This window comes from Acinetobacter gerneri DSM 14967 = CIP 107464 = MTCC 9824, from assembly GCF_000368565.1.
Lineage (GTDB): Bacteria > Pseudomonadota > Gammaproteobacteria > Pseudomonadales > Moraxellaceae > Acinetobacter > Acinetobacter gerneri.
Map to the genome: position 1 here is coordinate 293,736 of NZ_KB849543.1, position 57,671 is coordinate 351,406.

General features: G+C 38.5%; 45 protein-coding genes, 1 other RNA gene and 1 pseudogene (1 of these 47 only partly in view). 31 read left to right on the forward strand and 16 right to left on the reverse strand.

Features of this window, described 5'->3' with window-relative positions:
• Positions 1–327: 327 nt before the first annotated feature.
• The 5 genes from cas1f to F960_RS09720 are packed head-to-tail and all read right to left on the reverse strand — an operon-like array spanning position 328 to position 5,128.
• Positions 328–1,281, reverse strand: a complete 954-nt coding sequence (gene cas1f, locus F960_RS09700) for a type I-F CRISPR-associated endonuclease Cas1f (RefSeq protein ID WP_004863327.1) — start codon at positions 1,279–1,281, stop codon at positions 328–330.
• A complete protein-coding gene (locus F960_RS09705) occupies positions 1,282–1,923 on the reverse strand; it encodes a type I-F CRISPR-associated endoribonuclease Cas6/Csy4 (RefSeq protein ID WP_004863330.1) in 642 nt (213 codons plus the stop codon).
• A 2-nt stretch (positions 1,924–1,925) separates the two neighbouring features.
• Positions 1,926–3,023, reverse strand: coding sequence for a type I-F CRISPR-associated protein Csy3 (gene csy3 / locus F960_RS09710; RefSeq protein ID WP_004863333.1), 1,098 nt, complete (start codon positions 3,021–3,023; stop codon positions 1,926–1,928).
• Positions 3,024–3,053: 30 nt separating this feature from the next.
• Entirely contained in the window at positions 3,054–3,938 is an 885-nt protein-coding gene (gene csy2, locus F960_RS09715) for a type I-F CRISPR-associated protein Csy2 (RefSeq protein ID WP_004863335.1), read from the reverse strand.
• Positions 3,935–5,128, reverse strand: coding sequence for a type I-F CRISPR-associated protein Csy1 (locus F960_RS09720; RefSeq protein ID WP_004863337.1), 1,194 nt, complete (start codon positions 5,126–5,128; stop codon positions 3,935–3,937). The genes csy2 and F960_RS09720 overlap by 4 nt, the downstream gene beginning before the upstream one ends.
• Before the next feature lie 355 nt (positions 5,129–5,483).
• Between F960_RS09720 and cas3f the strand changes: the two genes are divergently transcribed.
• Positions 5,484–8,699, forward strand: coding sequence for a type I-F CRISPR-associated helicase Cas3f (cas3f, locus tag F960_RS09725; RefSeq protein ID WP_004863340.1), 3,216 nt, complete (start codon positions 5,484–5,486; stop codon positions 8,697–8,699).
• Between the two features lie 74 nt (positions 8,700–8,773).
• Here the strand turns inward: cas3f and ssrS are convergent.
• The 3 genes from ssrS to F960_RS09735 all read right to left on the reverse strand — a co-directional run bounded on the left by ssrS (position 8,774) and on the right by F960_RS09735 (position 9,901).
• Positions 8,774–8,960, reverse strand: a non-coding RNA gene (gene ssrS, locus F960_RS21805) — 6S RNA.
• A gap of 101 nt (positions 8,961–9,061) precedes the next feature.
• Complete coding sequence (locus tag F960_RS09730) at positions 9,062–9,346, reverse strand: cell division protein ZapA (RefSeq protein ID WP_004863344.1); 285 nt, start codon at positions 9,344–9,346, stop codon at positions 9,062–9,064.
• Positions 9,347–9,349: 3 nt separating this feature from the next.
• Positions 9,350–9,901, reverse strand: coding sequence for a hypothetical protein (locus tag F960_RS09735; protein WP_004863349.1), 552 nt, complete (start codon positions 9,899–9,901; stop codon positions 9,350–9,352).
• 65 nt (positions 9,902–9,966) lie between these two features.
• On the opposite strand from F960_RS09735, the gene F960_RS09740 reads away from it, so the two are divergent.
• From F960_RS09740 to F960_RS09760, 5 genes are all read left to right on the forward strand, one after another.
• On the forward strand, positions 9,967–10,596 hold the full coding sequence (locus F960_RS09740; RefSeq protein WP_004863351.1) for a UPF0149 family protein: 630 nt from the start codon (positions 9,967–9,969) through the stop codon (positions 10,594–10,596).
• Positions 10,597–10,833: 237 nt separating this feature from the next.
• Positions 10,834–12,180, forward strand: a complete 1,347-nt coding sequence (pepP, locus tag F960_RS09745) for a Xaa-Pro aminopeptidase (protein ID WP_004863354.1) — start codon at positions 10,834–10,836, stop codon at positions 12,178–12,180.
• A gap of 19 nt (positions 12,181–12,199) precedes the next feature.
• Positions 12,200–13,423 (forward strand): 2-octaprenyl-6-methoxyphenyl hydroxylase, encoded by a 1,224-nt coding sequence (ubiH, locus tag F960_RS09750; protein WP_004863357.1) that lies wholly within the window; start codon positions 12,200–12,202, stop codon positions 13,421–13,423.
• Positions 13,420–14,652: an FAD-dependent monooxygenase gene (locus F960_RS09755; RefSeq protein WP_004863362.1), complete on the forward strand. Its 1,233-nt coding sequence runs from the start codon at positions 13,420–13,422 to the stop codon at positions 14,650–14,652. Before ubiH ends, F960_RS09755 begins: the two co-directional genes overlap by 4 nt.
• Positions 14,653–14,818: 166 nt before the next feature.
• Complete coding sequence (locus tag F960_RS09760; protein ID WP_004863366.1) at positions 14,819–15,064, forward strand: hypothetical protein; 246 nt, start codon at positions 14,819–14,821, stop codon at positions 15,062–15,064.
• Between the two features lie 179 nt (positions 15,065–15,243).
• Here F960_RS09760 and F960_RS09765 read toward each other — a convergent pair whose 3' ends face one another.
• The gene (locus F960_RS09765; protein ID WP_004863369.1) at positions 15,244–17,082 is read right to left on the reverse strand and encodes a phosphoenolpyruvate carboxykinase (GTP); all 1,839 of its coding nucleotides are present in this window, start codon (positions 17,080–17,082) and stop codon (positions 15,244–15,246) included.
• A gap of 408 nt (positions 17,083–17,490) precedes the next feature.
• Here F960_RS09765 and F960_RS09770 point away from each other — a divergent pair, with 408 nt between their 5' ends.
• From F960_RS09770 to groL, 4 genes are all read left to right on the forward strand, one after another.
• On the forward strand, positions 17,491–18,429 hold the full coding sequence (locus tag F960_RS09770; RefSeq protein WP_004863371.1) for a diacylglycerol/lipid kinase family protein: 939 nt from the start codon (positions 17,491–17,493) through the stop codon (positions 18,427–18,429).
• A complete protein-coding gene (locus F960_RS09775) occupies positions 18,410–19,168 on the forward strand; it encodes a metallophosphoesterase family protein (RefSeq protein WP_004863376.1) in 759 nt (252 codons plus the stop codon). Before F960_RS09770 ends, F960_RS09775 begins: the two co-directional genes overlap by 20 nt.
• Before the next feature lie 211 nt (positions 19,169–19,379).
• Positions 19,380–19,670, forward strand: coding sequence for a co-chaperone GroES (locus F960_RS09780; RefSeq protein WP_004863380.1), 291 nt, complete (start codon positions 19,380–19,382; stop codon positions 19,668–19,670).
• 70 nt (positions 19,671–19,740) lie between these two features.
• Positions 19,741–21,375: a chaperonin GroEL gene (groL, locus tag F960_RS09785; RefSeq protein ID WP_004863381.1), complete on the forward strand. Its 1,635-nt coding sequence runs from the start codon at positions 19,741–19,743 to the stop codon at positions 21,373–21,375.
• Positions 21,376–21,557: 182 nt separating this feature from the next.
• Here the strand turns inward: groL and F960_RS09790 are convergent, their stop codons facing one another.
• The gene (locus F960_RS09790; RefSeq protein WP_004863383.1) at positions 21,558–22,442 is read right to left on the reverse strand and encodes a siderophore-interacting protein; all 885 of its coding nucleotides are present in this window, start codon (positions 22,440–22,442) and stop codon (positions 21,558–21,560) included.
• Between the two features lie 303 nt (positions 22,443–22,745).
• On the opposite strand from F960_RS09790, the gene F960_RS09795 reads away from it, so the two are divergent.
• Positions 22,746–24,605, forward strand: coding sequence for an AMP-binding protein (locus F960_RS09795; RefSeq protein WP_373855038.1), 1,860 nt, complete (start codon positions 22,746–22,748; stop codon positions 24,603–24,605).
• A gap of 1,070 nt (positions 24,606–25,675) precedes the next feature.
• Here F960_RS09795 and F960_RS09800 read toward each other — a convergent pair.
• Complete coding sequence (locus F960_RS09800; RefSeq protein WP_004863390.1) at positions 25,676–27,805, reverse strand: condensation domain-containing protein; 2,130 nt, start codon at positions 27,803–27,805, stop codon at positions 25,676–25,678.
• A 538-nt stretch (positions 27,806–28,343) separates the two neighbouring features.
• Here F960_RS09800 and F960_RS09805 point away from each other — a divergent pair.
• The 5 genes from F960_RS09805 (at position 28,344) to F960_RS09825 (ending at position 34,327) form a co-directional block, all read left to right on the forward strand.
• Positions 28,344–29,285, forward strand: a complete 942-nt coding sequence (locus tag F960_RS09805) for an ABC transporter permease (protein WP_004863392.1) — start codon at positions 28,344–28,346, stop codon at positions 29,283–29,285.
• Positions 29,282–30,229, forward strand: a complete 948-nt coding sequence (locus F960_RS09810) for an iron chelate uptake ABC transporter family permease subunit (protein WP_154650749.1) — start codon at positions 29,282–29,284, stop codon at positions 30,227–30,229. Before F960_RS09805 ends, F960_RS09810 begins: the two co-directional genes overlap by 4 nt.
• A complete protein-coding gene (locus F960_RS09815; RefSeq protein ID WP_004863399.1) occupies positions 30,226–30,996 on the forward strand; it encodes an iron ABC transporter ATP-binding protein in 771 nt (256 codons plus the stop codon). The genes F960_RS09810 and F960_RS09815 overlap by 4 nt, the downstream gene beginning before the upstream one ends.
• 2 nt (positions 30,997–30,998) lie before the next feature.
• Complete coding sequence (locus tag F960_RS09820) at positions 30,999–31,970, forward strand: siderophore ABC transporter substrate-binding protein (protein WP_004863403.1); 972 nt, start codon at positions 30,999–31,001, stop codon at positions 31,968–31,970.
• A gap of 83 nt (positions 31,971–32,053) precedes the next feature.
• The gene (locus F960_RS09825; RefSeq protein ID WP_004863405.1) at positions 32,054–34,327 is read left to right on the forward strand and encodes a TonB-dependent receptor; all 2,274 of its coding nucleotides are present in this window, start codon (positions 32,054–32,056) and stop codon (positions 34,325–34,327) included.
• 250 nt (positions 34,328–34,577) lie between these two features.
• On the opposite strand, the gene basC is transcribed toward F960_RS09825, so the two are convergent.
• Together basC and F960_RS09835 are read right to left on the reverse strand one after the other, a co-directional pair.
• Positions 34,578–35,888 carry a putative histamine N-monooxygenase gene (gene basC, locus F960_RS09830; RefSeq protein WP_004863409.1) on the reverse strand — a complete coding sequence of 437 codons (1,311 nt, stop codon included), beginning with the start codon at positions 35,886–35,888 and terminating at the stop codon, positions 34,578–34,580.
• A gap of 65 nt (positions 35,889–35,953) precedes the next feature.
• A pseudogene (locus F960_RS09835) lies at positions 35,954–38,827 on the reverse strand (condensation domain-containing protein).
• 216 nt (positions 38,828–39,043) lie between these two features.
• Here F960_RS09835 and F960_RS09840 point away from each other — a divergent pair.
• The 10 genes from F960_RS09840 (at position 39,044) to F960_RS09880 (ending at position 50,051) form a co-directional block, all read left to right on the forward strand.
• Complete coding sequence (locus F960_RS09840) at positions 39,044–40,672, forward strand: (2,3-dihydroxybenzoyl)adenylate synthase (RefSeq protein WP_035374294.1); 1,629 nt, start codon at positions 39,044–39,046, stop codon at positions 40,670–40,672.
• Positions 40,673–40,700: 28 nt separating this feature from the next.
• Positions 40,701–41,573, forward strand: coding sequence for an isochorismatase (locus F960_RS09845; protein ID WP_004863419.1), 873 nt, complete (start codon positions 40,701–40,703; stop codon positions 41,571–41,573).
• 49 nt (positions 41,574–41,622) lie between these two features.
• Entirely contained in the window at positions 41,623–42,768 is a 1,146-nt protein-coding gene (locus F960_RS09850; RefSeq protein ID WP_004863422.1) for a histidine decarboxylase, read from the forward strand.
• Between the two features lie 165 nt (positions 42,769–42,933).
• Positions 42,934–44,535, forward strand: coding sequence for an ATP-binding cassette domain-containing protein (locus F960_RS09855; protein ID WP_004863427.1), 1,602 nt, complete (start codon positions 42,934–42,936; stop codon positions 44,533–44,535).
• On the forward strand, positions 44,535–46,118 hold the full coding sequence (locus F960_RS09860) for an ATP-binding cassette domain-containing protein (protein ID WP_020847102.1): 1,584 nt from the start codon (positions 44,535–44,537) through the stop codon (positions 46,116–46,118). The genes F960_RS09855 and F960_RS09860 overlap by 1 nt, the downstream gene beginning before the upstream one ends.
• A gap of 66 nt (positions 46,119–46,184) precedes the next feature.
• Positions 46,185–46,946, forward strand: coding sequence for a thioesterase II family protein (locus F960_RS09865; RefSeq protein ID WP_004863434.1), 762 nt, complete (start codon positions 46,185–46,187; stop codon positions 46,944–46,946).
• 26 nt (positions 46,947–46,972) lie between these two features.
• Positions 46,973–47,149, forward strand: coding sequence for a hypothetical protein (locus F960_RS22350; RefSeq protein ID WP_004863437.1), 177 nt, complete (start codon positions 46,973–46,975; stop codon positions 47,147–47,149).
• 34 nt (positions 47,150–47,183) lie between these two features.
• The gene (locus F960_RS09870) at positions 47,184–47,960 is read left to right on the forward strand and encodes a 4'-phosphopantetheinyl transferase family protein (RefSeq protein WP_004863440.1); all 777 of its coding nucleotides are present in this window, start codon (positions 47,184–47,186) and stop codon (positions 47,958–47,960) included.
• A gap of 116 nt (positions 47,961–48,076) precedes the next feature.
• Entirely contained in the window at positions 48,077–49,255 is a 1,179-nt protein-coding gene (locus F960_RS09875) for an isochorismate synthase (protein WP_004863443.1), read from the forward strand.
• A gap of 28 nt (positions 49,256–49,283) precedes the next feature.
• Complete coding sequence (locus F960_RS09880; RefSeq protein ID WP_004863446.1) at positions 49,284–50,051, forward strand: SDR family oxidoreductase; 768 nt, start codon at positions 49,284–49,286, stop codon at positions 50,049–50,051.
• Positions 50,052–50,058: 7 nt separating this feature from the next.
• On the opposite strand, the gene F960_RS09885 is transcribed toward F960_RS09880, so the two are convergent.
• Entirely contained in the window at positions 50,059–50,934 is an 876-nt protein-coding gene (locus F960_RS09885) for a LysR family transcriptional regulator (protein ID WP_004863448.1), read from the reverse strand.
• Positions 50,935–51,322: 388 nt separating this feature from the next.
• Between F960_RS09885 and F960_RS09895 the strand changes: the two genes are divergently transcribed.
• Positions 51,323–51,937 (forward strand): LysE family translocator, encoded by a 615-nt coding sequence (locus F960_RS09895; RefSeq protein ID WP_004863452.1) that lies wholly within the window; start codon positions 51,323–51,325, stop codon positions 51,935–51,937.
• Positions 51,938–52,166: 229 nt separating this feature from the next.
• Entirely contained in the window at positions 52,167–52,358 is a 192-nt protein-coding gene (locus F960_RS09900; RefSeq protein WP_004863455.1) for a hypothetical protein, read from the forward strand.
• Here F960_RS09900 and F960_RS09905 read toward each other — a convergent pair.
• A complete protein-coding gene (locus tag F960_RS09905; RefSeq protein WP_004863457.1) occupies positions 52,344–52,733 on the reverse strand; it encodes a transcriptional regulator in 390 nt (129 codons plus the stop codon). The two genes, F960_RS09900 and F960_RS09905, sit on opposite strands and share 15 nt — an antisense overlap.
• A gap of 447 nt (positions 52,734–53,180) precedes the next feature.
• Here F960_RS09905 and F960_RS22960 point away from each other — a divergent pair, with 447 nt between their 5' ends.
• A complete protein-coding gene (locus F960_RS22960; RefSeq protein ID WP_004863460.1) occupies positions 53,181–55,040 on the forward strand; it encodes a YadA-like family protein in 1,860 nt (619 codons plus the stop codon).
• Between the two features lie 158 nt (positions 55,041–55,198).
• Here F960_RS22960 and F960_RS09915 read toward each other — a convergent pair whose 3' ends face one another.
• Entirely contained in the window at positions 55,199–55,573 is a 375-nt protein-coding gene (locus F960_RS09915) for a diacylglycerol kinase (protein ID WP_035374290.1), read from the reverse strand.
• Between the two features lie 180 nt (positions 55,574–55,753).
• On the opposite strand from F960_RS09915, the gene F960_RS09920 reads away from it, so the two are divergent.
• Both F960_RS09920 and F960_RS09925 read left to right on the forward strand, forming a co-directional pair.
• Positions 55,754–56,716 (forward strand): IS30 family transposase, encoded by a 963-nt coding sequence (locus tag F960_RS09920; protein WP_004854881.1) that lies wholly within the window; start codon positions 55,754–55,756, stop codon positions 56,714–56,716.
• Between the two features lie 89 nt (positions 56,717–56,805).
• Positions 56,806–57,671, forward strand: the 5' portion of a protein-coding gene (locus F960_RS09925) for an MBL fold metallo-hydrolase (protein ID WP_020846445.1). Its footprint extends 109 nt past the window's final position; the window shows 866 of its 975 coding nt (coding positions 1–866); it begins with the start codon at positions 56,806–56,808; its stop codon lies beyond the right edge, outside the window.

A 57,671-nucleotide genomic window follows, 5' to 3' on the forward strand; every position in this document is an offset into this window, starting at 1 on the left:
CGACTAGGAGCATCTGAAGGGATCCTTCTAAACCATCTAAGCGATGGGGAACCTTGCTGATCCAATGGTTAAACAGACCAAAGACTTCTAAACCATCTAAGCGATGGGGAACTTTTCAGCAGATAATGCAATAGTGCGGTCATACTTCTAAACCATCTAAGCGATGGGGAACAAACATTGCCTTTATGATTCCATGCCGAACATCTTCTAAACCATCTAAGCGATGGGGAACTAGAGTATTTTAATAAAAATACCCTAGATAATAAATAGATAAGCTATTAAAGAATAAAAATACATCAAAAAAGATGCTGTTTGTAATACATTGAATTATTTAATTTTATTACAAAGCTCAGAAATGAAGCCAAACATATAATCTAAAACATCCTGATCTTGACACGTTTCAATAAGCTGCATCCTAAACTCTTTTTGGTTATGAGCGAACTTTGCTGATGCAAATGCTTGAGGCATCACAAAAGCATCTTTGACTAAATCTGCAATATCAAATACCAAACCACCACGTCTGGTTTTACCATGCAAAATGGGTAAGGCAAAACTGATTCCCATGCCATTCAATGTCACAGCCGCATAACCATAAGCAATATAATTGCCATGATCGAGATAATTATTGGCAGTATCAGCCATCGAATCATGTGAAGATTTACCTTCTTCACGATTAAACTCAAAACCAAAGCCTTGGGCAAGTTGCCGATATAAAGATTTTGCCCAACGACCTTCAGCTGCGAGAAGCTCTGTTTGATTATTGGCATTTTCAATATCAGTCTGAAACCGCTGAGAAGCAATAGGATCTAAGGCGATTCCATGCTGAATAAGAATAGTATTTTTCTTCCAAATTGATTGTACGATCGCAATCCGTTCAGACAATAATACTTTTGCCATCAGCAAACGTGCATCATCATCTAACCATGCTTTCATCCAAGTTTGCATATATTCCGTCGGGCGATACTCACTCTGAGGAGCTAAGAAAGTAAGATCTAAACTTGAAAATAAAGGAGAACCACCAGAACCACAAAAGCCAACCATTACATTCGATTCAGCTAAACGCCTTGCGGCAGCATCGGTAAGAGAACTCCCTTTTCCTAAGAGTAAAAAAGCAGTATTTTTCTCAGGAATATTAAAATAATGTTCAATCGGTTGGAGGTTCTCCGTCAAATACACAATCCGATCATCTTTTAAAATGACCCGTACACGTTCTAGATAAAATACACAGGCTCGTTTTGATAACATCAATGCTCGACTGCGTATTTGACGAAGATCACTCATTTAAATCACCTCAAAAACAGGGAGGGCAAAGGGTTGTGTTTGACGAGCCAGACCATAACTATCTGGTAAACCATTCCCCATATCTTTAGTATCCGAAAGCTCAACATCTCGTATATCAATCGGCACGGTAAAAAGTTGTCCTGTACTTTGACTTTTCACCCGAAAATAAGGCAAACGCCGAGCGATTTCCAAACGTCGCTGATGCAATGTTTTTTGCTCAGGATTGGAGGGGAGATTGCGCTCCATTTTCAAGGTTGGGATACGAAAACGGTTATAGCTTTTCCAACCCGTAATTTTTGCTGTTGGAACGTCTAAAGCAGCCTGACTGAGCACAGCATAATCTTGAATTTTCCAGTGACTTTTTATGTTTTCAATCAACTGTTCTAATTCATTTTTTTCAGCCGAAAATATACGCAAAATGTCATATTGATTTGACGGTTTGCGTCCATATTTCAGCTCAGTTGCTTGCATTTTGCGTTGTTGGCGCGGTGATATTTCCAGTGCCAAAGCAAAACGCTCTGGCAATTCTCGAAATGCACCGTGCACAATGTTATAAATCTGATTACGTAAATGGGGCAAGGCAAGCTCACCATCATCTGCGCTGTCCAAAATTCGAATATCAATATAAAAATTGGCTTGCATGATTACTCTCCTTCAGAGTACACACCGCCACGAATTAAGCAGGCAAGCATGAACATGCCACGTTCGCTATTTGGATCGAGGGTTTGGATTTCTTTTAAAATATCAAATGCAGAGACTTTTTCTTTTCCAACTCGGAAGAAAAGTTGAGCGTCTAAGCTCGCACCGTTTGGCTCGACTGGAATCGGTTTACTATCATTTTCAATAAAAGCAGGATACCAAGTATCAATCGTACGTAGTGCATTACCAATTTTTTGATCACGAATCGCAGCTTGACCTAAATATTGGTTATCGTTGGATTGAGTTTCTGGACGTTTAGGATCAATTTGATAAAGCGAGCGTGAAAAACCTTTGGGCTTATCTTCTAAATAGTTTTGTGATGGAAATACCTCGATACCACTTGCACCAAAGTCCACGATCGCTTCGATATGTAAATTGGCTTTGTTATCACCACACATACCACGCACGATAATATCTGCAATTTTTTGTTCATTTTCACATGTGTTTTCAAATGATTTTAAGCCATATTGCAGTGCATTAAATTCAACTGTATTTGCAAGTTTTTTAGTTGTAATGCTGTTTTCTTGATACTCAATTTCACTGATTTTTATCGTGATATTTTCAGCAATCGTGCGATTACGCCACAACCAACGAGCATTGACGATGTTACGCACATAACGACGCGCAATTTCTTTTAAGCCTTCACTCTCTTTGGCTTTATCTGTAAATGCTTTAAAGGCTTTACGGAAATTTTGTTCATCTTCTTTATCTGCACCTGCTTTGGTCGCACAGGCAAATAAAATATGATCTAAATCAATAAAACGTAAATCCCACTTCACTAAAAGTCGTGAGTTTGGCAGTAGTTTTGCTGATTCGGTCATTTGGATATTTGAAACTTCACGTGCAAGTGCGTTGCCTGTAGCAGAACCTTTTTCTTTGTTACCTGCCACGTTTTGTGTACCTCTTATCCCGTGATACATCACATGAAGTGGCTCTGATTCGCCATTTTCAAACAAATGATAAAATGCACCATCACTAACAATCGTGCCACGTTGTAGAGAAAGGCTACCCGGTAATTTTTTAAAAGTTGCTGTATTTGTCATGAGTTATTCCCAATAATATAAAGATTTGAATTAATTGATATTTTGTTGCAGTAAAAAGACATCATCAGATTGCCACTGATATGACCATTTCAGTACAGTGAGGTCATCCCATTTTTCAGCTTCATCTGATTCATAATCATCAAGTATTTGATTTAAAGACAGGTATTGAATTAGACACGTTAAAGGTTCGGCATAGGCATGCGCCGTTTGCTCTTGATGATCCGCATGGCGGACACCTGTACGTTCGAATGTTTCAGGTTCAAGTAGGGCATAACCCAAAGTTGTTGCCGAGAGCCAAGCGAGATTTTCCTCAGGGATTAAATCTAAAGCAGGAGGAGCATCTTTTGCTGTTGGTTTACGCGCTAAAAGTTGGGTGAAAGCTTGTAGTCGATTTACATGATAGTTCTCTTGATATTTCACAAGTAAATCATGACGATCTTGAACCAAGAAACCTGAGCTTATGTGCTTTAACGCTTCATCTGCATTTTCAAACGCTTTGAGTTGACCAAATTCAATAATCTGACCACCAGCAAATTTACTGCGTTTGAGTAGCTGCACGATTGCATCCAAATTTATACTTCTTGCTTTAAACTCAATGACTAAACTAACAAGTAAATGACAGCTTGCCGTGGGTTGTAGCGATAGAGCATATTTATTTTTAGATGAATAATCATTCTTTCCTATAAATACTGCACCGCGTCTTTGCGCAGGGGTAAAACGACCATAAGCCATGCCACCTAAGCGTTGCATATCATGATGAATATAGTAAAAACCTTCGACTTTTGATTGAATTTGTCGTGCAAGATTGTGGCTAAACATCGCAGTTGCCATCAATGGTGCACCGCCCATGACTAAACCACTACTTTGAAAATTGGCAGCTTGAATTTTTAAATAGGGAATCACTAAATAACTCATTTTAAAAGCTCCAAGATACGACGTTTGAATAAGCCTTTAGAGTTCACGTCATCAAGTAAAATATCAATTTTCTCTTTGGTTTTAGCCGCATTTTTACGTCCATTTTCCAGTTCTTTTTGCCAATATGAATGCTTTGAAATTTTCTTGGCAAGATGTTCTGCAAAGAGTTCTTTCCAATCATCAAACTGTTGTAATTCAGGATTGATCAAACCTTGACGCAGTATTTTGACTTCTGGATGACTCCAAAAAGATTTTCTTTCAAGCACTTTTTGGCTCGGAAGTTGTGGTTCAATCGTCTTTAATATTTCTAGTATTTCAGCACCTTGAGCAAGAACATTGCTAACCACTTTTTCAATCGTTTTAAGCTCTTTTTCACGACCTTTTAAATTTGAAAAAGGCGCATAAATTTCCTGCTCAGCAAAGCCAAGATGGTGTGTCAAACTCGATTGTTTTTCCAAATCATGGGCATAGATCGTCAGTTCGATATACAGTTCTTTATTGATGAATGCATTTGAAATCTGATAATCAAAACCTTTATAAAAATATTGAAAGGCTAAACGGGCTTTATGACTTAAAGTTGGAGATCCCATCACAATTGGTCGTTGCATGCTCCGTACCAGACTACCGACGTTTTGTGGATTGGCACCCCCAATACCAAAAACTGCTGTTTGAATATTTTTAAGTTTAGAATCTTTGCCTTGATTTTTACGTTGCTCTTTTAAGGCATCGACTTCTTGATTTAAATAATGATTTACACCAGCAGCGCTGATCGGGCTGATCGAAATATATTGATCATCTTTTGGAATCAAAAGCTGACGCATACGTACATTGATATGTTCTAAACCGGCACTATAAAACTCAGAAAATGTATCTTTTAAATGAGGCTTGAGAGCTGCAACATTTTGCTTAAACTCATCATCGGCTTCAGTTAAGTCTTCATCTAACTGTGCCGCTTTAATGACTTTAAAATAAGTTGCAGTTTTACCAGCATTGGCTTGATAGTCCGTCGGAATGAGAAAATCATCAGCCAAAAGTGTACGAGCAGAAATATAAGGTAAATCGAGTTTTTGAGAATTTTTAAGTCTTATACCTCCTTTCTCGATATTGGAGTTTATGGTTTTTGCGCTGAAATGGACGGACTCAGCAAGGGCTTGCTGATATACGTTATCATTTGAGTTTTGGGATGTCATGTTATTCCCCTGATTTATGTATTATGGATAGGTGTGCTAAATCCATAAAAGTCATTTTAAAGTCATGGTTGTTTTTCATACTTTAACTTTTTAGCATAAAATTTAGAAAGTTAAAGGCTAAGTATTAAACGATACGACAGTTTATGTCGTATCAGTTTTTTTATTAAAAATGAGCTTTTTAGATTTTTAGGATTGTTTATTTAAAATTCGCTTATATTGATCAAAGAATATTTAGATGATGTTTTATTGACCCAAAAATGAAATTGATTTTATAACGTCAAACTGTGTCGCTAATACCTTGGAATTTTCTAAATATATGCTAAACATAGTTCTATAAAATTTTAGAATATTGATTATGCACACCATTTTCATATCTGCTTGCGAAAAAAGAGCCATTAAAAAAACACGTACTATTCTGGATAGTTATGCTATTCGTACAGGGCAGAGTTCTTGGCAAGCGCCGATGACGATGGAAGGCTTAAAAGAAATACGTTCAGCGCTCAAGCGCACCGCCACTCGTCAAACCGCTGTTGCTGCCTATGTGAATTATGGGATGCGCCGTATGAAACTGTTATGGATCATCGGTTCAAAAAGCAAATTTGGTACAGATGGAGCATATCCCATTGCTTCAACACGTAAACAACAAAAACAACTCCAACTTGAACCTTGGGTCAGGGTCGCAAGTTTACTCGCAGGTGCTGCGGGGGATATGCACGATATAGGAAAAGCATCGGTACATTTCCAAGATAAATTAAACAGTTCAGAGATCATCAAAGATGAAGTTCGTCATGAATGGCTTTCGATGAAACTTCTACAAAAGCTACGGAAAAATAACTGGAATTGGCAAGATGCTTGGACAGATATAGATCGTAATATTGGTGAATTTTCCTTAGGTGAGCGTGCAAAAGTCGATAAAGAATCAATTTTAAATGAATTGGAAGCTGTTGATTTTTTAGTGGTGAGTCATCATGGATTATTGGGTGCTTCAAATTTATACCCAAATTCAAGTTTGCATGTGCGGACACAAACATCTATTTCCAACGCTCAAATCACTTGTGCAGGTGATCTAGATGAGCGTATTTTCAAAAGCCATCAAGCACGTATGGCAAGAGTACAAAAACTGATTGCATCAGATACAGCGAAGAGTCTCGTTTATTGGAAAGCTTTAACATTACATGCGAGAGCTGCTTTGATTTTTGCCGATCATACGGTTTCAGCACAAGCATTTTCATCAGCTATCCCTGAAAATATAGGACTATTTGCCAACACCAAGCTTAAAAAAGATGAAAAAGGTGATTATAAAAGATCACTAGATCAACCATTGGATTGGCATTTGCAAAATGTCGGTGATCGAGCGAGTTATCTTGCTGTGAAAATGATGACAGATTTAAATTTGTCAGGACTTTCTGAGCAAACGGTTGAATATATTTGTCAGCCAGCAAAACATACTCGATTTAATTGGCAAAATAAAGTCGCCAATGCACTACAAAAACAAGTTTCTAAGCATCCAGATATCCCAAGTTTGCTGTTCAATATCGCAGGCACAGGTAGCGGTAAAACACGGATGAATTTGCGTGCTGCTTGCACTTTGCGCCCCAATGATCCACGTATAGCGATTGCACTTAACCTCCGTTCACTCACGATGCAAACTGGTGAAGCACTTAAATCTTCGATGAATTTATCTGAAGATGAATTGGCAGTGATCATCGGTGATAAAGTTAGCCAACAACTGTTCAATCAACGTGATAAAAATGATGTAGGCATTGATGACGATGAAAATCTGGCTGAACCGATGTTTGATTCTGAATGGGGCGAAGACAATTTTTTACCAGACTGGCTACATCCACTTTTTGAAAAAAATAGCAAAGGACGAAAGGGGACTGATCAGCAAGCGCAAAGTGTTCTTGCTTCACCTATTTTAGTTTCAACGATTGATTATCTGATCGCTGCGGGTGAGCCGCATCGCCAAGGACATCACGTCAAAGCTTTGCTGCGGATCATGAGTAGCGATTTGATTTTGGATGAAATTGATGGCTATGAACCGAAATCTTTGATCGCAGTTTTGCGTTTGGTACAACTGTCAGCCATGTATGGACGCAATGTGATTTGTTCATCTGCGACATTGTCTGAAACCGTTGCAAAAACCATTTATCGTGCTTATGAATCTGGTATCGAAATGCGTGAAGCTTTATATGCTGATCCTGAGCATAAAAATGCGCAAAAATTTCTGGTTGCGATTGCTGATAATGAATTAAACCCCAAAATTTGGATACAGGATATCCAAATAGCAAGCGATTTTGATGAAAAATATCAACAGCATTTGGATGAATTACAACAGGTTTTAAATGAAAAAGCTCTGCATCCACATCGTATTGCTCAATTGGCAAGGATTGAACAGCCAAGTGTAGAGCATTGGAAAAAAACGATATTGGAACAGGTACAAAGCCTACATCAGTCACATGCTTGGTCATTTAAAAATACAGATAAAAAGCTGTCATTTGGTTTGGTTCGAGTGGCAAATATCAAACATGCGATTGCTTTGGCAAAATATTTATCGACGCATTTACCACATGGGAAAATCGCTTGTTATCACGCCAATGATTGGCTGATTTCTCGTTTTGAAAAAGAACAACGTTTGGATTTTTTGTTGACTCGGCATCCAAATCCGCAAAAAAAATTGTCTGGCAATGAACATATACTTCAAGATGAAGAAATCAATTTTACATTGGAAAATACTGAAACTGATGATGTGCCATTCATCGTGATTGCTACGCCAGTCGAAGAAGTTGGACGTGATCATGATTTTGATTGGGCTGTGATAGATGCATCGAGTATTCAATCTATCGTACAAACTGCGGGGCGGGTCAATCGCCATCGTTTAAATGTGGTGAAATCTCCAAATATCGCTATTCCCCAATTTAATTATCGATATTGTGAAAATAAAGAGCAAACAAAACCAAAGAAAACAGCTGTTTTTAAATGGCCGGGCTATGAAGCTTATGGTAGTACGAGTCGTGAAAATCGTTATAAAACTCAAAATCTAGCAGAGTTAATTCCGTGGGATGAAAAAGAACAAGTCGTGATCAATGCTTGTCTACGCTTTGATAAGTCAAAATGTTTATTTGCCAAATATGATGACACTGAAATCCAAAAATTTTGTGAAGATTATTTCTATCCATCTGAATATCAGGATTTTTCCAATCCAGATGTGCCTGCATTTTTATTGGCAGAAGAAATTTATGATCGCACACCACTTCGCGATATCCAAAAACAAGAAGTATATTTGTTCGATGTTGTGGATGATCAACTCAAATTTAAACGCACCGATCTCTCGCATGTACAGTTTGATGCTCAGTCTGGAAAATATATTCCGTCTGTTAAAACTGTGCCATTTAAGGTTGAAGATGCGCCACAGAACACTTGGCTGGCCCATGATCCAGTAAGTTTGTTAAAGCTTTGTGAGAGGTACAATGTTTCTGCGGAGGAGGGCTGTAAAGTGTCTTTGGCACTGTATTCAAATCAAGAACCTGAGTGGGTCTATCATCTTGGTTTTGGGGTTTATCGTAGGTAGTTTTAATAAAATGAGTATGTCTTGAAAATAAGATAATGAAGAGATAGAAGATTAATTATTATTTTTTATAAAATAAACACTCCGAAGATGCCGCTGCAATGTCGTTACCCTTGAACCCTTAAAGTTCAAGGTGGACGCGACGCATACTTGCCGGGTTTCCTACACGAGGTAGGCATACGCTCTAAATATGCAGAACGCAATCCGAAGATGTAGATATCGGCTCAGGGGAATCAGACCCGCTGGCGAACATCCCAGAGTTATATTTAGTATACCTAATTTGAGCTTTTTGGCAAATCTGAGATTGCTAAACATCGAAATAAATACTCAAAAATAGAGATCAAATGCACAAAGAAAAAGCAGTTTTAAACTGCTTTTTCAACATCTTCCAAAATCGTGCTCAACAAGCGTTCACAATGTGAATATTCTTGTAAGGATTTGTTCATGGATAAGACTTCTTGCATCAACTCTAAAGCCACCATAATGACCAATTTGTTGTGTTCAACATTGGGTGCTTTACGACGAAATTCTTGAAATTTTTCATTTAAAAGCTGACCCGCACGTTCTAAATCAGGTTTTTGATCAACTGTTGTCGATAAACGGAAAGTTTGCTCAATTAGACGTAATTCGACAGTAACGACTTCACTCATGAATTAAACCTCCTCATTCGCATCAGTTGGATGAGCAAGCTGTGCAATTTCTTGCGCATGATGATCTTGTTCAGTACCTAAAATAGATAAGCGTTGAATAATGGCTTCAACTTTATTTTTCGCATGTTCATTCTTTTGAACTAAGCGTTCTCTTTCAGTCTTCAAATCTTGAATTTCTTGATTGGCATGACGTTGTTGATTGAGCATATTTTCTTTGCTCACTCGTAATTCATTGCGTTCAGCCAAGATTTCCTGAAAACGATTTTTCAGATCCGTACAACTTTTCTCCAAACGACCATAACGATCGGCAAGTGTCGTTGCATCTGTATTGAGTGTTTTGAGCTGGTCTTCAAGATTTTTCACCACGTCATTTAAACGTTCAATTTCGTCCTGCTTTTGCGTGATGATACTGTTTTTATGCGTGATTTGCGCATGATGCTGCTCGTCACTGTTATCTTTTTCCTTTAACAGTGAAGCATTTTCACTTGAAAGTTGCTCAAGGCGATTTTTTAAAACGCCGAAATGCGCTTGTAAGCGCTGTAATTGTTCTAACATAACGTGGTCGCACAGAATTGCAATCAAAGGTAATATATACAGAAGTATAGAGATTGGATAAGCGAATGCAAGATGATATTTCAGGTTGGTCAGATTGGAGCCAAAATTTTGATGGGATTGAAGAAATTTCAAGCCCTAGTGAGTTACATGGCTTATTAACAGGTATTGTTTGTGTTACAGAAGCGCCGACACGAGATGAATGGTTACAAATTTTATCTACGCTCAATATTCCTAAAATGGACGATGACGCACTTGCTTTGTTAACAGAAGAAGGTGAAGACGTTGCGCATGCGTTGAATGACGATGAATTGGACTATTTACCGATGCTTCCAGATGATGAACATTTCTTGGTTGAACGTGTTCAAGCGCTTGCAGATTGGTGTGCAGGTGTGGTGCTTGGTTTTGGACTCGCATCAGGGCACTTGCGTAATGATGAGCAAGAGTTGATTGAACATTTACAAGATGTAGCTGCAGTCGAATTTGATGAATCAGACAATGATGAAGAGGGTGAGATGAGCTACCAAGAATTATTTGAATTTGTGCGTTTGATTCCTGTTAGCTTGTCTGTTGGACGCAAAAAAGTGCCTGTAAATGAAAGTTCTTTACTGCAACATTTTCAAGCAAAATTGAAAAATGCTCCGCAATTAGACAATGAAAATGTCGTAGAAATGTTTACACCGCATCGTCCAAGCTAAATAGAATATAAATTAATATATTTGAAATCTTTTCAGCTTTTGGCTGATGATTTCAAATATATGTTTTGAAAATGTCGAGCTTATCGAAGCTGGATAAGCCAAGATCTACGCACAATGTTTTGTTTAAATAAAATGATTGTGAATTGAAACTGCAATGGGTTATATATTGTAGAGTTCAGATTGATCATCATGTCACCCCTTTTAGATTCTGTATTAACCATAGAAGCTGTATAAATAATGAAATTGACTCAAGCCGAATATCAACAACGTCGTGATCACCTCGCAGCAGAAATGGGCGCAAATAGTATTGCAATTATTGCAACAAGCCCAGAAGTCATGCGAAATAATGATGCAGATTACAAGTTTAGAGCGGATAGTAGTTTTTATTATTTAACTGGCTTTGCAGAGCCTGAAGCAGTGGCAGTGATTGAGACTTCTGCTGATGGTGAGGATTATACCTATAGCCTATTTTGCCGTGAACGTAATCGTGAGATGGAAATCTGGACAGGTTATCGAGCAGGCATAGATGGTGCGGTCGATGACTATGATGCGGATGAAGCATATGCCATTGATCTGCTAGATGAAGAAATTATTGAAAAATTATTGGGTAAAGAAAAATTATTTTATCGTATGGGCGCAAAGCCTGAGTTTGATACCCGTGTAAATACTTGGTTGAAAAAAACTGAACAAATGCATCAACGTAAAGGTGTGACTGTTCCTGCACGCGTGATTCAGCTTAATCGTATTTTAGATGAAATGCGTTTGTTCAAATCTGAAGCAGAAATTGAAATGATGCAAATTGCCTCAGATATCAGCGCTAAAGCGCATACCCGTGCGATGCAAACAGTGCACCCGGGTATGATGGAATACGCGCTTGAAGCCGAACTGAATTATATTTTTGGGCAAAATGGCTGCGTTCCATCTTATAACAGCATCGTTGGTGGTGGCGAAAATGGCTGCATTTTACATTATGTAGAAAATAACAAAGTGCTTAAAGACGGTGATTTGGTACTGATCGATGCTGCTTGTGAATATGATTGTTATGCATCAGATATCACGCGTACATTCCCGATTAATGGCAAATTTAGTCCAGAACAAAAAGCGTTATACAATGTTATTTTGGATGCGCAAATTGCAGCGATTGATGTTGTACGTGTAGGTCAATCTTATAAAGAACCACATAATGTCGCTGTCAAAATCATGGTTCAAGGCTTGCTTGATCTAGGAATCATGCAAGGCAATTTAGACGAAATTATTGAAAGTGAACGCTATCGTCAATTTTATATGCACGGCACAGGGCATTGGTTAGGCTTGGATGTGCATGATGTTGGGGATTATAAAATTGATGAAGAATGGCGTAATTATGAAGTCGGTATGGTGGTGACAGTAGAGCCGGGACTTTATATTGCACCAGATGATGAAAATGTAGAAAGTCGTTGGCGTGGTATTGGTATTCGTATCGAAGATGATGTATTGGTGACTGAACATGGTCCACGCGTTTTAACCAAAAATGTCGTTAAAACTGTGGCTGAAATTGAAGAATTGATGGCAAATTCTCAAGCACAAAATCTTATTAAAAATTGATAAAAACTTTGGGGTAGATATGCAAAACGATCTAGTAACAGAAAAAGTCATCATTGTTGGTGGTGGCATGGTGGGTCTAAGCTTGGCTTTAATGTTGGCGAAGCAAAAGATTCAGGTACAGCTTTTAGAAGCGATTAAGTATCCAATTTTTGAATCAGAGGGTGAGATTCCTTATCACTCTAGTTTTGATGCACGTAATACTGCACTGTCACGTCGTAGTGTGCAGATTTATCAGCAGCTTGGTCTTTGGGATTTATTGCAAGTTCATGCCACACCGATTTTACAAGTGCATATTACAGAGCAAGGCAGTTTTGGTAAGGCAAGACTGGTTGCTGAAGAAGAAAAAGTAGAGAGCTTTGGTCAAGTCATCGAAAATGCTTGGTTAGGACGTGTATTGCTGACTGAAGTTCGCAAAGAAGCGTTGATTGAGTTGATTGATGGTGTAAAAGTCACTGAGCTGAACCAAGATCAAGATCAAGTGCATATCGAAGCCAATCGTGGTGAAGAAGCATTAAAACTCAGTGCAAAATTGTTGATTGCTGCGGATGGTCGTGATTCATTTTGTCGTCAAGCGCTCGGTGTAGGCGTTGATGTACATGACTATGATCAAGTTGCGATTGTAACGGCTGTGCAGACGTCTAAGCCTCATCAGCAAGTGGGTTTTGAGCGTTTTAGTCCACTTGGTCCTTTGGCGTTGTTGCCATTGCCAGGCGAATATCGCCGTTCAGTGGTTTGGCCGGTCAAAAAGGGAACTGAGCATGAGTGGTTAGGTCAGGAAAATGATCAACATTTTCTAGATGCACTACAACATACTTATGGCGATCGTGCAGGAAAATTTGAAAAAACTGGACAACGTTTTTGCTTCCCATTATCGCAAGTCCTTGCGCACAAGCAGGCTGTGGGGCGTGTGGTCTTGATGGGTAATGCGGCACATACCATCCACCCCGTTGCAGGGCAAGGTTTCAATCTTTGCTTGCGTGATGCATTTGTATTATTGCGTTTTATTACAGAGCAATTGGAAGCATCTGAAGATATTGGACAGCCTGAAATGTTATTGGCTTATGAGCAGTCACGTTTAGAAGATCAAAAACGTGTGATTAAGTTCTGTGATTCGGTGGTTCGTGGTTTTAGTAATTCTAATCCTATTTTAAAACTGATTCGTAATACTGGCTTGGTTGCATTTGATGTGATTCCGGGGATTAAGCCTTTGGTTGCCAATTATGCAATGGGATTGAAAGCATGAGCGAACTTTTAGATGTTGTCATCGTTGGTGGTGGTCTGGTTGGTGGTTTAACAGCATTATTATTGGCGCAAGGTGGCGTTCAAGCAACGGTATTGGATGCAGCTCCTGTACTTGATCGAGAAAAAGTTTTGGCTACGCCAAATCCGCGTGTATTGGCGCTCAGTCAAGCGACGATCCATTTGCTACAAACAGCCAATGTCTGGGATAAAATCGCCCGCCAGATGCCTTATACGGGCATGCATGTATGGAATAAAAATGGCTATGGTGAAATTAGCTTTGGTTATGCCTCAGAAAAGCAACCCAGCCTGAAACAAAGTTTAGGTTCAATGGTTGAACCAAGTTTGATTAACCTGGCGATTCAGCAGGAAATGCTAGAGAAGGTCAAAGACTATCGAACTCAAGTGAAAGTGGTTCGTATCGAAAAGGGTGTGGGTTGTTGGATCGTACAGCTTGCCGATGGTACAACGCTTCGGACTAAATTGCTGATTGGTGCAGATGGTGCAAATTCATTTGTACGTGATCAGGCTTTTATTGGCTTAGATGTGTTGGATTACAAACAATCTGGCGTAACTTGTGCGATTAAAACCGTACAACCGCATCGACATGTAGCACGTCAGATATTCCTGCCTACAGGTCCTTTGGCTTATTTGCCTATGGCAAGCTTGGATGCTTCGAAAAATGGTTATTGGCAGTCTATCGTTTGGACATTACCTTCAGATTATGCCGATGAGTATTCCGCTTTAGATGATGACGCATTTAAATGCTTATTGACCTTGGAAAGCCAAAACATGCTCGGGGGTGTTGTAGACGTTCAATCACGTGCGACATTCCCATTAAAAGCACGTTCTGCTGAGCACTATGTCTTAGATGGATTGGCATTGATTGGCGATGCTGCACATGTCATTCATCCTCTTGCTGGTCAAGGGGTCAATATTGGCACCTTAGATGCGGCAGTATTGTGTGATGTGTTGTTGCATGATTTAAAACGTGGCGTTTGGGCGCATGAACAGACCTTAAAACGTTATGAACATCGTCGTCGTGGTGAAAATCTGGCGATGATGCATAGTATGTCTGCGATTGGTTGGCTTGAAACAAGCGAATTTTATCCAGTGGTTTGGGCGCGAAATTTCGGGGTCAATCAGGTCGATAAATTGGCAACATTCAAAGATGCATTTATGACTCAAGCCAGTGGCATAAATAGCCTAAAACAGACGCGATATGCGGTCTAAGTGTTATTTTTAGACAGTCATTTAAAATTGATTACGAATTTGGCTAAAAAAAATACGTTTTTTTGATATTTAGCTCTTTGCGAAATGCGAAGAGCTTGATACATTTCTCGGTATATAGAAACCAAATTGAATGTGGCAATTTGTAGTCATTCACGGGGAGGAATAAATGGCTGATGTAAATGATTACGACGAAAATGAAGACACTACCGTAGATGATGAAGAAGCCAAAGCGGCTGAAAAAGGTGGTGATGCAGAAGATACCGTATCTGATGCAGATATGGCTGAAGCTGAAACATTGACTGTGACAGCAAAGCAAAAACAACGTCAAGCACTTGAAGATGAAGTTGCTGCTTTCTTGGCTCGTGGTGGAAAAATTACAGAAGTCCCACCTGATGCCGATGCAGAAGACTAAGAGCAATCAAAGTCTGACATAGGTCATCTTTTAAAACACCGCTTAGAGCGGTGTTTTTTTTACAATCTAAATCTACTTCTGTGTAGCCCGATCATTAAAGTCAGGTCATTACGATCTTTATTTTGATTGCACATAAACAAAAAAAAGACCGCGAATGCGGTCTTTTTTTAGAAGCTTAATTAAGCAACTTTTTCAGCTTTTACAGCTTCAAGCAATGCAGCTTGACGCTCTTTCAATGCAGCTGGTAAACGCTCACCAAGTTTGTTGAATAACTCAGTGTGGCTTTCCAATTCTTTAACCCATTGATCTTTGTTTTGAGCAGTTACAAGGTCAAAGTCAGCTTGAGAGAAATCAGTACCAGTCCAGTTAAGGTCTGCATAAGTAGGAACTAAACCAATTGGAGTTTCTACAGCATTTGCACGACCTTCACAGCGGTTGATGATCCACTCAAGAACACGCATGTTTTGACCGAAACCAGGCCATACGAAGTTGCCTTCAGCATCACGACGGAACCAGTTTACATTGTAGATCTTAGGAAGATTGTTACCAGCAGCTTTCGCTTTAGCACCAACTTCTTCGCCCAATTCTAACCAATGAGAGAAATAGTCAGCCATGTTATAGCCAGCAAATGGAAGCATTGCAAATGGGTCACGGCGTACAACACCTTGTTGACCAACTGCAGCAGCAGTTGTTTCAGAACCCATAGTTGCTGCTTTATACACACCATCAACCCAGTCAAAAGCTTCTGAGATTAAAGGCACAGTGTCAGCACGGCGACCACCGAAGATGAACGCAGAAATCGGAACACCTGCTGGATTTTCCCAGTCAGCATCGATAGAAGGGCATTGCGCAGCAGAAACAGTGAAACGTGCATTTGGATGTGCAGCTTTTTCACCAGCAACGTGTGGCTGACCTTTCCAGTTAGTAAGGTTTGCAGGAACTTCTTTAGAAAGACCTTCCCACCAAACTTCGCCATTATCAGTAACAGCAACGTTTGTATAGATCACGTCTTTATGAAGTGTAGCCATACAGTTTGGATTTGTTTTGGTATTTGTACCAGGCGCTACACCGAAGAAACCAGCTTCAGGGTTAATCGCATATAAACGACCATCTTCACCTGGTTTGATCCAAGCAATATCGTCACCTACAGTTTCGATTTTCCAACCTTCATAACCCGCTGGTGGAATCAACATTGCAAAGTTGGTTTTACCACAAGCAGAAGGGAATGCAGCAGCGATATAGTGTTTTTCACCTTGTGGGTTTGTTACGCCCAAGATCAACATGTGTTCAGCCAACCAACCTTGTTGACGACCCATAGAAGAAGCAATACGTAAAGCTAAGCATTTTTTACCAAGCAATGCATTACCGCCGTAACCTGAACCATAAGACCAGATTTCACGAGTTTCTGGATAATGCACGATATATTTTTCAGGGTTACAAGGCCAAGCGACGTCTTTTTGACCAGCAGCAAGTGGAGCACCTACTGTGTGTACGCAAGGGATGTAATCGCCATCAGTACCAAGTACGTCATAAACAGCTTTACCCATACGTGCCATTTTGCGCATACTAACAGCAACATAAGGAGAATCAGTAAGTTCGATACCGATATGTGCAATATGGCTTCCTAAAGGACCCATAGAGAAAGGAACAACGTACATAGTACGACCTTCCATTGCACCGTCAAACAAACCGTTTAAACGAGTACGCATTTCAGCTGGAGCTTCCCAGTTGTTTGTTGCGCCTGCGTCTTCTTGTTTTTCAGAACAGATAAAAGTACGACCTTCAACACGTGCAACGTCAGAAGGGTCAGAATTTGCTAAATAAGAACCAGGATGTTTTTCTTGGTTTAAAGCTTGCATAGTGCCGTTAGCGATCATCAAGTCAATATAACGTTGATATTCTTCGTCGCTACCGTCACACCATTCAATCTTTGCTGGTTTCGTTAATTTTGCAATTTCTTCAACCCACGCAATAAGCTTGGGATGACGAACGAATTCTGGTGCGTTCACTTGGGTCATGGTGCGGCCTATCTCAAATGTGTGCATTCATGTGCACAAAGTCAAATCCTAACGATGGGGTACATCATCAAGATTAAAGTATGAAAAAAGATGCCGTATTAAAGCATATATTCATAAAAAAAATAAGACTAAAGGCTTAAATGCTTCCAAAAGTTAAAAAATAGTTAACATATTGATATTAAAGTTTAAAGTGCCTTTTAGTGCTTGTTTATTGTAGCATTTCTTTAAAATATATTTAGCATTTATTTTAAAAATTTTAATAAAAATCATTACATTATGTTATTTATAAAGTGAAATGTAACATTATGGGATTATTGAATCGTGAGCATTCAAATTTTACATAAAAAAGATATTAATTGCTTATTAAATCGGCGAAATTAGAGCAAATGCTTTAAGTAAATCAAAATTATGAATAAAACTTTGAAACCCTTATCAATAATCTATAACCAAAAATCTGGTTTTCATGCCAGTAAAAAAGAAGACGTCTACGAAAAAATTGTGACGATATTCACAGAACAGCAATTTGAAATACAGGTTTTTGAAATCAGTATTGATCGAAATTTTGATGAACAAATGCAAAAAATAATGGAGAGGCATCAGCAATCTGAGGATCAAGGGGTGATTGTTGCGGCTGGGGGAGATGGAACTTTAAATGCTGTTGCTGAAAAATTGATGCATCAAAATATACCAATGGGAATCTTGCCTTTAGGTACTTTTAATTATGTGGCTCGGGTACTCGATATTCCTTTGGATCTCGTCGAAGCTGCAAAAGTGATTGCGACGGGTACGCCTCGCGATTCGCATGTAGCAAAAATCAACCAACATATTTATCTCAATAATGCCAGTTTGGGGCTATATCCTTTATTTATAAAAAAACGAGAACAATACAATCAAAAGTTTGGTCGACTTTTACTCAATGCTTATACTTCAGGACTAGATGTGCTGATTCGAGATCGACAGCAACTCAAACTTGAAGTTGAGGTCGATGGGCAGGTTTATCCAGTCAAAACGCCTTTGGTATTTTTTGGCAATAATCAATTACAACTCAAAGAACTCAACTTGCAAATCGCCAAAGATGCAGCAGAGGGGCATGTCGCTGGGATCGTTGTCGCAAAAAGTGATAAGCTGAGTTTGTTTAAAATGTTATTTCAATTGATGCGGGGCAATCTGGAAAATACGCCTGATGTTTATAGTTTCGCAGCTGAAAATGTCAAAATCCGTTCCAAGAAAAAACAACTTACCGTTGCTGTGGATGGTGAGCTTTTTGAAATAGAAACGCCACTCGATATAACTGTGGCAAAAAATGCGTTAAAAATTATGGTGCCTCATGTTACTGCATCTGTCTGACGTTCATTTTGGTACTGAGCGTCCAGTTTGTTTAGAAGCGATACAACGGTTTTGCAATCGTTTTAAACCCGAAGTGATTGCCATCAGTGGAGATCTTACACAACGTGCCAGATTGCCACAGTTTATTGCCTGTAAAATGTATTTTGAGCAATTGGGGATTCCTTATTTTGTGGTACCCGGTAATCACGATATACCGCTTTATCATGTGTGGGATCGGTTTTTTAGTCCTTTTGCCTTATATCAGCTGTTTTTTGGCAGCCTTGAAAATACTTTAATCACGGAACATTTTTATCTTATCGGGGTCAATACGATTCGCAGACGCTCACATACCAAAGGGCATTTATCGTTACAACAAATCCATGAAGTCAATGAAAAACTGATTCATGCGCCCAAAGATAAATTGAAAATTGTGGTGAGCCATCAACCTTTTTATACGGCTGTAAAAGATCGTCATGAAAATGATTGCCCTGATCTTGCCAAATTGGCTGTGCAGTATTGGGGTGAAAGTGGCTTATTTGGTTTATTGCATGGACATTTACATCATGTGGCTGTGTTTGATCTCAATCAAGAATATCAGTTGCATTTAGATCATCCTGTTTTTGAAATCCATGCAGGTACAGCAACTTCTTCACGTTTATATCGTGATACGCCCAATAGTTTTAATGTGCTCTTAAATGATGGAACAATCCAACATTATTTGTTCGATGAAAGCAGCAAAGATTTCGTTCTAAAAGTTTAACTTTTGATGGCGTGAAAAGGCAAAATTTTACTGATTTGATTATGAGTGTATAAAAATAATACAAAAAAATGAAAAATATTTGGGGTTAGCCCTTGAAGCGCATTTTTCCATCCCCACAAAAGTGTCATCGAATTAATTTTGATGATGACGATGGATAGTCAGTCATTATCGTATCCTAATACTTATAAGACTTAGTCTGATGGAGTTATATATGAGCAACATTCGCCCATTACATGATCGTGTTGTTATTCGCCGTGTTGAAGAAGAAACTAAAACTGCTGGTGGTATCTTGTTACCAGGTTCAGCAGCTGAAAAACCAGCTCAAGGTGAAATCATTGCTGTAGGTAATGGTCAAGTGACTGACAATGGCGTTCGTGCTTTAGACGTTAAAGTTGGCGACAAAGTATTGTTCGGTACTTATGCTGGTACGACTGTAAAAGTGAGCGGTGAAGAACTTCTTATTATGAAAGAGTCTGACATTTTAGCGGTATTGGAAGGTTAATCCCTTTCGCTAAATTTGATTCTCATTTGAAAATATCAGATTAAATATTTTAAAAATTTTGGAGTAGTACATGTCAGCTAAAGACGTAAAATTTGGTGATTCAGCTCGTTCTAAAATGATCGCGGGCGTAAATGTTCTTGCAGACGCAGTAAAAGTAACTTTAGGTCCTAAAGGCCGTAACGTTGTTATCGATCGTTCTTTCGGTGCACCGCACATCACTAAAGATGGTGTGACTGTTGCTAAAGAAATTTCACTTAGCGATAAATTTGAAAATATGGGCGCGCAATTGGTTCGTGAAGTATCTTCAAAAACCAATGATATCGCAGGTGACGGTACAACAACTGCAACTGTACTTGCTCAAGCGATTTTAAATGAAGGGATCAAATCAGTTACTGCTGGTATGAACCCAATGGATCTTAAACGCGGTATCGACATCGCGGTTCGTGCTGTTGTTGAAAATATCAAAGCAACTGCAAAACCTGCTGATGACTTTAAAGCAATTGAACAAGTAGGTTCGATTTCTGCAAACTCTGATGAGACTGTAGGTAAACTTATTGCTCAAGCAATGGAAAAAGTGGGTAAAGAAGGCGTAATCACTGTAGAAGAAGGTTCTGGCTTCGAAGACTCTCTTGATGTTGTTGAAGGTATGCAGTTTGACCGTGGTTATATCTCTCCATACTTCGCAAACAAACAAGATACATTGACTGCTGAACTTGAAAATCCGTTCATTCTTCTTGTTGATAAAAAAATCAGCAACATCCGTGAATTGATCACAGTATTAGAAGCAGTTGCTAAAACTGGTAAACCACTTTTAATCATCGCTGAAGATGTTGAAGGCGAAGCGCTTGCTACTCTTGTCGTAAACAACATGCGCGGTATTATCAAAGTATGTGCTGTTAAAGCGCCTGGTTTTGGTGACCGTCGTAAAGCAATGCTTCAAGATATCGCAATCTTGACTGGTGCAACTGTAATTTCTGAAGAAGTAGGCATGTCTTTAGAGCAAGCAACTCTTCAAGATTTGGGTACTGCTCATAAAGTAACAGTTTCTAAAGAAAATACAGTACTTGTTGATGGCGCAGGCGATGCAAATCAAATCGCTGAACGTGTTCAACAAATCCGTGCACAAATCGAAGAATCAACTTCAGAATACGATAAAGAAAAACTTCAAGAACGCGTAGCTAAACTTGCTGGCGGTGTTGCTGTGATCAAAATCGGTGCTGCAACTGAAGTTGAAATGAAAGAGAAAAAAGATCGTGTAGATGATGCTCTTCATGCCACTCGTGCTGCTGTTGAAGAAGGTGTTGTTGCAGGTGGTGGTGTTGCGCTTGTACGTGCAGTTAAATCTATCGAAACATTAACTGGCGCAAACGATGACCAAACTGCGGGTATCAACATTTTACGTCGTGCAATCGAAGCTCCACTTCGTCAAATCGTAGCAAATGCGGGTGATGAGCCTTCAGTTGTGATCAATGCGATTAAACAAGGCGAAGGTAACTACGGTTATAACGCAGCTTCAGGTGTTTATGGTGATATGTTGGAAATGGGTATCCTTGATCCAGCGAAAGTAACGCGTTCTGCACTTGAACATGCTGCTTCTGTTGCAGGTTTGATGTTGACTACTGAATGTATGATTACTGATATTCCAGAAGACAAACCAGCGATGCCAGATATGGGCGGCATGGGTGGTATGGGCGGAATGATGTAATTCGCTTAAAGGTGATCGTGATTAGATCACCACAGATTCAAAAAAGGTCGCATATATTGCGACCTTTTTTATTGAAGTTATACTTTGTAGAGCATTTTTATGTTAGTTTTTGGCTCATTTCGATTAATGCTGATTGATTTGCTTTGAGCTTATTTTGATGTAATGCTTATTCACATCAACACTTATAATGAATCCTTTGATATGTCATTTTCAATTTCATTTGGCATATCTAAATCATCATATTCTGCCAAGGTTTTACCTTGTTGAGTGTGTTGTAAATAATGCTTTGCACGAACTTTATCTAAGTCTGAACTTGATACACCAGCTTTCCAATAACCCGAAATTTTCACAAGATTTTTATCCATTTTATGTTCTTCTAAAAATAACTCACGTAATGCTCGAGCTTCACTACGTTCACAAGCTGCCCAAATCGTTTTATTTGTACAATCATCAATTTGTAAGGCTGATGCAAATAACCAGCCCGTTTGATGATGATCAGTTTTATGCAGAAAATGGATGCGGATCTGATCGGATAGAGGTAATTGTTGAATAATATTTTCTTCAAAACTTTCAATATAAAGATCAGCGCTGATACCTTTCTGCCAATGTTGCAAAATAGAATAAAGCGCAGGGATCGCCGTATCATCAGCAAACATCACGACGTGTTTATCTAGAGAAAAATCAGGCGCAAAATGTGGACGTGGTCCAATGATCTTGATGTTATCGCCGACCTGAACTGTATTTAACCACTGCATCGCAGGGCTTAAGTCTGCATGTTTGACCAGATCAATTTCTATTTTAGATTTTTCGGCATCAAATGCTCTAACAGTATAAACACGGGAAATAGGTAGATTATTTTCAATATTGGCAAAAAGCAGTCTCAAAGCGACGTTGGGAAGTGCCCATAACTCAGCTTGAGATGTGTCAATTTTACCTGTGATTCTTGCGATAGATGGAAAGGGCTGAGTGATTGAAACAATGGACATTTCAATTTGTTGCATATCATGACGCGCAGCATTTTTATCTGTGAATGATTTTAAATTTTGTTTAGATGTCACGGTATTCATGCTAATCACCTTTGGAAGATCGGAAACACGCAGGGTGGTGATCTTTTGTTTGAGCCATTCAGTTCACTAAGATAAAGTAAGATGGTATAAATGTAAATAATAATTATTATCATTTAAAAGATTATTAAAAGGGTTTAATATATTTTGATGAGATAAAAAGTAGGCTAAGAAGCAGAACAACTCATCGTTCTTGGCAAGCTTTTGTCACTCCCAATTATAGTATTAAATAAAAATGATCGAGGAAATTTACAGATGCAAGTCGATATTGATCACACACTAGAAATGAATAATTCACATAAAAATATGGTTAAAACACAGCTTGAAATTGTAGAAAAAGATCATAACTTTGCTGATATTTCAGATTATCTATATCGCATTCAACAGCATTTGTTTTTTCAGTCCTTGACTAAAACAGCGTTGATTTATGATGAAAAATGTATTGGCTATGCTGAGTTAGCACATCAAGTGAATCAGATGATGTTGGCATTGGATCGACTGCAACTCAAAAAGGGTGCAGTGGTTGCTATTCAATTGGGTAAATGTCCTGAATATATTTACAGTGTTTTAGCATGTGCTTTAAAAGGTCTGATTTGGTTGCCGATCGATATGGATTCACCAGCACTACGACGTGAATATTTATTGGCAAATAGCCGAGTGGATTTGGTGATCGCGAAGCAGCCGATTGAAAATTATGCTTATGTATTGATAGATGAAATATTGAGTGAAAATAGATATGAATTTTCGCAATTCAGTGCTGAAAATATAATACCAGTCTCTCAAATGACTTATAGCATGAGTCGTGATGCTGCCTATTATCTATATACCTCAGGCAGTACAGGCACCCCAAAATGTGTTGTTCTAAATAATCAAGCAACTGCCAATGGGCTTGAACAAAGTATCGAAAAATGGCAGATGACAGCAGATGATGTGGTGATGGCTGTCACGCCATTTCATCATGATATGTCGGTATTTGATGTTTTTGCTACTCTGTCGTTGGGAGCAACTTTGGTGATTCCAACAGCAGAACAAAGTAAAAATGCCTTGGCATGGACAAACTTAGTCGAAAAAAATCAGATCTCGATATGGGTGAGCGTGCCTGCAATCGTTGATATGTTGTGTAGTGTCGCCAATCCTGATCAATTGCAGTCTTTGCGTCTGATTGCGCAGGGTGGCGACTATATCAAAGCAAATTTGATTGAAAAATTACGCCTAAATCTACCCAACGCTCGATTATTTTCCTTAGGTGGACCGACTGAAACTACGATTTGGAGTATTTGGCATGAGATAGACGATGCCGATCAGGATGTTATTCCTTATGGTAAGGCGCTGAAGCATAATCAATATTTTATTTTAAATGAAAATTTGCAAGTTTGTCAGGTGGGTGAAGTTGGTCGAATGTATATGGTCGGGACAAATTTATCTAACGGCTATCTCCTAGATGGAAAAATTAGCCCAAAAGATTTTGTACCTATCACTATTTCAGCCGATACAACTGAGATGGCATTTAGAATGAGTGATCTAGGCTATGTTCGAGCAGATGGAAATATCATTTTTGCCGGGCGAGAAGAGGGCTATCTCAAGGTGAAAGGGGTGCGTATCTCGGCGGCCGAAGTAGAGACAGCTTTGATGAAATACACACCGATTCAAGAAATCGTTACAGTGTGCTGTACTCATCCTCAAACTGAGATTGCGGAGTTGGTTGCGATGTTTAGTTTGGCAAATGTTCAAGAAAAAATAGATATCCAAGATTTGAAAAGTCAGTTAAAAAATTATCTACCTCAGTCGCATATTCCTACAAAATGGTATTGTGTCGATCAATTGCCTTTAACGCAAAATGCTAAAATTGATCGAAAATTATTGCAAAAAATGGCGCAGGAGCAACTGTATCCTCAAGCCCAAAATTTAAAAAATAAGCACATTGCTTTAGAGCATATTTCAGATACGGTTATGGATATTTTTCGGGAATTTGTTGAACAAGAATTTTCGTCCAATATTTTTTATCAAACGGAAATCCTTCGACTCGGTATTCGTACTAAACAGTTAAAACAAATCGCTGAAAAAATCGCTGAAAAATATGATATTCGTTTGGATTTTTATGTGCTTGCTAGTTGTAAGACTGTAGAGGATGTGGTCAATCAAGTACAAAAACAGACAGTAAATTGATTTTTGAAATATTTATTTAAATAATTGAAAATAAGTAATAAATTTTATTTAAGATGATTAAATAGCCACTGCTTTTCTTTATGATTATAAATAGTTTGCGTAGGCAATTTGCCTAACTTTTCAGGGATGAAAAGTTACAAAAATCCTTGTTGGACAGAAGGACTACATCCCTGTAATCCCTGTCCAACGGACGGCATCCTGCCTTGTCACAATAGTCAAATTTACTGTGAATTGGGATAATATCGTGGGGGTTTAATCCCTCTCAACCTCCCTTTGAGAAAGGGAGGGATTGGCTGGTTTTTAGTTTACTGCCGTGCCATGCGACAGGAGATTTTTTCTACGAAAATTAATGAAAATCATCATGAAAAGATAAGAATGTATGGAAAATAAATTTATAAATAAAAAAGATCAGATGACTATTCAGCCACTACTTTTCTTTATGATTATGAAAGGATTGTGTAGGCAATTTGCCTAACTTTTCAGGGATGAAAAGTTACAAAAATCCTTATTGGACAGAAGGACTACGTCCCTGTAATCCCTGTCCAACGGACGGCATCCTGCCTTGTCACGGTAGTTAATTCTATTGTGAATTGAGATTTATATAAAAATAAATATCATGGAGGCTTCAATTTCTCCCAACCTCCCTTTGAGAAAGGGAGGGGTAGCTAGTTTTTAGTTTACTACTGTGCCATGCAATAGGAGATTTTTTCATGTAAATAATTGAAAATTATAAAAATATAATGGTGTATGGAAAATAAATTTATAAATAAAAAGATCAGATGATTAAATAACCATTACTTTTCTTCATGGATATGAATGGACTGGGCAGGTAATTTGCCTAACTTTTCAGGGATGAAAAGTTACAAAAATCCTCGTTGGACAGAAAGACTACGCCCCTGTAATCCCTGTCCAACGGACGGTATCCTGCCTTGTCATGAGAGCCAACCACTTATATCAAAAACCAATCAGCTCCTCCCTTTTTAAAGGGAGGTTGGGAGGGATTAATCCCACACAACACATTTTTTGTGTAGATCCCTATTTATTGTTAAATGGCAAACGAGTTAAACCGTTTATTTGCGATTTAATTCATTCAAGATGTTTTGGATCATTTCGCCAATTTGTTCGACAAGCGCCGTAGGATAGCGATGTGCTTGATAGGTCACAATCAGGCTGAGTTGATGTTGATCATTGATGAGATTGTCCATGATTTCAAAATGCAGTCCAAACATGGATTCATTACGTTCAGGCAAAATTTGTCGATATTGAACATCACCCTGCGGTGTTTTAAATGCACCATTTAGTGCATTATTTGAGTGAATATGGATATAAACATCAAAGATTAGTCCAGCGTCATCAGCCAAGCCTAAAGCTTTTTGAATGTGATTGATGGGTGTGTCTGCATAAGCCATTGATTTATTTAACATTTGACTGGTCTTTTCAAGAAGCTGTGCAAAATTTTGTTCAGGACTGAACTGAGTGCGATGCGCCACCATTGTGGTTAAATAACCCACAGTATCAAAGAAATACGGATCAGTACGACCAGATGCGGATGTGCCGATTACAATCTCTTTTAGGTCGCCTGTTTTTTGTAGTGAGCTGATAATTGCAGTATAAATCACACTAAAAATAGAGGAATGATGCAACCTTGAAAATGCTGAAATGCTTTGATAAGTCTCTGGACTGAATTTTAATTCTAGCCATTCAACTTTGGGTTCAAGCATTGGCTGTGCAGTTGAAGTTGCAGAATTTTTTAGATCTAAACCATAGGTTGCACCTTGTAACAGGTCTTTCCAATACTGGATATGTTCAGAATTTAAGCCATTTTTTTGTTGCGAGATCGCCAATTCATGAATGCTATTTGCAGGCATGTCCCATCGAGGTGTTTGTTGATTTAAACGTGCATAATAGGCTGTTTCTAGATCAGACATGATGCTGTTGAGTGACCATTCATCAATCACCATATGATGCACTAAAAAGGACAATGTTTGTTGCCCATTTGCATTTTTAAGGAAGCGAATTCTGATTGGTAATTCACGTGAAAGATCAAACTTATAAGCGGCTTCTTCAGCAAGCGTGACGCCTTGACTTTCATTACTGCTCCAAAACCATTTGTATTGATTGAGTGAGGCAAGGGGAGCAATAGATTGGGTTACTTTTTCATTGTCTATTTTAAATAATGTTCGTAAGCCGACATGGCGGACGACGAGATCATGAAAGGCTTGGAAGAATATCTCTTCATCAATTTGATCTTGAAATTCGATAGCAAAAGGCAGGTTGTAAATAGGGCTGAAATCAAAAGCAGAATAAGCTTGCCATAAGAAATCTTGGGTAAAGGTTAAAGGGGCTTGTTCAAGTTTTTCATGTGAATTTTGTTGAGTTGTTGCATTTTTTAGCGAGGCGTATTGGGCTAAAGCTGATGCAGTCGGTGATTTGAAAAAATCGTTGAAACTCAGCTCTATACCATGGCGATTTTGTAGATAGCCAATGACGCGTGTGGCCAAAAGTGAATGTCCACCAAAATCAAAGAAATCATCTTCTGCCGTCATCTCAGGCTCAGCCAGTATATTTTTAAATTCAGTCAAAATAATCTGACTGATCTCATTCTGACTCAGTGTATTGCTCGCTTTCTGGTCGTGATTTTGATCATTGCTTGTTAAGGTTGGACTACTTGCTGTCTGCTCTGAAGTTTCAAGCAGAATGGTTTGCAATTGAGTGCTATTGATTTGATTTTCATTATAATTATTTTTTATTTCTTCGATAATGTTATTTAGCTGATAGCTTTCTTGTAAGATCGGATGTAGACACAGTGCCAGTAAAATATCTTGTTCAGTTTGTATAATTAGGGCATTCAAAGGTGGATCAGTTTCAGCATTCCATGGTTTATTTTTAAAATAGGATAGGCGCTGTTCGAGCTGATTTGTGTCAGTTGTTAATGTTTGGATACCGAGATCAAAAGACGGATCAATTATTTTGTTGAGGTCACCGTCCTCACTAAAGATGAAGCGGCTATTGAGATCAGGATGCTGTTCGATGACATTTCTTATGCTCATTTTGAGCAAAGATAACTCAGGTTCGGCATCAAATTTGTACAATTCAAAATGTTGAACGATTTGTTCAGGTTGTTGCAATTGCAGCATCCAGATGTATTCCTCGTGCTCACTGACCGCTAGGGGAGAAGCTTCACAGTACTGTTCTGACATTGAATAAATCCTATTTTATAAAGCTGATTTTGATCAGCTTTTTTTTCATTTTTCGAAATTTATATATTTGCTGAAAGATAAAACATTTCATTTATTTAGTTTTATCTCATTCACAACCGCATGTTTTATGCCGCTGTAAATCACTTGAGTTATTCGTTATTCAAGTATTTGGGGCTTACATTTTGTTCAAAACATATTATAATTGATAATCATTTGCAATAAGATTATCATTATTCTTTGTGCATTGTGATGTAAAACCAATGATTTAAATAAAAAAGCTTATTTATGAGAAATTTATAAATATCTATTTTTTATATCATTTTAGAATTTTTAAATAGATCAAATGCACTATTTACCTGAAATAGAACAAGTAGAGCCGAACAATGCAGAGAAATAGAGAAATGGGCATCTGTGATTTATTTCAACTAAAGCTTGGACTAAACAAACAGTACTTCTGGCTCAGCCATATCCATAATCGAAGCAGTAATTTTTCGATGAAAAGAGAACAGCCCCCACATTTTTATGGAGCGTGTGCCTAATGCGTTTGGGGTTGTTGAGTTTATTTATTGTGCTTTGTTTGGTCTCGTTATTGCTTGGTGCGATGCCTTTATCGTGGGCTGAACTGATCAATTTCTCGGGCGATAGTTGGCTGACTTTGACGGTGAGTCGCATTCCCCGTTTGATTGCGATTGTTTTGACTGGGATTGGGTTGTCTATTTGTGGGGTGATTTTACAGCACATTGTTCGAAATAAATTTGTGGAGCCTGGGACATCTGGTGGTTTAGATGCAGCAAAACTGGGAATTATGGTATCGCTGACGATGATTCCTGCGGTTGGTGTTTTTACCAAAGCTTTATTTGCAATGTTGTTTTGCTTTATCGCAAGTTTGATTTATATCGCAATTATTGCCCGGATTCGTTTTCGTAATACAGTTTTGATTCCTGTGATCGGGCTGATGTATGGCGGTGTGCTGAGTGCTATCGCTGAGTTTTATGCTTATCAAAACAATCTCTTACAAAGTGTTCAAGGTTGGTTATTGGGCGATTTCTCCAGAATCGTTCAAGGGCATTATGAAATGATCTATTTCATTTTGCCCACCATTATTTTGACCTATGTTTTTGCCTATCGTTTTACTTTGCTCGGAATGGGTGAGGAAGCAGCTTCAAGTTTAGGGCTGAACTTTAAAGCTATGGCGGCATTAGGTTTGATTTTGGTTTCTGTCACGGTTTCAGCCACTGTGATTACTGTTGGTGCAATTCCTTTTGTCGGTTTGGTTATCCCGAACTTAGTTGCACTGAAATATGGTGAAAATTTGTCTAAAACCCTACCGATTATTGCACTCGGTGGGGCATGTTTGCTGTTGATTTGTGACATTGTTGGGCGGTTGGTTATCTATCCATTTGAAGTTCCAATTGGGCTGACCGCAGGTGTTGTTGGAGGCGCAATATTCCTCATTTTAATTTTGAGGGGGCTTCGATAATGCAAACTAAATTTTGGGTTTTATGCGGCACAGTGCTGTGCTTGGCGATCTTTTTTGTATTGTTTGATTCGGGATTGGATTTCGAATATGTGATCCCGAAACGCTTATTGCGTTTGGGTACGATTATTTTAGCCAGTGTGTGTATTGCTTTTTCTTCAGTGGTTTTTCAGACCTTAGTTTCCAATCGAATATTGACGCCTGCAATCATGGGTTATGAATCTGTGTATCTACTTTGGCAGGTGCTGTTGCTGTATTTCGTGGGAACGCACGGGCTAAATATGCTCGGTCTAAATGGCAACTTTTTTGTATCGATCATTTTAATGTTGCTGTACTCATGGTTGATTCATCGTTGGCTGATGCCAAGAGCGCGACATGATCTTTTTTTATTGTTGTTATTCGGATTGGTGCTCAGCATGGTCATTTTGACCTTGACCCAGTTTATTCAACTTAAGATTAGTCCCGGTGAATTTTCTGTTTTTCAAGGCTTTAATTATGCCTCTTTCAATCGTTCCCAGCCTGAAACACTCTTTTATGCATTGATCGCTGTACTCGCTGTCTGTTGGATCGGTCGTAAATATTTACCGATCTTGGATGTGATGTCTTTGGGACGTGAGCAAGCCATTTCTCTGGGTGTTGATCATCAAAAATATTTACGTATCTGCTTTGCTTTGATTGCGATTTTAGTTGCCATTTCAACCAGTTTAGTCGGACCTACTGCATTTATGGGGGTATTTATTGCCAATATCGCCTATGCATTTTCAGGCAATTATCGACACAAATTTACATTATGTTTCGCAAGCATGATTTCCATCTTAGTCTTTCTTTTTGCTCAAATTTTGGTAGAGCACGTTTTCAATTATAAAACCACGGTCAGCATTTTGATCAATTTGGTCTGTGGGGTTTATTTCCTTGTATTGATGGTGCGTGCTCGAGGTATCACATGATTCGTATTGAAAATATTTCCAAGTCCTATGGCAGCAAAAAGGTGCTTTCTGAGCTGAATCTCGAACTGCCGATGCAACAAGTGATTTCTTTAATTGGACCCAATGGAGCTGGAAAATCGACTTTGTTAATGATGTTGGCAAGGCTGCTTGCTCCAACTCAAGGCGATATTTTTTTCAATCAGCAAAATATTGCCGAGATCAGGATTGCTGATTATGCCAAAACCGTGGCGACGCTCAGACAATCCCCAAACTTTAATTTACGTCTCACAGTTGAAGAACTGGTGTCTTTTGGGCGTTTTCCTTATAGCAGAGGGGCTTTGACTGCCAATGATCATAAGGTGATAGATGAATCCTTGGATTTTCTCTCCCTGAACTCACTTCGTGATGCTTATGTCGATGAGCTGAGCGGTGGACAAAGACAAATGGCTTTTTTGGCAATGACCATCGCGCAACAGACCGAAATTCTTTTACTCGATGAACCTTTAAACAATTTGGATATGAAACATGCCGTTCAGATCATGCATGCCATGCGCCGTTTATGCGATGAACAAGGTCGCACGGTGATTTTAGTCATACATGATATTAACTTCGCTGCGAATTATTCAGATCACATTGTTGCGTTGAAGCAAGGAAGGCTTTGTTTCAGCGGTGCAACAGAGCAAGTCTTAACCGAATCACTTTTGGGTGATTTATACGAGCTTGATTTCAAAATCACATCTAACGAACACGGTTATATGTGCAACTACTTCAACTCATCTGGAGCTTGAAAATGAACTGGAAACAGAAAAATTGGGTAACGACTATGGCAATATTAGTTGCCATCTCGGTATCAGGTTGTGATAAAAAACCTGAAAATCAGACCCAAGCAGCTCAGAAACTAAATGCTCCAATCAGCATTAAACATGAGCTTGGTACAACTGTAATTGATCATGTTCCTCAGCGTGTCGCAGTTTTAGACATGAATGAGGCCGATTTTTTAGATCAGTTAAATATCCCGATTGCAGGAATGCCGAAAGATTTTATTCCTCATTTTTTAGAAAAATATAAAAATGATCAGAATATTGCCGACTTGGGGTCGATCGTACAACCCAATATGGAGCGGATTCATGCATTAAAACCAGATTTGATTTTAATGACACCGATTCAGGCAGATAAATATAAAGAATTGTCAGAGATCGCACCGACGGTACATTACGACATCAACTTTAAGAACAGTGAAAATAAACACATCGAAACGGTGAAAAACCATTTGATTACGCTGGGCTTGATCTTTAATCGTGCCGACTTGGCTCGTAAAAAAGTGGCTGAGCTAGATGCTGAAGTAAAGAAAGCTCGAGAGGTTACAGCAAATCGACCAGAAAAAGCGTTAGTGGTTTTACATAACAATGGTGCATTTAGCAACTTTGGTGTGCAGTCACGTTATGGCTTTATCTTCCATGACTTAGGGGTAAAACCTGCCAGTACGGTTGTGGATACCAGTTTGCATGGTCAGCCGATTTCCAGTGAATTTATTAAAAAAGCCGATCCCGATATTTTATATATCGTCGATCGTACAGCTGTCATGGAGCATCGTCCAATTATCAATGCTGAAAATGTCAGCAATCCTTTGCTTCGAGAAACCAAGGCTTGGAAAAACGGCCATGTGATTTTTGTCGATGCAGATGCTTGGTATATCACTGGGGCAAGCCCAACTTCACTGAAAATACTGATCAGTGATGTGCTCAAAGGCTATCAAAAATAAGTGCTTATACCAAACAACAAAATTTTAAAGCAACAAGATTTTTAAATAAGCAAAACCTGATTGAAAAATATAAGGAAACTCTGATGAAAAATGATATTCGCGGTAATCGAAAAAAAGCCGCACAAAGTAAGCTACAGTCAAAAAAATCATTTGTGTTAAATCATATTGCATCAGCACAAATGGCGTTATTGATGGGGGTAAGTGTAGGAACAGTCTTTGTTTGTGCGCCTTCTGCTTATGCCGAAGCGACGATTGATAGTGCTGAAACACTGAAAAAAAACCAAGGAAATTCAGCCATTGCTCAGCAACAATCGACTGAAGTGACTCAAATTCCAGCGTTGCAAGCAGTCGCAGAAAGTGATGATGTTTATGCAGGTGGTCAAGTTGCTAAAAAAAGTAAAATTGGTTTTTTAGGTGACAAAGACTTTATGGAAACACCGTTTAATACCATAAGTTATACAGATAAATACGTCGAAGATAAGCAAGCCAAAGACATTACAGAGGTGATTGCTGCGACAGATCCGTCTGTATTTACCAATGGTGCAAGTGGCGGTTGGAGTGAAAACTATTACATTCGTGGCTTTGCCTCGAGCACCAGTGATATGTCGATGAATGGTTTATTTGGTATCACACCATTTTATCGAACATCGCCTGAAATGTTTGAACGTGTTGAAGTGCTAAAAGGTCCATCAGCATTACTCAATGGTATGCCGCCTGCAGGTTCAGTCGGTGGTACAGTCAATTTGGTCACCAAAAAAGCAGGTGATGAGCCTTTAGCCAGAATAACCACGACTTATATGTCTGATTCTCAGTTTGGTGGTCATATTGATCTTGGGCGTCGATTTGGTGAAAACAAAGAGTTCGGGGTAAGATTTAATGGCGTATATCGTGATGGTGAAGGTGCTGTAAAAAACCAAGATAAAGAGACGCAGCAGTTTTCACTTGGACTGGATTGGCGTGGTGAACGAGCGCGAGTTTCGGTCGATGCTTATGATGCTAAAGACCGTGTAGATGGTGTGCATCGCGGTTTAAATTTGGCTACAGGTGTCGCCATACCAAAACCACCCAAAGCAGATACGCTTCTAAATCCAGATTGGTCTTTTGTTGAAACTAAAGACAAAGGCGCAATGATCAAGGGTGAATATGATCTCAATGATAAGATCACAGCCTATGCAAACTATGGTCAAAGTAATACAAAATACAAATATAACGGTGCGATGACAGCTATAGTCAAAGATGGTCTAGGCTCATTTGAAACTAAAATTGGTCAGCTCGCTTTCGAAGTTGATAAAAAATCCGCTGATGCAGGTTTTAAAGGCGTTTTTGAAACCGGTCCGATTAAACATCAATGGGTTGTCAATGGAACATACTACAAACATGATCAGGATGATTATGGGATCCGAAATGTGAATGGTGCCGAATGGACAACGAATCTTTATAATCCAGTCTGGGGAAGCCCAGTCCCATTTACTGCGAAAGCAAATTATTTATACCATTCGACTTTGTCTACCTCAAGTTATGGTTTTGCAGATACCTTATCTTTTGCCGAAGATCGAGTACAGTTAACACTTGGTGCACGTTATCAAACAGTTAAACCAACGAGCTCTATAAATAAACAAGCACAGTATAGTAAGTCGGCAACTACACCTGGGGCGGCATTATTGGTCAAAGCCACAGATAAAATATCTGTGTATGCGAACTATATCGAAGGTTTGACTAAAGGTGATCAAGCGCCTGCAACAGCTGAAAATGCTGGGGTAATTTTTGCGCCGCAAAAAACCAAACAGGCAGAGCTTGGAGTGAAGCTTGATCAAGGATCATTTGCGCATACTTTAGCTGTGTTTGAGATTAAAAAACCAAACAGTAGTACGGATATCTCAACAAATTACTTTTCTGCAAATGGTGAGCAGCGTAACCGAGGTGTGGAATGGTCATTCTTTGGTACACCGATCGAGCATGTTCGTTTAATGGGTGGGGTCACTTATATTGATCCTGAGTTAAGTAAGACGGTCGGTGGCAAAAATCAAGGTAACACGGCTACAGGTGTTCCAAAAACACAAGCTAAACTTGGTGCAGAGTGGGATACACAAGTGGCACAAGGCACTTTGACTTTGTCTGGAAATATCAACGCTGTTTCAAAACAATATATCAATCAGGAAAATACTTTACACGTTCCTGGTCGAACATTGCTTGATGTAGGTGCACGTTATAGTACAAAAGTTGCTGATCATCCTGTGACGATTCGTGCTGGGGTAAATAACCTAACCAATAAAGCTTATTGGGGTATGCCACAACTCTCTAGTTTGGTTTTAGGCGCACCAAGAACTTATATGTTATCTGCATCATATGATTTCTAAGGTTGATTTTGAAATAGGCTTTGTTTGAAAACTTAAGCACTAAAATATGTTGTGGCACAAACTACAGCATATTTTAGAGCAGATCGGACAGGGTAACTAGGTGCAATGTCTTTAGAGTTATCCGAAGCTTTTAGTATTTAGAGATATCGCCATTTCATCATTGAAGTGAATTACAATTAAAAGTATTCTCAAAAAAAATCGCCAAATAAGGCGATTTTTTTTGATCTTTATTTACCCATAAAACATCAGTTTATTCCACCAAACCATAATGCTGAAATGCTGAGCGTTTCGGGATACGATAAGCTTCACGTCCAAGCAATTGATTGATAATCACTGAATTTCGAGTGGCTCCAATTCCCAAGTCTGGTGATCCCACACCTTGCTGAAAAATCTCTGCATTTTGGATGAAAATACGTCCTTTACCTTGATCACAACGCTCAGCTGTAAAATCTTCTCGTACTAAACAGTCATTATATTCATCGGTTTTAAGCACTTTATTTTTAAGATTTTCAAACCATTTCGGCCAATGGTGACGATAACCAGTAGCTGCGATTACAGCGTCACTTTGTATGGTTTGACGTTGATCAAGCTGCGTATGCCAACAGCTTAGATTGATCTGACCCGATGATGACACTTGCAGATCTTCAACTTCACAACTTGAGTACAAGGTTAAGCCTGCATCAGCTCCTGCCACCGTTCTTTCATAGAGCAAATCATAGATTTCACCAATAGTGAAAAAGCTGATGCCCTTATAGATCAGTCCTTGTCCTGCGGCGATTTCGCGTCTTTTCTCTCTCGGAATACTCTGAAAATATTGCATATAAGCTGGAGTAAAACATTCTTGTCCTAACTTGGAGAACTCCATTGGATGGAAGCCTGCCGAACGAGTGACCCAGCGGATTGATGCGCCTGCCTGAATTTGTTCGAGGCTCAGTGAGCGATATAAGGCAAGTACACATTCTGCGGCACTTTGTCCTGAACCAACGACAGTCACTTGCTTGCATTGATTTAATTGTTTTTGCAACGCTGCAAATTCGGCTGCATGTTTGACCAAAGGATGATCACAAGCACTTAACCATTTTGGATAATGTGGCTGTGTTCCGATCCCAATCACCAAATCTTGGCTGATATAAAATTGATTTTTTCCACTGCTCAGTTGGCTTTCAACGATAAATTGGTCACGTTTTTCATCATAAATTACATCCAGAACATTTTCACCAAACTGACAATCGGGCAATTGTTTAGATGCCCAGCGACAGTAATGATCGTATTCTCGTCGAGGGATCAAGAAACGATCATAATAATAAAACTGATGTAAACGGTCATGTTGATGTAAATAATTGATATAACCCAAAGGATGACAAGGATTAGCAATCGTCACCAGATCAGCAAAAAAAGGAATTTGCAAGGTCGTGCCTTCTAAAAGCAAACCTTCATGCCAACGAAATTGTGGTTTTTTTTCTAAAAATACAGCTTTGATTTCAGGATGATGAGAGAGTAGCGCAGCAAGTCCGAGATTGAACGGGCCAATGCCGATACCCAAAATATCTATATTTTTCATATTTCTATCATTCCAGTTCTATTGATATATAAGTGGTGAAAGATTTCATTTTTTTAATTCAATATTTAATGAATCGTTTGCTTTGTATGTGTGGAAATGAGTTTTTCGACAGCGACAACATCTTGGCAATGGATGAGTTGCAGTGGCGTTAAACTGATTTCAAAGGTTTCATTGATTTGTTTGGCAATCAATTTGAGATGTGAAGGACGCAATCCCAAATGACTAAATTGCATGTCTTGATGTGTTGCATCTGAAGGCGATAAATTTAAATGATTCAAATAAATTTGCAGGATTTGCTCACGTTGCATATTGCCTTGATTGATCTGATTTTGAGTATTTTCAAAATGCAGTTTTAGATCTACATTTTCCAGACCAAGCGCTAATATCTGTTCTATACTTTTTTCGAGTTGCAACAAAAAGTCAGAGATAAACTGATCAGAAATAGCGGCTTGTGCATAATCAATATCAAAAATGAGAGCGCCGTCATTGTACAATTTAAAGCGTACATCTATTGCGACCTGAGGAGTTTGCGTTAGCCCATCGATATATTTGATGGGGTTTGATTCTGGCAAACTCGGCCACGACAAACCATTGGTGATCACGATAGGCAAAGCAGGAGCGGATTTATATTTTTCAAACAACATTCTCGCCAGATCTACACCTGAAAATGCTAAATGTTGTAGAGATTCGAGCACACTTTTTTGCAGTTGTACTGCATGCTCAACGAAGTTTGCAGTCTGTTGCCATGTGCTCACGATAAAGGTTGATTGATTGGAAAATGCGCCATCATATAGGGGCAGGACAGGCACGCCAACAGAGAGAGTCTGGTCAGTTGTCCGTTGCGAAAGTATTTCCAAGACCAGTGCCATGATCAATGAGTTTTTAAATAAACCTTTACGTGCTCCGATTTTGCTCAATTGTTGAAACTTTTCACGATCAATGTGCAAGCTTTGGCGACGATAGAGCGAAGTAGCGATACTGTCTAAGGGCTTAGACCACGGCAATTTCGGGATGTGAACATGATTGGCGAGTTTATTTTGCCAATATTTTTGATCATCTGTTCGATTTTGTGCTGTGGAGCTATTGGGTTTTGCATCTGTGTTGGGCTGCGTCAGAGTTTGAGCTGAAAATAGTTCCATCATCAATGATGCAATCGCTCGACCATCCAAAATTTGAGCATCAAAACGAACAAATATTTTAAATTGATCTACAGACAGTTTAAATACAGTAACATCCCAAGGTGATTGATTTAAATCAAATAATGCATGTCGGTATTGCTCACGAAATGTGGAAATATGCTCATTTGCGACAGCTTGCTCAAAACGGGTCAAATCAATCATGTTGAGATTGATGATGACCTCATCGCTGATATATTGCAGCAGTTTTTTTTCATCGATATAAGTTCTGAGACTTGGATGATGGCGAACCATGTCGGTCAATCGCAGCTTAAATTCCTCAAGATCAAGCCTTCCCTCATATTCCTGATATTCTTGCATGGCAATGCCACCAAGAGGAAAAGCGGTAGTACGACCCAATAAATATGCTTTTTGCAGGGCATTGAGCGCTGTTTCACTCTGTCTTTTATTGATCAATTTGTTTGGAAATTTGAGCGAAAGTGACTGTAGATCATGGGTAAATATGTCGGGATTTGATGCGATTTTTTTGAGCAAATCTATATAATTTTCAAATAATGGATTGATCCATGATTCAGGTAATGCATCAAGACGGATATCCCAATTGATCAGCAGTTCATTGGCGACACTGACCACTTGAACATCTAAAGCCACTTGCGGACCTTGCGAGATCGTCCAATTCATCTGACCAAAGATTTGATGCACTCTTTCTGAAAATAGTTCTTCGCCTGCAAGATCGACCGCTGCAGTAAAGACAATCGGTGCAGTTTGCGCAGTACCGTGATAACGGGAAAGATCACGCATCACTTGTACACCCGAATATTGCTGATGCCCAAGCGTTTCGATCCATGTCTTGCCGATATTTTGACAAAACTGAGCGAGATGTTCGGTCGCAGACATATCAATATTTAAAATAGAAACATTGGCAAAATCACCAATAGAACTTTCTATGCCTTGCATCACAGGCTCACGCCAAAAAGTCGGAACATTGAGGCGATAACGTGGATCTTGGGTTTTATTCCCTAAACAATACGCAAAAATCCCCATCAATAGTGTAGAAAAAGTCAGTCGATGTTGTTTGGCTAGCCGATGTAAAGCTTGCCTCTGCTCTGTATTTAAAGTGCTACTGAGCCGATGACTTTGTATGACCGTTGATGTTGGATTTTTGAGGGGAATAGTGGGGGCTGGAGCAATATCAGCCAAACGTGATTTCCACCAGATTCGGTCACGACTGCGTTGTTTTTGGCAAATTGGATCGTGTTTGAGTTGGTTATTCCAAGAAAAAAAATCAACTGTAGGCGGCAATGTACAATCTGCATCTTCATAAAAAAGCGCAAGATCTTCCATCAATATACGAAAACTAGAGGGATCAATGGCGATCATGTCAGCATCAACATGCAGTCGAAAATGTTGTTCATCTAATAGGCTGATTGAAAATTTTACAGTCTGTGCTTGAGTCAAATCTAATTTTTGATGCGTCCAGTACTGTCTTTTGGTTTCGAGTTTTTGCTTTTGTTGAGTTTTTGTGAATATTGAAAAATCATCAACTTCTATTTCTATGTTCTGATCAGCTGAAATGATACTTGGAATCGCATCACGGTCGAGTCGCAAGCGTAGCATTTCATGTCGTTGATAGAGTCGTTGAATGGCTAGATTTAGTTTTTTTAGATCAATACTTTGACCATCAAATTCGCTATAAAGATGAGCTGAAACCCCACCTAAGATCGCTTCGTTTGAGCGCCCAAACCAACAGGCAGCTTGCATCGGAGTGAGTTCACGCATTGCTTAATTGCTCAGTTGACAAATGAATTATGGTTGAGCATTATAAGTATAAATAGGAATGATTACCAGTTGCATTTAATAATCATTATCGTATTTATTGTTATTCATTATAATCAAACACCATCAATCTGAAATGAAAAAGCATGTTCTCACTCTGATGTTTTTTTATTTTTAGATGGAAATGTCAAAGCGGAAATAGGAGTGCTTTTACAGCACAAACTCCCGTTCAGTATTTCAAAAATGAAGAATCAAATGATCAAATATACGCATTGGCCAGAGGATTTGGCGCAAAAATACAGGGCAAAAGGATATTGGATCGATCAACCTCTGACGAGGATTTTAGCTGAAGCTAATGACAAATCACCGCATTCCACCGCGATTATTTGTGGTGAAAGGCAATTCAGTTATGCTGATCTCAATCAATTTTCAGATCATCTAGCGACACATTTAGCTGCAAGAGGGTATGGCATCGGTGATACTGCACTGGTGCAATTGCCTAATATCGCTGAGTTTTATATTGTATTTTTTGCTTTGTTGAAAGTGGGTGTTGTCCCTTTAAATGCTTTGTATAGTCATCGACAGCTTGAGTTAAAGGCGTTTATTCAGCAAATCCGTCCTAAACTTGTGATTGCCTCTCGTGCGCATGAAGTTTTTGCTACTGATCTTTTTGAAAATGATCTAAAAGCATCAGGTTTAAGCCCTGAATTATTTGTCATGTTGGGTGCAAATGAGCATGATTTGGATTTGGTTGCTGCTTATCAAAAAGCGAGTGCAGAACAAGTCGAATACCAATCTACTCCAGCAGATGAAGTTGCATTTTTTCAACTCTCAGGCGGTAGTACAGGTACACCCAAGCTGATTCCTCGAACGCACAATGACTATGATTATAGTGTACGAGCCAGCGCTGAAATTTGTCAGTTAAACTCAGATACGCGGTTACTTTGTGGCATACCTGTAGCGCACAATTTCATGCTCAGTTCTCCGGGAGCATTGGGTGTATTTCATGCGGGTGGCTCCGTTGTTATGGCAGCCACACCAGAACCTCTGCAATGTTTTGCATTGATCGAACGGCATCAAGTCAATATGGCTTCATTGGTTCCGAGTGCAGTCATTATGTGGTTGCAGCAAGCACCGCAACATTTAGCACAAATTCAATCTTTACAGTTACTTCAAGTAGGTGGTGCAAGCTTTCCTGAGTCTTTGGCAAGACAAGTTTCGACTGGTTTGGGCTGTCAGTTACAACAAGTCTTTGGAATGGCTGAAGGTTTGGTGAATTACACTCGTTTAGATGATCCAGAAGAACAAATTGTCAGTACTCAAGGTCGTCCGATCAGTGCGGATGACGAAGTTTTTATCGTAGATGAACAGGGCAATGTACTCGCCGATGGTCAAGTTGGCATGTTGAAAGTACGCGGACCATATACATTTTGTGGTTATTACCAAAGCCCTGAACATAATGCTCAAGTTTTTGATCCTGAAGGATTTTACTACTCAGGTGATTTGGTGGTACGCAACTCAGCCGGCAACTTGAAAGTGGTGGGTCGTATCAAAGATCAAATCAATCGTGGTGGTGAAAAAATCGCATCTGAAGAAATAGAGAAATTGTTGATTTTGCATGTCGATGTGGTCAATGCAGGATTGGTGGCGATTTTTGATGCGCATTTCGGTGAGAAAAGCTGTGCTTTTATCGTGTCAAATAATCCTCAATTAAAAGCAATACATTTGAAGCGCCATCTCCTAGATTTGGGTATTGCTCAATATAAATTGCCTGATCAAATACGATTTATCGATGCTTTACCACTCACTGCTGTCGGTAAAGTAGATAAAAAACAATTACGTGAACATTTAAATCATCTCCAAATCGCTTAAGCGACTCAGTAAAAATATCGAGAAGAATATGACCATTGCAAAGATTTCTGATTATCCAATGCCAGACCAAAGCCGTCTTCCCCAAAATAAAACCAACTGGCAACTTGATCCTGATCGCGCAGTATTACTGATACATGATATGCAGCGTTATTTTCTCAATTTCTATGATGCTGACAGTCGTTTAATTGCGACGATGACTCAAAATTTAGAACAGCTACGGCAATGGGCAGATCAACATGGTGTACCTATGGTGTATACCGCACAGCCCTATGAACAACCTGCTGAGGATCGTGCTTTGCTGAATGCCATGTGGGGTGCGGGTTTACCTGCTTCAACACCTGATCAGCAAGCCATTATTTCACCCTTAACACCGAAAGACGGTGATGTGGTGCTGACCAAATGGCGTTATAGCGCATTTCAACGATCTGATTTACAAAAACGTATGCAAAATTGGCAACGTGATCAGCTGATTATCGGTGGTGTATATGCACATATCGGCTGTATGGTGACTGCAATTGATGCCTTTATGAATGATATTCAAGCATTTTTTGTTGCAGATGCACTGGCAGATTTTTCAGAGCAAGAACATTTAGAGGCACTAAAATATGTCTCTTCGCGCTGTGGTCAAGTGACCCATACTCAAGCCATTGTGGCATCGACGATGCTTGAGTTAACCGAGCAATGGTTATATGAAAAAGTACAGAAATTGGTTGAGGAAGAGGAACTTGATCCTGCCGAAAACCTGATTTTGTATGGTCTAGATTCGTTACGCATCATGCAGTTTTCCGCAGAACTCAAACAATATGGTTTGGATATTTATTTTGAAGAATTGGGACAAGAGCCATCGATAGAGCATTGGTGGAATTTAATCCAGTCTAAGCAAGCTGCAAAAGTCGCTTAGATTGAAATGTGTGCTGGCATTCAATCATTAGAATAAAACGGAGAAAAACATGATTTTATCAGCGTCAGATTGCGAACGAATTGAAAAGTTTTGGGCTTATTGTCAAAAGCATCAATATTTTAATATCGGTTATCCCGAATCCGCAGATTTTGATTATTCCGCCTTGTATCGATTCTTTAATTTTTCGATTAACAATTGTGGTGATTGGCAAGAACCGAGTAACTATGCGCTGAACTCTTTTGACTTTGAAAAAGATGTGATGCGTTACTTTGCAGAATATTTTCGGATTGCATTCGATGACAGTTGGGGCTATGTGACCAATGGCGGAACTGAAGGCAATATGTTTGCTTGCTATTTAGCCCGAGAATTATTTGCACAAGGCACTTTGTATTATTCAAAAGCAACACATTATTCAGTTATTAAAATAGCCAAACTTCTACAGATGAAATCGTGTGTGGTGGATTGCTTGGAAAATGGTGAAATAGATGTTGCGGATTTGCTTCGAAAAATACAAAACAATCACGAGAAAAATCCGATTATTTTTGCCAATATCGGGACCACGATGTCAGGTGCAATTGACAATATAACGCAGATTCAAACGGGTATAGCACAGCTTGGCATCACACGAGATCAATACTATATACATGCAGATGCAGCGCTTAGCGGCATGATTTTACCTTTCGTCGATCAGCCTCAAGCATTTTCATTTGCTGATGGTATTGATTCGATTTGTGTGTCAGGGCACAAGATGATTGGTTCACCGATTCCATGCGGTATCGTGTTGGCAAAACGTGAAAATGTCGAAAGAATTTCAGTCAATGTTGATTATATTTCTGCGCGAGATCAAACCATTAGTGGTTCGAGAAATGGGCATACCGTACTTTTGATGTGGGCAGCAATACGCAGTCAAACTTTTTTGCAAAAGAAACAACGTGTACAGCATTGCCTGAAAATGGCGCAATATGCTGTAGAGCGTTTCCAAGCAAATGGCATCAATGCATGGCGCAATCCAAACTCGATCACAGTCGTTTTTCCTTGTCCTTCTGAAGCGGTCTGGAAAAAACATTATCTGGCAACGTCAGAAAATATGGCGCATCTGATCACCACAGCACATCACAAAGATACCCAGAAAATTGATCTGTTGATTGATGATGTGATCGAAGATTTACGTGGAAAAACTCAGCGTACAGCATGACTTTTTTATACTGATTCTATTAAGAATTATGTTGCTTAAACTTATTTTAAAAAATTGATTTTAATAAACTAATTTTAAATATCTTTTTAAAGATAAGTTTTATTTACAGTCTTATTTTCCATGCACCCTTATAAATATTCAAAACTTTTGTTCAGGAAATGAAACATGAGTGATCCAAATTTACGCACTTTGTTTACAGGTTCGGTGTTAAGCCCTGTACTTCGTGTAGCGTTTCCAAAATTATTTGCAGGGACTTTTGCCGCAGTCATATCGAGCGTAGCCATGCTGGCAGCACTTTGGTTTTTGGTGCGATTCATCGGGGATTTTTCTGCACAATGGTTGTTATTTTCAGTTTTGCTTTGGGTGGGTGCTGCACTATTCGCAGCATGTTCATCATGGTGGGTTCATGATGCTGAAGCACGCTTTTCTGGAAAGTTACGTCGAAAAATCGCTCAGCATTTGGTTCGGTTGCCGACCAATGTGCGTCATAAACAAGATGATCATGCACTGAAGCGCTTGGTTTCGGATGATATTGCAACATTGCATCACATGGTGGCGCATTTACCGAGTGAAATTGCAATCTTTACAGTGATTCCCTTGCTTTCGATCGGGATACTGATCGCTACGGTTGGTGTATCTGCACTTTGGATCTTACTGCCGGGATGTATTGCTGCGCTTTATTATCTGATCGTCGTGCCTTATATCAGTAAGCGTGATGGTGCAGCACGTATGCAAGTCATGTTCGATATTATCGCTAAAGCGGACGATTATGTGCGAGGGATTAGGATCAATCGTATCTATGGTCAGCAATCTGGGGCATTGGCTGCATATAACAAAGCAACTGAATATTTTACTAAAACTATGGTGATGTGGGTCGCTAAAGTGGCAACACTCGCTGCAATTGCTGTGGCGCTGTTACAGGCAGTTGCGACTTTTGCGATTGCTTATTGGCTGGCTTATCAATATGACACCATGACTTTGGCGACGACATTATTGTTTAGTTTAGCGATTGTCACGCCTGCCTTACGTTTGGGGCATGGTTTGGATTATGTGGCAGCAGGACGAGCTGCAGCAGGTCGTTTAGCAGTATTTTTACAACAACCTATTTTAACTTCAGGGCAGATGCAAGATTTACTAGATCATCAAGCTGTACTGAGCTTAGCTGATGTGACTTATGCAGCTGAAGATCGTGATATTTTTCAAAATTTAAATTTTGTATTTCCCAAAAATAGCATCACCATGATTTCTGGAACAAGTGGTGTGGGTAAAAGTACTTTATTAAGACTGATCGCAGGTTTAGAGCCTTTGAAATCAGGCAAGATTAAAGTCGGTGAGACTGATTTAGCTGATTTAACTTCGCATGCGCGGCATCAACATATTTTATTGATTCCTCAGGGAATGGATGTTTTGGCGAGTTCTGTGCGTACCAATCTTGTACTCTCCGCTCCTGATGCGACAGATCAACAGCTGATCCAAGCCCTAACCAAAGCTCAGCTAAATGTAATGCTCGATACAGATGCTGTTTTACTCTCTGGAGGTGAAAAACAGCGTTTGAATATCGCTCGGGCATTTTTAACGCAAGCCAATATTATTTTATTGGATGAGCCGACCAGTGCTTTGGACCAAATGCATGCTGAAAAACTAATGCAAGCTTTGCAAGAACTCGCAGAAAAAGAACATAAAACCTTGTTAATTGTGTCGCATGACCAGTCACTTTTGGCAAATACTCAGTCAACTTTAGTTTTGCAAGGGGCAGGGAATCCATGATGAATAACAGCATTTCTAAAAATAATTTTATTACTTCAATGTTGCCTCAAGCTGCAAAACAAAGGCTTTTTGGGGTGGCATTGGGTTGGATTGGTGTCGCACTGTTTGAAGCCGTTGCATATATCATTTTAGCATTTTCGATTGTGGGGCATTGGCAAGCGCAATGGGTGTTACTCAGTGCATTGGTGGCAATTTTGATGACCATCATCGTTACACGTGCGGGCTATTTGACAGGTGTACGTTTAGCGGGTGATTTATTTGCAGATTTGGGTAAATCACTGACTGGCGCAAAGTTGTCTTGGTTTAGTCAGGAACAACGTGCTCAGATCGGAAAGATGGCAGGTCAGGCGGTTCCTGGTTTTATGAGTATTCCTGCACATCAATTTCAAACATTTTTACATGCACCGTGTTTACCTATTTTTATATTAATCGGGATGGCATTTTTAGCTGGATGGCAGGTCATGTTGGTGGCACTGCTGCTGATGTTGATTGCCTTTTTTGCACAAGTATTGGCACAGCTTAGCCTGATGAAGGCTGATAAAAATAGACATCAAACAGAATTGGAGACAGCGGCAGCAACGATCGAATTGGTTGATCATCTTGAACTTTTGCAAAGTGCTGCAGGACCTGAAAAAACCTTAGAGCGAATCGAACAGCGTTGGTTATCCCAAGAAAATGTTTTTAAAAAGATCAATCTCAGTGCGGCATGGGCAACTGCGATAGCAACATGTGCGGGCGTATTTCCAATCGCTGGGCTTGCGATTTATTGGCTTTACTTTGGACAGGATAATGCAGCACTTTTATTGGCGCTGATCGTGCTCATCAGTCGCGCTGCAGCACCTTTGGCTGAGTTGGCTACAGCAGGTTTGGGAATCAATGATGTCATCCATTCACTACGTGGTTTTTATCAAGTCACCCATGCACCAGTGTTGAGTGAAGCTGAGGTATCAGAACTGCCACACCAATATGATTTCGCACTTGATCAGGTCAGTTATGCACCTGCACTGAAAAAACTCAATGTCGAAATTCCATTTGGAGCACGTGTCAATGTTCGAGGCAAAAGTGGCAGTGGCAAGAGTACTTTACTTGAGTTGTTAATGCGTTTTGATGATCCAGATCAGGGGCAAATCAAGCTTGGTGGTATTCCACTGACTCATATTCAATATCAAGATTTAATTCAACATATTGCTTATGTATCCCAAGAGGCGATTATTTTTACAGGCACTTTGGCTGACAATATCCGTTTAGGAAAATCAGATGCAAGTGATGCAGAAATTGAAGAAATCGCTAGACGGTGTGAGCTAGGAAATGTCATCGAACGTAAGCCCGAGGGGATTCATCAAAGCGTCGGACAACAGGGTGCAACGTTGTCAGGAGGAGAACGTCAACGTCTAGCGATTGCGCGCGCTTTGATCAAAAATTCACCCATACTAATCATGGATGAAGCAACCTCTGCTTTAGATGAAAAGACCGAACAAGCTGTCATACACAGTATTTTAGCGATGAGCCAAACGCTTATTTTTGTGAGTCATCGCGATACCGCGCTTTGGCAGGCAACACAGAATATAGACTTGGGCGACTAAGTCGATCATAAAGTTGCAAATTCACGTATTTTTTTAAATGGAAAATACGTGAATTTGGAGGGAAATATGCAACAACATTCGTATCATATGTTTTGTTTACCACCAGCAGGCAGTAGTGCCAGTATTTATTATCCGTGGAAAAAAATAACCAGCCAATATCTCGATATTATTCCGATTGAATATGCTGGACATGGTATGAAAATGCAGCAAGCATTGATTAATCATTCAGATCTTTTGGCAAAAAATATTGTTGATGAAATATTAACTTATCCAGAAAAGCCTTTTATATTATTTGGACATAGTGTGGGTGGTGGATTAGTTTGGAAAGTTAAAGATCAACTTGAAAATATAAATAAACTAGATTTACTTAAAATGATGGTGATTAGTAGTCGCCCAGAACATCAATATATTCAACATATCAAAGATAAAAGGCAACTTTCTGATCTAGAGATAATCGCTAAATTAAAACGATATAATCATTTTCCTGAAGAAATACTCAATCATGCAGATGCTTTGGCATTTTTTCTACGGATTATCCGCAATGACTTTTTGCTGAGTGATCAATTGCTCAGTGAAAATATAATAAAAACATCGATTCCAGTTCTAACATTTCACGGCAAAGATGATCCTGATATACCAGATCCAAAAGCCATGCAAGCTTGGCAGCAACATACTGAAAAATGGCTAGGAAGTGTAGAGTTAGAAGGGGATCATTTTTATTTCTTAAACAAAGGTGTGTTAGGTCAAATGATTGAACATATTGAAAATAGAATAGATTTCTTTCATAAATCAAATGAATACAATAATTCATCATTTTGTATTTTATAAAATGAGTATCGAAAGTCCCTTTTCCTTTGGGAGGAGGTCTAGATGAAGGGAACCCTCTCGCAGAACATATTCCTTCTTCTTTGGAAGAAGGTCAGGATGAAGGACACCCGCTTCCAGAACATATTCCTTCTTCTTTGGAAGAAGGTCAGGATGAGGGATATCCTCTAGCAGAACTTATTCCTTCTCCTTGGGGAGAAGGTTAGGATGAGGGGCATTCTATTATGAGCATGACAATAAATGTTGTTTGAAAACACCCAATCGACAAGGCTTCAACAAAGCGATGACGCAGCTGTGTGCTTAGCTTCTATGGACATTGAGCATACAGTGATGAGGTTGAGTAATGTTGAAATACATCAGGTACATCTCTCTAATTTGATAGAAAAAAGCGAGTTTGATGATTTATATCAAGCATTTGGTATCGTACAAGCAGATGATGTTCGGCAAAGTCATTTTTCGCGGAAATTGGATTATTTTATGGGAAGATTGGCAGCTCGATATGCATTAAAAAAATATAATCATGCTGGTTTTAATGTGCTGAAAGGGGCATATGGAGAGCCGATTTTCCCTGAGCATATTCAAGGTAGTATTAGCCATGTAAATGATCGACAAGATTATATTGCCATTTGTGCAGTACAAAATATTTTGGAAAATCAGCTTTATATGGGGATAGATATAGAGCTTTATAAACATCAAGAATTATTAATTCATCAAGCAGAAAATATTGATGTATTTTTAGATCAAGAAGAACAATTAAAAATAGCAATATTAAAATTACGGCATCAAGATAATATAGCGATAGAGCTTGTGATATTTTCTGCCAAAGAAAGTATTATCAAGGCCGTTTTTAATAAATATAAAATAATAACCGACTTTAAATCTATTCACTTTCAGCAATTTTCAGTACATGAGCTGTATTTTAAAGTCAAAAAAACACCAGGCGATTTACACTTTTTTACTGTAAAAGTAACGTATTTTCAAAAACATCAACAAATCATCACAATTGCTTGCATTTAAACTTAAAATATCAATTGATAATAATAATCATTTACATTAATATGCCTGCACTGCGTATTTAGAATAATCACATCATTCAATCCGCTTGAATTTATTCATGAATAGAGGTGAAAAAAATGATATCTACAGAATTATCAGAAGAACAACAGCTTGCAACAACATCACAAGCTCAATTTTCTTGTTTCTCCACGAAAAACTATCATTTAACAGCAGATCAATTGCTCAAGACGCTACATACACCTGTTGCAAAAACTGCTCAATTTAATGCAGAAGTTGCAGAATGTTTTAAACAATTGAAACAATCTGGTTGTGAAAATCCAATTTTGATTGGTGCAATCCCATTTGATATCTCCCAAAACTGTACTTTGAATTTTTATGCAGATTTCCAAAAAACTGAAAAGATTTTAAAAGAGCCTGTACCACAACAAGCACCAGCTTCTGCAAAGTCTGTTGATGAGATAGACATTATCCATAAGAGAACCCTGATCCAACGGCAGAAATTTGAAAATACAGTGCAAATGGCACTAGATGCATTTGATCGAGAACAAGTGAAAAAAGTTGTGCTTTCTCAAGCGATTGAATATGAGTTTGATCAAAAGCAAAAACCTGAACACTTATCGCAAACTTTATCTAGACAAAATCCTTTTGCTTATAATTTTGTAATTCCTGTTGAACAAAATCGCTATATTTTTGGTGCTAGCCCAGAATTACTTTTGTCCAAACAAGATCGTTTGGTGTGTAGCAATCCATTGGCGGGTTCTAGACCCCGTAGTTTTATTTCTGAAAAAGATGCGACAGCAAAGCAAGAATTGCAGGCTTCAGAAAAAGATCAACATGAACATCAGATCGTGGTGGAAAATATTTTAAAAAATTTGGTGACGTACTGCACTGAACTCAAAGTTTCTGAAAGCCCAGACATATTAGAAACGTCAACGATGCTACATCTATCATCAAATTTTCAAGGTGTACTGAAAAAAACCGCACCTAATGTGCTCAATCTCGCCCTTGAATTACATCCTACACCGGCCGTTTGTGGCACGCCGACACAAGCGGCGAAGCAATTTATTTTAGATCATGAAGGCTATGACCGAGATTATTACACAGGTTTGGTTGGTTGGATGGATGCTGAAGGCAATGGTGAATGGGTGGTCACGATCCGCTGTGGGCTGTTAAGTGAAAATAAAATGCGCCTCTATGCGGGTGCAGGAATCGTAAAAGGTTCAGAAGCAGACAAAGAATGGTTTGAGACCGAAGCCAAAATGCAGACCATGTTAAATGTATTTCAATTGAATTGATCAGAAAATTTAAAAATAGGACAGCTACATGCAAAATAGCATTATCGTGACAGGTGCAGCACAAGGCATTGGTGCTGCTGTAGTGATTCAATTATTAAAAGAAGGTTATAGCGTTATAGGTTTAGATCAGCATCCTGATGTTGAGCAGTGGCAAGTCAATCAAATGATCACGGATCAGTATAGGGAAAATTGGCAGGCTTTTGCGCAGGATATTACCGCATTTCAAGACACTGAAAAGCTGATTGATCAAGTGCTCAAGCAGTATCATGTGGTGGCTTTGGTGAATGTCGCAGGGATACTCACCATGACGTCGTTATTTGATGCAACGCTTAAACAATGGCAAGACAGTTTGCAGGTCAATTTACTTGCACCGATTATGTTGAGTCAGCAAGTTGCACGACATTTTTATGCAAATAAGCAGGGCAGTATCGTGACTGTAAGCTCAAACAGCGCGCGCATGCCACGAACCCAATTGGGCTTGTATGCCACAACTAAGGTAGCATTGAGTCATTTTTGTCGAAATTTGGCTTTAGAAGTTGCGCCTTATGTGCGAGTCAATATCGTCTCCCCCGGCTCGACTTTGACACAAATGCAAAAGCAGCTTTGGAGCGATGATCGACCACCTTTGGCTGTTTTAGAAGGTGATTTGGCTCAATTCCGTACGGGTATTCCTTTAAAAAAATTGGCTGAACCCAGTGATATCGCCAATACGATCAGTTTTTTACTCTCAGCAAATGCAGCACAAATCACCATGCAAGAAATCGTGGTGGATGGTGGGGCAACGCTAGGGGTTTAAAAACATTTTATTCTCGGATCATCGACTGACTGGATTGCATCTGTTGTTTTAGCCATTCTAAAAAAATCATTTTTCTTGGATCTTCATGAAAAGCATTATGCGAAAGCAAATGATATGAAGATCCATCTGAAACAACAGCTGAGATTGTTTTTAATAATTGATATTTCAGTTCTTTCTCGATCATATAAATCGAGATAACGGTACGACCTAAGCCTGCCATGCAAGCTTCTAGGCACAGGTAGAAGTGCTCAAATTCAGTTTTCGAAGAAGTATCCAATACCTGCGCTAAGCCTTGAATCTTTTTAATCTGTTTTAAAAAATGGGGTCTAGAATTTGAAATCAATAATTCATCTGCAACGGATGCATGACTTGATTCAACACCCACAATATATTCATCTGCGATTTTTTCACTAAAAATATGTTCACCCCAAGCAAAATCATTACGTCGTATCGCAAGATCGATATGATTTTTAGCAAAGTCGATCGAGCCACCTCCAGTCAGTAAAACAATATCAAAGCCGTGAGCTTGGGCTTTAAATTGTGCTAATCGTGGGATCAGCCATTTCATGGAAAGGGTGGGTTCGCAGGATAGAACTAAAGATGTTTGCAATGAATTTTGCTGCGTTAACTCAATTAGGCATTGGTCGAGTTGTGAAAATATTTTTTGGCAACAACTCAACAAAATCTCTCCATCTTTTGTGAGAGAAAAAGATTTATTTTTGCGGTCAAATAAAGTGAGATCTAAGCAATGTTCTAGGTTATAGATTTGTTTACTGACTGCACTTTGAGTCACAAATAATTTATTTGCAGCCAAAGTTACACTGCCGTAGCTGGCAACGAAATAAAAAAATTTAAGTGAATTCAGTGATATTTTTTCGATCATTCCAAAAACTCATATTATCCTAGTCGGTTTTTTTGATTTTCATTTGATTATTTATATTGAAAAATAAAAAAATATTTTGCAATCTGCATAAATGATATGAAAAACAAGATTAAAGATGTTGCTAAGCTCGCTAGATTTATTATGAATCGAGCGAATCTATATGCACTTATTCAAAGTGAAAGAATATATATTGTATTAATCATATTCCAAAAAGGACTAAGCGTTACGATATTTTATCAATTTTTAATGCAGTATTTTGTAAAGTGTTTTCAATATATTAGTACTCAAACATCTGCTTGTGACCAAACTTTTTTTCGGATTTTTCTCAATTTAACGCTTAGCAAGCCTGAACCGTGTCATACACTTTTGTCTAAAGTGGTGGGATGATATGGCAGAGTTTATAGCGGTAATGATGATCACGGTTCTAGCGGTGATAAGCCCGGGGGCAGATTTTGCAGTAGTCACAAAGCATAGTTATTTATATGGTCGTAAAGCAGGTATTTTAACCTCGCTCGGGATTTCACTCGGTGTCGTACTCCATGTGGCTTACACCTTGCTTGCTTTAAGTTTTGTGATGGCTTTTACACCTTATATTTTAACTGCCGTGAAATATGTCGGTGCGATTTACCTAATTTACATTGGGTATAAAACCATGATCCAAAAACCCATTACTGATACAGCTGATCAAAATTCTCTCAATCCTTTTCAAGCAATAAAGTATGGGTTTTTGACCAATGCGCTCAATCCTAAAACGACTTTATTTGTGGTCAGCACATATACTCAAATTATTCAACCAGCGACTGCAAAAGCTATTTTATTGGGTTATGGCGCATTTATAGCAGCAGCGCATTTTGTCTGGTTTGCATCGGTTGCCAGTGTTTTTTCATCCAAACGTTTAAGGGCTAAAATGCTGGCAAAACAAGTCCTGATCAATAGGATCATCGGGACGATATTATGTGGATTGGGATTGGCTTTGTTGTTTTTTCAGGTTTTTGATGATTGATAATTTAACAATACATAACTTAAATTTTTATTCAAAGAGTTATTTATTCATTAGTCTTATGGAAAATAAGAAAATTATTTTTTAATATAAAATATTTATAATACATGTATTTATATTTAATCCAGCTAAAAATTTTAACTATAGACAGAAATAATAATAAAATATAAACTACAAAAATTCATAATTATGTATTTTATATTTTTTTTTGTAACTTTACTTAGATGTTTATATGATTAAAAAGTTAGAACAAAAATCTTGCCAGAAAGATCGATTAGGGGATGATTTTGTATGTATTTCAAAGTCCGAATTAAAGATGCTTTATCAAAAAATAAAAGAATATGAGGATTTAATTCAAGGCTATAGAAAATCGTTACAAGAGCAGCAGAGCCAAGTTTTAAAAAATAATTTAAGACTGAGATAACTCATCTATTAGTAATTTGACTATTTCTTGTTTTTTGGGGCTGAGCAATAAAAATTTTTCAAAATATTCGGATGTAATATTATTATGAGATTTTGAAGGATTTACTGAATTTTGCTTCGGTTGAGGTGTATCTTCACCGAACCTAAGCCATTGCATTGGAACATCAAGCCAGATAGCAAGTATCATTAATTTGTCTTGATTTGGGATAGCTTTTCCTAATATCCAGTTATTTGCAGATTGAACACTTATTGGTTGACCGTGGTAACGATTATTAAATTCGTTACATAAATAAGTGGGGCTGATAGGGTAGTTAGCTTTAGTTAAAGCACTTTTTAATCTAACTGAAAATTGGAGTTTTTCCTGTAAACTACTCATATTATTTACTATAAAATCCCAAAAAAAATATTATATATAAAACAATAAAATGCATTGCAAACAAAGAAAAAAGTATAAGAGATAATGATTTAAAAAGCAATTTTGCAGTTAACATTTCAATAAAAACATATGGATAGCTGACATTTAAAAAAAATTAACACAAACATTTTGTATTTTTTTTAGCAATATTTAAAATTGAAAAATCAATCAAATATTAATTTAAAAATAAAAAATAAATATATATTAGTGGTTTAATTTAAAAAATATAAAATTAATCAAATTTTGATTGATAAGTTTGTTTGATTTTGTATATGATAAGCCGTTACCGCAGTGCGGTGGGGGAAGAGTGGCGAATGACGATTAGTAACCATATGTCCGCTTGAATTTTGCTGGTTTATGAAAAATTGGGATAAACCAGCCTATTTATAATAAATTTGGGAAATTTATATGAAATTTCAAAAAACATTTTTAGCCGTAAGTCTTGCAGTAGCAGCAGTAGCAGCAAGTGCACAGGATGCAAAGCCAGTTTCAGTTACTGAGAATTTAGTAAATTTAAATCCAATCTATGGTGGTAATGGGGTAAATATTTTAGATTGGGTTAATGCACCTGTTCATGGCATTCATGCAACGAATTCATTAATACAAGATTTAGATATCGATTGGTTGCCAACGATTGGTATTATTGAAACTGGAAATGGACGAGATGTTGCTCTTGATTTAGGTTCACAAACTGTAAACCAAACTAATCAAGCTGGTAATGAAGTAAAATATGACGTCTTCAAATATAAAACTCTTGATGGAACAACAGTTTATCAATTTGTAAATCCAAAAACCAATGAGAAAATACAAGGCTATTACGTTCGTGATGCTCTAGGTAATCTTACACAATATACGGGTTCATCTACAATTGATGTAAACACGCTCCAAAAAGGTGGTCAAATTTCAGGTACGACTGGTAGCCAATTAACCACCGGTTATGAAAATCGTCAAGTGAATGGGGAACGTATTATTTATGGTTATCAGGGAGGTACTGCAATTAATGCTGGTACTGTTGAAGGTACGATAGTTGCTCCAGAGGGTTCATCTACTGAAGAATATTTAACTGGTACTTTGGGTCAAAACCAAACAGCCTCTATGGATATTCGTTATGTCCAATCTGGTATTTTAGCAAATACAGGCACTGGTCCAGTAACAGATCCTTCAAAAAACATTTATGGTATCAGTGCTCGTGATAACAATAATCTTGTGATGATGACAGGTAACGGTATAGCTTTAGCTGATCTATCAAATAAAGGAGTATTACAAACTGATGGTAGTATTATTAACAGAACATTAGTGAAATCAAATGTAAGTGGTACTCAAAAAACACGTGAATATGATGTAAATGGTAAACGTGTTTTAGAAGTATATAATGATGACGAAGGTCGCGAATTAGCATCAAAATACTATGAAATCGTAGATAACGGTACTGAGTTGGTTGAATATACTGGAACGACTCCGACTTCAGGAACACATATCAAAACTGGTACGGCACAGTATGATGAAGGTCTTTTTGAAATTGCCAAAGTTCATAACACTGTAACCAATAAAAATGTGACTTATAGTGAATCTGTTATGACAACTGAACAAACTCGTGTTCAGGCTGGTATTACAACTCCAGGATCTTCTACAACAGATGTAGATACTACATTTGATCAATCTAATCCAACAGTAAAAATTGAACAGTCTGTTTCTACTGGTGTAATAGGGAAGAATGCTGATCAAACAAATAAATATGGTTTAGAAGTGACTCGAACTGAAGCTGGTAAAGATGATCAAAAAACTACAATAACTGCTGATGGTATTAAAACTACAGGGATTATTGATGCTGCAGATTATCAAATTAATGGTGTAAGTATTGTTGATAATATTAAAACATCTGTAGATTCTGCAGTTGCTGATGCTTCAGATGCAATTGACCAAAAAATTGTAGAAGTTGATCAACGTTTAACAGAGTTTAATGCTTCAGCTGCTAAAATTAATAGCCGTGTTGATCAATTAAACAACCGAATTGATGATGTTGAGAAAACTGCTTATCGTGGTGTAGCCATAGCTTTAGCAGCTCAACAACAAATTCCTAATATTCAACCAGGTCAATTTGCTGTATTCGGTGGTGTAGGTCACTATGAAGGTGAATCTGCTGCAGCACTAGGCGTTGCTGGGGTATTTGGTAATGGTCGTACTTCAGTAAGTGCAGCAGTAGGTTTAGCTGGTGGTGGTGAAGTTGGAGGACGTGTTGGTTTAGCTTATATTTTTGGCGGTAAATAATAAAGTTAAATTATCATAATTTATTGAAGAAGCTTAAATATTGATATTTAAGCTTCTTTTTTCTAGATCAATAGGAAAAGTTATAATTTTTTTAGATACTAGATGATCTCAGAAATATAATTGATCCTAAGTCTACAGAAAATATTATAGATCTGACCCTACAAAAATAAAATCATCACCCAAGTGATTGCAATGATCGTAAGTGCGACAAATTGAGCAGCACTTCCCATATCCTTGGCATTTTTAGAAAGCTCATTTTTCTCTAAAGAAACACGATCCACGACCGCTTCAATCGCTGAATTAAACAATTCAACAATAATTGCCAGTAAACAGACCGCGATCATTAGCGCTTGTTCGCCACGACTGACGTCTAGAAAAAAACTAAGTGGAATCAAAATAATATTGATGAAAATAATTTGACGAAATGCAGCTTCATTACTAAAAGCAGCTTTAAACCCTGCAATAGAATAGCTGGTTGCATTGAAAATACGTCTTAGGCCAGTTTTGCCTTTAAAAGGAGAATAGTCACTCATTACTAAAACTTTTTTAAATTTTAAGGCAAAATAGCACATTAACCTTAAAAATATATGATTTTTAGGCGATTAATTTCGCAGATTCAAATCCCAAGTGCAACACACTTGTAGTTAGTTGAAAAAGTTAGGTGTATTCATAGAATCATTAGACTTTTTCAACTCGCAATTGGAAAGCACACAATGAAGAAATACACCCAACTTTCTCAAGATGAAAGATACGAAATTTATGCTACTTTGAAAAGTAAAAGTTCAATCGCTAGCCTTGCTCGGGAGTTAGGGCGTTCACGATCAACCATCTACCGTGAGTTAAAAAGAAATACTGGGCAACGTGGATATAGAGCTCAACAGGCAGCGAAATTTGCAAGTCAAAGACGGTACCATCCTTCATCATCCATGACAGCATTTGCCTTCGCTTATATTGATTACTTAATTGGCTTAGACTGGTCACCAGAACAAATTTCAGGTGCTTTAACACAACGCGGTTGGCTGGATGTACCTTCACATGAGTGGATTTACCAGCACATTTATCAAGATAAATCACAAGGAGGTAACCTCCATCTACACTTAAGGCATCAGAAGAAATATCGAAAACGAGGTTACAAAAACACGGATCGTAGAGGGCAAATCATTGATAAAACAAGTATTCATTGCCGAGACCAGGTCATTGATCAGCGACAACGTTTAGGAGATTTCGAAGGTGATACGGTGATTGGTAAACATCATAAAGGAGCTTTATTAACCCTCGTTGATCGAAAGAGCCTGTACGTACATATTGTTCATTTAGGGTCAACGAGAGCATCCTCTAAAACGATTACTTGTGCATTAGATCGTTTACGAATGAGCCATGCTTATAGTGTAACATTTGATAATGGAAAGGAATTTGCCGAACACAAAAGAATTACTGATGTCGGCATAGATACTTATTTTGCTGATCCTTACAAGTCTATTCAGCGAGCTAGAAATGAAAATACGAATGGTTTAATCCGGCAATATCTGCCAAAATCATCATCGTTTGATGACGTGTCAAACGATGAAATAGAGCAGATAGAATTTTCACTCAACCATCGTCCTAGAAAAACACTAGGCTGGTATACGCCAAGTGAAGTTATGGCTGGTTTTTATACTGTTGCACTTGCTGCTTGAATCCGCCTTTATTTTTATATTAAGAAAAATTTATTTAAGTGGGAATAAGCATGGGGAAAATAATTTTTTGTTTCATATTGGGGCTTTGCGTGTCTATTTTAGCAGGGGCAAATTCTGAGTTAGCAGATAAAAATCATCAAAGCAAAAATCAATCTGATAAATTAAAAGTATTTTTTATTGACCAAGAGAGTAAGGCAGAGCCATTTTTTCATTTTAATTTTGGTAAATATAAAATCACAGCACTTTCAGATGGTTATATCACATTAGATTCGACGATTTTTAATCAGAATCTTCCAGAGCAGCAACTCGAACAGATACAAAAGCAATTTTTTAAAAATACCAAGCTCAATATGCCAGTCAACGCTTTTTTGATTGCCGATGGCAAAGATCTGACTTTGATTGATAGTGGTGCAGGAGCGTGTATTGCTGATGGAAAAGCAGGGCATTTAGCCCAAAATATCGTATTGGCGGGTTATCAATTAAGTCAAATTAAAACGATTTTCTTAACGCATTTGCATCGTGATCATGTGTGTGGTCTGAGTCAGCAGGGCAAAAAAGTTTTCCCAAATGCCATGATTTATGTCAGTGAAAATGAAGCCAATTATTGGTTAAATGATCAGACTTTAGCAAGTTTGGAACAGCATCAAAGGCAACAATATCTGGACAATTCAGAACAAATCCGTATTGCGTTAAAGCCTTATCGAAGCACAGATCAATTTAAAACATTTCAGTCTGCAGCCAATATCAATGGCATAGATGTGATTCCTATTTCGGGTCATAGTCTTGGACATTATGGTTTTCAGATCATACAAGCTCAGCAAAAAATGGTGTTTGTGGGGGATTTGGTGCATTCAAATTTGGCGCAGTTTGCCTATCCTACATTGTCTGTTGCTTTTGATCATGATCCGATTTTGGCTGCATTAACCCGTGAAAAATTGTTTAAACAATTTGCCGA

Coding starts and splice junctions, on each gene's coding strand:
- cas1f (WP_004863327.1), bottom strand. CDS start 1,281: ATGAGTGATCTTCGTCAAATACGCAGTCGAGCATTGATGTTATCAAAA.
- F960_RS09705 (WP_004863330.1), bottom strand. CDS start 1,923: ATGCAAGCCAATTTTTATATTGATATTCGAATTTTGGACAGCGCAGAT.
- csy3 (WP_004863333.1), bottom strand. CDS start 3,023: ATGACAAATACAGCAACTTTTAAAAAATTACCGGGTAGCCTTTCTCTA.
- csy2 (WP_004863335.1), bottom strand. CDS start 3,938: ATGAGTTATTTAGTGATTCCCTATTTAAAAATTCAAGCTGCCAATTTT.
- F960_RS09720 (WP_004863337.1), bottom strand. CDS start 5,128: ATGACATCCCAAAACTCAAATGATAACGTATATCAGCAAGCCCTTGCT.
- cas3f (WP_004863340.1), top strand. CDS start 5,484: ATGCACACCATTTTCATATCTGCTTGCGAAAAAAGAGCCATTAAAAAA.
- F960_RS09730 (WP_004863344.1), bottom strand. CDS start 9,346: ATGAGTGAAGTCGTTACTGTCGAATTACGTCTAATTGAGCAAACTTTC.
- F960_RS09735 (WP_004863349.1), bottom strand. CDS start 9,901: ATGTTAGAACAATTACAGCGCTTACAAGCGCATTTCGGCGTTTTAAAA.
- F960_RS09740 (WP_004863351.1), top strand. CDS start 9,967: ATGCAAGATGATATTTCAGGTTGGTCAGATTGGAGCCAAAATTTTGAT.
- pepP (WP_004863354.1), top strand. CDS start 10,834: ATGAAATTGACTCAAGCCGAATATCAACAACGTCGTGATCACCTCGCA.
- ubiH (WP_004863357.1), top strand. CDS start 12,200: ATGCAAAACGATCTAGTAACAGAAAAAGTCATCATTGTTGGTGGTGGC.
- F960_RS09755 (WP_004863362.1), top strand. CDS start 13,420: ATGAGCGAACTTTTAGATGTTGTCATCGTTGGTGGTGGTCTGGTTGGT.
- F960_RS09760 (WP_004863366.1), top strand. CDS start 14,819: ATGGCTGATGTAAATGATTACGACGAAAATGAAGACACTACCGTAGAT.
- F960_RS09765 (WP_004863369.1), bottom strand. CDS start 17,082: ATGACCCAAGTGAACGCACCAGAATTCGTTCGTCATCCCAAGCTTATT.
- F960_RS09770 (WP_004863371.1), top strand. CDS start 17,491: ATGAATAAAACTTTGAAACCCTTATCAATAATCTATAACCAAAAATCT.
- F960_RS09775 (WP_004863376.1), top strand. CDS start 18,410: ATGTTACTGCATCTGTCTGACGTTCATTTTGGTACTGAGCGTCCAGTT.
- F960_RS09780 (WP_004863380.1), top strand. CDS start 19,380: ATGAGCAACATTCGCCCATTACATGATCGTGTTGTTATTCGCCGTGTT.
- groL (WP_004863381.1), top strand. CDS start 19,741: ATGTCAGCTAAAGACGTAAAATTTGGTGATTCAGCTCGTTCTAAAATG.
- F960_RS09790 (WP_004863383.1), bottom strand. CDS start 22,442: ATGAATACCGTGACATCTAAACAAAATTTAAAATCATTCACAGATAAA.
- F960_RS09795 (WP_373855038.1), top strand. CDS start 22,746: ATGGTTAAAACACAGCTTGAAATTGTAGAAAAAGATCATAACTTTGCT.
- F960_RS09800 (WP_004863390.1), bottom strand. CDS start 27,805: ATGTCAGAACAGTACTGTGAAGCTTCTCCCCTAGCGGTCAGTGAGCAC.
- F960_RS09805 (WP_004863392.1), top strand. CDS start 28,344: ATGCGTTTGGGGTTGTTGAGTTTATTTATTGTGCTTTGTTTGGTCTCG.
- F960_RS09815 (WP_004863399.1), top strand. CDS start 30,226: ATGATTCGTATTGAAAATATTTCCAAGTCCTATGGCAGCAAAAAGGTG.
- F960_RS09820 (WP_004863403.1), top strand. CDS start 30,999: ATGAACTGGAAACAGAAAAATTGGGTAACGACTATGGCAATATTAGTT.
- F960_RS09825 (WP_004863405.1), top strand. CDS start 32,054: ATGAAAAATGATATTCGCGGTAATCGAAAAAAAGCCGCACAAAGTAAG.
- basC (WP_004863409.1), bottom strand. CDS start 35,888: ATGAAAAATATAGATATTTTGGGTATCGGCATTGGCCCGTTCAATCTC.
- F960_RS09840 (WP_035374294.1), top strand. CDS start 39,044: ATGAAGAATCAAATGATCAAATATACGCATTGGCCAGAGGATTTGGCG.
- F960_RS09845 (WP_004863419.1), top strand. CDS start 40,701: ATGACCATTGCAAAGATTTCTGATTATCCAATGCCAGACCAAAGCCGT.
- F960_RS09850 (WP_004863422.1), top strand. CDS start 41,623: ATGATTTTATCAGCGTCAGATTGCGAACGAATTGAAAAGTTTTGGGCT.
- F960_RS09855 (WP_004863427.1), top strand. CDS start 42,934: ATGAGTGATCCAAATTTACGCACTTTGTTTACAGGTTCGGTGTTAAGC.
- F960_RS09860 (WP_020847102.1), top strand. CDS start 44,535: ATGAATAACAGCATTTCTAAAAATAATTTTATTACTTCAATGTTGCCT.
- F960_RS09865 (WP_004863434.1), top strand. CDS start 46,185: ATGCAACAACATTCGTATCATATGTTTTGTTTACCACCAGCAGGCAGT.
- F960_RS09870 (WP_004863440.1), top strand. CDS start 47,184: ATGTTGTTTGAAAACACCCAATCGACAAGGCTTCAACAAAGCGATGAC.
- F960_RS09875 (WP_004863443.1), top strand. CDS start 48,077: ATGATATCTACAGAATTATCAGAAGAACAACAGCTTGCAACAACATCA.
- F960_RS09880 (WP_004863446.1), top strand. CDS start 49,284: ATGCAAAATAGCATTATCGTGACAGGTGCAGCACAAGGCATTGGTGCT.
- F960_RS09885 (WP_004863448.1), bottom strand. CDS start 50,934: ATGATCGAAAAAATATCACTGAATTCACTTAAATTTTTTTATTTCGTT.
- F960_RS09895 (WP_004863452.1), top strand. CDS start 51,323: ATGGCAGAGTTTATAGCGGTAATGATGATCACGGTTCTAGCGGTGATA.
- F960_RS09900 (WP_004863455.1), top strand. CDS start 52,167: ATGATTAAAAAGTTAGAACAAAAATCTTGCCAGAAAGATCGATTAGGG.
- F960_RS09905 (WP_004863457.1), bottom strand. CDS start 52,733: ATGAGTAGTTTACAGGAAAAACTCCAATTTTCAGTTAGATTAAAAAGT.
- F960_RS22960 (WP_004863460.1), top strand. CDS start 53,181: ATGAAATTTCAAAAAACATTTTTAGCCGTAAGTCTTGCAGTAGCAGCA.
- F960_RS09915 (WP_035374290.1), bottom strand. CDS start 55,573: ATGAGTGACTATTCTCCTTTTAAAGGCAAAACTGGCCTAAGACGTATT.
- F960_RS09920 (WP_004854881.1), top strand. CDS start 55,754: ATGAAGAAATACACCCAACTTTCTCAAGATGAAAGATACGAAATTTAT.